Origin of the sequence: Ideonella sp. (genome assembly GCF_041287625.1) — a bacterium.
GTDB lineage: Bacteria > Pseudomonadota > Gammaproteobacteria > Burkholderiales > Burkholderiaceae_C > Ideonella.
In genome coordinates, this window is record NZ_JBGGNH010000067.1 from 55500 (window position 1) to 98512 (window position 43013).

Below are 43013 nucleotides of genomic sequence, written 5' to 3' on the forward strand. Positions count from 1 at the left end.
TCGTCGACGACTCGATGCTTGCATCGCGTGTCGCAGCGCTGCCGCGTCCGCTTGTGTTCACCAATGGCGTTTTCGACATTTTGCACCGTGGTCACGTCAGCTATCTGCACCAAGCGCGAGCATTAGGCGCCGCGCTTGTCGTAGGCCTCAATAGTGATGTTTCCGCGCGCATGCTTGGCAAAGGCCCGGATCGCCCACTGAACGCGGAGATGGATCGTGCTTTCGTGCTCTCGGCGCTTTCGTCGGTCGACCTTGTCGCGTTCTTCGACTCGCGCACGCCTGTGCAGCTGCTCGCGCAGTTACGTCCCGACATCTACGTCAAAGGAGGCGACTACGACATGGAGGCACTTGATGAGACGGCATTGACCCGCTCGTGGGGTGGTCGATCTCTTGCGATTCCGTTTGTTGATGGCTATTCCACGAGCTCACTGGTGCGACGTATTCGCGCAGATGCCGTCCCTGGCCCAGTTACAGAGCTGCGCGAATGAGGGCGGCATTCCTCGACCGCGACGGTGTGGTGAACATCGACCGTGGCTACGTGCATCGCTGGGAGGAGTTCGAGTTCGTCCCCGGCGCGGCGCAGGCCATGGCGCGGTTGCAGCGAGCAGGATGGAGGCTTGTCATCGTGACGAACCAGTCAGGCATTGCGCGCGGCTACTTTAACGAGGCCCAGTTCCAAGCGCTCACCGGGCGCATGCTCCAGGCTTTGGCTGAAGCGGGCGTCGATGCTGCGGCGGTTGCCGTCTACCACTGCCCGCACCACCCACATGGGCGTGTGCCGACGCTGGCCGTCGATTGCGATTGTCGCAAGCCTGCACCCGGCATGATCTTACGCGCAGCGGCTGAGCATGGCCTATCGCTGGCGGACTCTATCCTCGTCGGCGACAAACCTTCCGACATTGCCGCGGCCCGTTTAGCTGGCGTCGGGCGAGCGTTCTTGGTTCACTCCGATAATCCGGAGTCTGTTGTCGCCCTTGCAAAAGCAGATGTCGACGCGGTTTTTGACAAATTGACCGATTGCGTGGACATGCTGCTCTCGGCGGCCGATTGGGCGCAATGACGTGTGATCTTCCAGTGGCCTGCGCGCGGAGTACTCGGCGGAGTCCGTTTGTCAGAGCTGATCCATTCCAAGTGCACTGAATAACAATTAGATCCATGCCCAAGTTCGACCCCCATGTCCTTTTTACTTTGCTGCAGCGGGGATGGACAATCTTGGCTGGCGGTATCACCCTGGTCCTGATTCCGTATCAGTTCAGCCCGGTTGAGCAAGGCTATTACTACACGTTCGCCAGCTTGATTGGAATGCAGGTATTTTTCGACCTCGGTTTCAACTCGGTCATTGTCCAATTCGTTAGCCACGAGTACTCGCATCTTAGGCGAAATCAGGATGGTCGGTTGATTGGGGAAGCCTCGCATATCTCTCGTCTTGCATCGCTGTCCCATCTCTTGCGACGTTGGTATCGGATCGCGGCGGCCTTGTTCTTTGTCTGTATTTGCCCATTCGGCTATCTATTTTTCCAGTCCAAGGGTGAGTTGGATCCGCAGGTGTGGCTGGGGCCATGGGCACTTCAATTGCTTTTCACATCCTTCAATCTCTATTTCAGTCCATTCTTGGCAGTCGCAGAGGGGCAGGGCGAAGTTGGCGCCGTAGCGCAATTGCGGCTGAGGCAATCGATCATTGGCTACTTCATTTTCTGGGCGCTTATCGCGGTTGGCGCCGGTCTTTGGGTTGCTCCAGTTCTTCCAGCCGCCTCCGCCATCGGTACGGCGATCTGGTTGCGCTGCCGTCGTGAGAGCCTTAATTCCTTCGGTAACGATATTGGGGCTGACTCTCCGCGCATCAGCTGGTATCGAGAGATTTTTCCGTTTCAGTGGCGTATTGCACTGAGTTGGGTTAGTGGGTATTTCATCTTCTCATTCTTTACGCCAATGGTCTTCCGCCATCAAGGTCCGATCCAGGCGGGCCAAGTGGGGATGACCTTGACGATCTTCAGCTCTCTTGTTGTGCTGGGAATGAGTTGGGTTTCGGCGAAGGTTCCCAATTTCTCCATGCTCATCGCACGGGGGCAGCGTTCGGAATTGAATCGGCTGTTCAGGGCGGTGCTTTGGAAGTCATTTCTATTTACGGCCTTGAGTTGTGCGGCAGTGATCATGGGCATTTGCATTTTGCGGGCTTATGACTTTGCGCCCATGAAGCGCATCGCCAGCTTGCCGGTGTTGCTTTGTTTGATGGCAGTCACGATGACCAATATTTTAATATTCTCTGCCGCGGCATATATGCGTGCCCACAAAGAAGAGCCAATGCTGATGAACTCCGTGACCATGGGCATCGCGGTGCTGGTTGCGGTGTGGTTTTGCTCGCAGATTAGCGTCATTGCAACCATGGCGAGCTATGCGGCGCTGGTCATGCTGCTAGGCCTCCCCTGGACGCTCAGGATGTTTTTTCGCGATTATTACCGCAGGACTGCCTAGATGGCCAGATGTAGCGACTTGCGGTTTTATTGATCGACTTTGACTTCCTCATGACAACGACCTTGATTCCCTTGTTGACGATAGCAATTCCGACTTACAACCGGAGCCGATATCTGCGGCAGTGCCTTGCTGCGCTGATGCCTCAGGTCGCTGAAGCCAGCGGAGATGTGACTGTCTTGGTGATCGATAATGCGTCAACTGATGACACGCCCCATGTGCTCTCCGAATACCGGGCCATGTTTCCGGATAATTTCAGGGTGATGCGCAACACGGAAAATATAGGGGGTGATAATAACATTGCGAAATGCTATGGCGAGTGTGCAACGAAATATGCCTGGATATTTGGTGACGACGACGTGCTGATGCCCGGAGCGATTGGGGTCTTGCTTCCCCGGATGAAACGTCAGGACTTTGGTGTTATTCATATTCGTGCGTTTCCTTATAAGGGTGATCCCGTAGACTATTTACCCAAGAGGCCGGCGGGGCGGTATCAGACCTTTTCAAAGGATAGCCTTGAGGACATGCTCTACGAAGTGAGTGACATGTTCTCGTTCATCACTGGCAACATCGTTAATAAGTCGTTCGTCTCGCCAGGCATGGATATTTATCGGTACGTAGAAACTCGCTACAACCAGATTCAGTGGATTTTCGAAGCCCTGTTTTCTGCCGATGATAATCTGCTTGTTGATGACGGATTGCTGGCCGTAAACAATGAGGGTAATAGTGGTGGCTATCCGTTTTGCCGGGTCTTTGGTACCAACTATAATTTGTTATTCCGGGAGTTTGAGCGGCGTGGTGTGCCGGCGCCTTATTTTGATGTTATCAATAAGCGCATGGCGCGTGAACTCTTCGCTGGCCTGATTTATTTCGCTCGCAAGTCGAATGGCACGTTTCGCAACTATTCCCCGGAAGACTATTTTGGCGAGTTGAGACCCAGTTACGGCAAGTATTGGGAGTTTTGGCTATTCATTGCGCCCATGTGCAAACTGCCGAAGGCCTTGCTATATCCTCACTTCTTTGCCGTTCGCGTGATCAACAGGATTTACAGGGCGCTGAGATGAGATTTTCTCTCATTGTAGCCACCTTTGGCCGGAATGTTGAGGTTGCGACCCTCCTGGACAGCTTTGCTGCGCAGCAATATCGGGATTTTGAGGTCATTGTGGTCGACCAGAACGCGCCGGGATTTCTATCCGATATTCGTGCTCGCCATGCGGGTTCGTTCAAGCGACTGGTCTGGAGTCACGTCGATTTCAGGGCGGCCAATATGGCGCGCAATCATGGACTGGACAAGGCCAGCGGTGATGTGGTGACCTTCGCGGACGATGATTGCGAATACCACCCTGACACGCTGTCGACCGTGGCACGGCTTTTTCGCGAACATCCACACTGTTCGGTGCTGACGGGCAAGGCGGTTGACCGAGCGACCGGCGTCGACAGCATGTCGATTTGGCCGGCTCAGCCCCAGGTGCTCGGGCTGCGAAACATCCTGAACCTCTCGCTTGAATTCACGACTTTCTATCGCCGGACCGCGCTCGCCAACGAACGCCTGGACCCGCGCTTCGGCCCGGGGACTCGCTTTGGTTCGCGCGAAGGCCCCGACCTGATGCTGCGCCTGTTCTATCGTGAGCTGCGCATGCGGTACGAACCGTCCATTTCGATCTTTCACCCGGAGAAGTTCACGAGCATTGCAGATCCAGTCTTTCTCCGGCGCACACAGAGCTACGAAATCGGCTTCGGCGCTTTGCTGGCCAAGCACCTCGCGTTGCGGCGCTCTGTTGGGGTCATCGCGATGCTTGCTTGGCGTGCACTGGTCGAGGGGATTTTGGGTTGGCTGAAAAACATCGTGCTGCTGCGGTTTGCCAAGGCCCGTTTCTGGCGGTTGCTGCTGACGTCCCGGATTCGCGGGTTTCAGGACTATCGTGCGGGGCGCTGACGTGGGCTCGCCGTTGTTGTCGCATGCTGTGCGAGCTGACCAGGCCCCCCAGCAGCCCCAGCGTGGTCGGTATTTCGTTCGCAACCGGTGGGCAAATGCATTGTTTCGGGCAGTTGATGCCGTGCTTGTTCTGGCGACCTTGGGTCGGAGGGCGCCGCCGTCACAATCCGTGAAACGTGTGCTGATCACCAACGGAGCCCATCTTGGTGATGTAGTTTTGTCCACTGCGGTCCTTCCAGTGCTCAAGGCGGCATTCCCTGGCGTCCGGATCGGGATGCTGGTCGGGAACTGGTCTCGGCCTGTCGTGGATGAACATCCTCTACTGGACTGGATTCATCGTGTCGACCATTGGAAGATCAGCCGAGCAGATCTGTCCCGCTTTGAGAGGTTCAGGGTGTACTGGCGTACACGCCGGCAGGCGCTGCGCGAGATCCGTGAGGTCGGATACGACGTGGCGATAGACCTCTATTTCTATTTCCCCAACTCCGTCGGGTTGCTCTGGCAGGCGGGCATTCCGCGCCGCATCGGTTACACCAGCGCAGGATTGGGGCCGTTGCTGCATCACCGGCTCGATCTCGATCTCGGGCGAAGCGACCGATCCATCGTTGAGCTTCACCTTGACTTGGTGCGGCTGATTCCGGGGTGCCCGCCGCTGCAGACGGCGCTGGCCAAGCCGGTGCTTCCGCGTCGCGACCTGGACACCACGCATCTGACAGGCGGTGGCGATTACATCGTTTTGCACATGGGGTCCGGCTCCGCGCTCAAGGATTGGCCAGAGCCGTCGTGGCAGACGCTGGCGCGCCGCCTCGTGGACGAGGGTTGCCGCGTCGTGCTAACCGGCAGCGGCGCCGGCGAGAAGGCGCGAATCGTGCGCCTGAAGGACCAGGTGCCGGAGGCGATCGACCTCTGCGACAGGGCGAAGTGGGGCGAATTCATTGAAATCGTGGCGGGTGCGCGGTTGTTGGTTGGCGTCGACTCTGTCGCAGGGCATGCTGCAGCGGCCGTTGGTACGCCTGTGGTCATCGCAAGACACGGCATGAACAACCTGGCACTGTGGCGCCCTGTAGGTGCACGCAGTGTGCTGCTGATGCACGTCGTACCCTGTGCTCCGTGCTACCGCAAGCAAGGATGCTCGACAATGGACTGTCTGCGCCAATTGGCACCGGATACCGTTCTCGCGGGGGTCGCCGACCTCCAGACTCGCTGACTGAGCCATGTCGACCGTCCAGATCTTTATCAACCTGTTTGCCTACTTCTGCTTCAATTTGGGAGCACTGGTTGTCTGGCCAAGCCGGCGCAACGTGGTGGCCTGGTTGGGGCTGCCATTTTTCGTTGTCGCCTACCTGATTCCGCTGTTCGTTGTCGACTACACCGAGGTCGCTTCGCTGCAGACCATCGCCGAACTGACCATGATGAACGGCATTGGCGCCATTGCAATGCTGGCTGGTCTGGTTCTGGGTGGGCGCATGAAGATACCTTCGCTGAGACGGTTCAGGCCGCGACTCGGGAAGCTCGGTGGATCGTCCCAATCGGCATCGCCACAGGCCAGAACTTTCGGCGTGTTGATCGCAGGATGTGTTCTCATGAGCCTGTGCTTCGTCTGGATGGGTGTGGTGCCAATCCTGGCGCCCGATCCATTCCTCGCGAAGTTTTTCCGTGGGCAGTACAAGGAAAAGTACGATCAGGTCGCGGTCTTCTATCGCCTGTCCCAAACCCTGATGGCCACGGCGCTGCCGTTGGCCATGGCTTTCTTCGCGGACCGGCGCGAGGTCAAGCTGTTAATTTTCGTCCTGTGGTCGATTGGGTTGTTCGCGGCAGGTCTGAACCGGGGCACTGTCGTCGCCAGCATCGTTCTGCTAGGAGCGATATGGGCGAGCCGAAGGTCCTTGCGAATGACGGTTTTCCTGGCGCTCTCGACGGTTCTGTACTGTCTGGGCAGCAGCATCTACGTGGTGCTCGGCATCGTTGTTCCTGACGACTTCGACCTCTGGGCGGAAATCGCGCGCGGCGCGCCGGACATCAAGGATCACCTGAGCTTCCTCGGCGCGTTTGACCCCGACAGCCAGCTTACTTATGGCCTCAGCTTCATCGGCGGTCTGGTGCCGGGCAACTTTCGCTACAACCCCTCTGTTTACACGCTTGCGATCGTCAACGGCACCTTCGACGTAAGCGAAATCGCATCAGGCGGCTTCCGACTGCCGCCTTCGATGTCAGGGTACATGGCATTTTCCTGGGTCGGTGTCGCGGTTGTTTCCTGGCTGACAGGGGTGCTCACCGGCTGCTTTACGGCCTACCTGCGCCGGCTGCCGCGTGAAAATTTCGCCCAGCAGGTGGCTGGCCTGATCTGGTTCCAGACCGTCGCGGGGTTCTGGATAGGGTTTTATGCGCTTAGCTATCAGGGGCTCATCGCATTGGTTCTTTTCGCCTATCTCGTACCACGGGTGGAAGGTTTAACCACGAGTGAGCCGTCGCGCAGGCATTCCTGGCTGAATTCGCGACTACGCAGGCCGCGTGCCGTCCAGCGCATCGATGTGCCGACTCTCGGATGAGCCCACCCAAGACACTCTGCCTGATCGCCGCCCGTAATCTGGGCGATATCACGATCGTCAGCACGTATTTCCGCCAGCTCGTCGAGCAGGGGCTTGCAGATCGCTACGTCGTTTGGACGCGTCCCGCTACGGCCTTCCTGTTCGATGGCCTCCCGAACTGCAAGTTGGTCAGGTCCGATTTCCCAGTGGGGACGGGTCGTGGGCCAATGCACAAGGCATTCATCGACATGCTACGCGGAGCACGACTCGTGTGGCGTGAGCGGCCGGATTGTTCGCTTGACTACGTCGGGGATTTCCGCGAGCGACAGTTCGCGCGATTGGCGGGCGTGTGTCGCCAATTGCACATCGGCTGGGCGCCTGAGCACGCGCACAGCCGGATTATCCGCAACCCCCTGGGTCCCGGCGCTCCGCTCTATGTCGTGCCGTCGGACGTGCCAAACGTCTACGCTGCCTACCAAGCTTTCAACGACCGGCTGCTCGCCTTGCGCGGTCTGTCGTCACCCGGTAGTGCCGCAGTGCCGTCAGCCGTACGTGCGTCGGCGGAACCGCTTGCTGTTGGTCTGCACCCGTTCGCGTCGCAGGACTGCCGGAAATGGCCCTTCATTTCGTGGACCACGTTGGTAGAAGCACTGTTGCGCGCCGGCATCGCGCCGACGGCCTTCGGCGCACCGTCTGACCTGCCGGCGCTGCAGGCAATGTTCGGCCGGTTCGGCGATCAGGTCCGGCTGGTAACGGGCAGCATTCCGGAGTTCGCGCAGGAACTCGGGAGGCTGGATCTCATGGTGGGCCTCGATAGCTTTTCCGTGCACATGGCCGAGCGGCTGGGGGTCGATTCTATTTTCATCAACGGGGCCAACGATCCGACGCTGTTCTCGCCTCCCCGGGCAGCAGTGCTGCAAAGCAGCGGCGGTTGCGCTGCATGGCCTTGCTACAACAAGCCGACCTGCGTCGGCATGGTGAACGAGTACGCATGCATACGCTCAGTCAGCGTGAATGATGTTTACAGTGCGATCACGGAGCGTTTGCTATCACGGCGGGGCATTAAGCTGCCTCTTCTGCATCAGGAGGCGGCTTGAGCGTTTCAGGCGGCGCGTATGAGGTGCCTCAAGCTGGCGTACCGCGTGTGCTGGTGCTGCTGGCTGCACGTAACGGCGCGGCTGTGATTGAGCGGCAGATCGTGTCTGTGCTTGCGCAGCGGGACGTGTCGGTCGTGATCAATGTTCGCGACGACGGGTCTTCGGATGCCACCCGCGAGATCGTTGCCATGCTCGCGGCAGCAGATACACGCATCTGTCTGCTAGCGGACAACGAGCCCTCAGGGTCGGCGTCTGGCAACTTCTTCCGCTTGGTCGCCGCAGCCAATGCAGATACCTTCGACCTTGTCGCGTTCTCCGATCAGGACGACGAATGGTTCCCGAACAAGCTTGAGCGTGCCGTGCAGGGATTGGCCCGCTCGCAGGCGCAGGGCTATTCGGCTGCCACGCTCGCACGCTGGCCGAACGGCCGCGAACGCGTGCTGTCGCAGAAGACACGGCAGCGTGCTGCCGACTATCTCTTCGAAGGGGCGGGGCAAGGCTGTACCTTTGTCATGACGACTCGGCTGTTCCACCAGTTCCGGGACGCCATCCTGCGCCATCCCGGTGCGGCCGCAGCCCTGCACTACCACGATTGGGCCGTGTTCGCGCTCGCGCGTTCGCTTGGTATGGACTGGCACATCGACCACGAAGCGGTGATGATCTACCAACAACATGATGCCAACGACACAGGTGCGCGTTCGTCATTCTCGGGTGTGGTCCGTCGCCTGGTAGCCATCCGTGAAGGCTGGTATCGCGGGCAAATCCATGCGATCTGTCATTTCGTTCTGGCCTGTCACCCCTCCGATGTCTGGGCCGCGCGCTGGCTGGGGCTGTCTGAGCGTCGCGGCTTGGTCGCTGCCTGCGGGCGGCTCATGTTCATCGCTCGCCACGGCCGTCGCCGGCTGTCTGATCGGTTAGTCCAGGCAGCTGCAGTAATGGCGGATTGCCTCTAAAGCGCGGGATGCAGATCTGCCGCCCGCAGGCGAAGCCATACCGACTCATTGATGCGGCGATGAGTTCGAGGGCGGGCTGGGTACAGCCGAGGTGTCGCGTGTTGGCGGCTGCGTCGCCAGCATGCGACCCAGTCTCTGCAGCGGCAGTTCGACACGGCGATGAGTGAAGGCTGCGGCCGCCAGCGTGATCGGTAGTGAGATGGCCAGCAGCGCCACGCTGCAGACGAACCCGTGCGTATTCACGAAGGTGGCGCCCAACACGGTGGCGAGGCTGCTGGAGATGATCCAAAGGATGGGCATGTGCAGTACGTACAGCCCGTAGGACAGCTCGCCGAGCCAGAGCACTCCGGGTGCATCCAGCCAGAGGCAGTCAGGCCGTTTTACGTATGCTGAACGGATGACAATCAGCGCGCAGATCGTCTCCGGCAGAATGAACCAGGCCCTGTTCATGCCGGCGGGTTCTACGAGCCGGCGCGCCGCCATCAGAACGACCACCGCCACAAGTAGCAGGGGTGTTTCCCAGCGCTCTAGGTCGCGGCGCAGCACCTCGTGTCTCGGCAGCGCAGCGCCGAGCACGAATGCCAACACAGCTTGCCTTGTGGTGTCGTGACGCAGGAAGTCGGCGAAGATCAGCAGGATCCCGAGCAGGATCGCGATCATCAGCGGCAGCGGCCGTCGGGTGAGTGCGTAGATCAGCGGAAAGGCGATCGACAGGTATATCTCGACTTTCAACGACCAAAGTGGGGGATCCAGGTCGTTGGAGAGCATCACCAGGTTCTTCACGATCTCCAATGCGCTGACGGACTGAGTCATCGCATCGGCTGAACCGGGTGGGAGCTGCGCAAACCAACGTGGCAACGCTAGGACGACGGCCAAGCCCAGCAGCACGGCGACGATTGCCAACGGGTAGATTCGGAACACCCTGCGGATGTAGAAGCTCCACGTTCCTCCCCAGCTTTGCGGCATGCGTTCCATCTGCATGGCAAGCACGCATCCGCTGAGCGTGAAGAAAACCATGACGGCGGCGTCGCCGTTGAACAAGACTCCCAGGATCTGCTGAACAAACTCCAGGGTCGACTGCGGCCACAACAGGCTGCCACTGGCCGCAGCGCCGGGGATGATCGGGAAGATGCCCAGGCAATGGCCGATGATCACCACCATGCAAGCCACGCCACGCATGGACGTTAGACGGATTTGATGGGTGATCATGCTGCGATTCTGTGATGGTGGTGTCACTCGCAATGGCGAGTGGGATGCCGTCTGGCATGGGTGCGTCCGGCTCGTCTGGCCGAGGTCGCGTACCTCGAAGCCTGGCCGCGCCTTCAGGGTGCTACAAGCCCCAAGCCGATTCTTGCAATCACGTCGGCGGCATTCTCGTGCGCCGTGACATCAGGGGCGCGGGTGCTTGGTCCATGACTCATGAGCACGACATGGTCATGCTGAGCCTTGGGCAATAGCTGGCGCGCATTGTGGTCCGACATCACCACCAGACGCGTTGGTCGTGTGTGGTCGGCCAATGCCTGGGCGATGAACGCGTCGACTGCTGCGAATTGTGAAAGATAGCCCTGCTCTGTCATCTTGAAGGCAGTCGGTACCGCAAGCCAGCCGAGCCGCTCGTTGATCAGTGGCAGGTGTGGGACGTTGAGGTGGGCGTAGATGAAGTCGGCGCGCGGGTCCGCCATCTGCGCCGCCAGCCATTCACGTGCGCTGGTCAGGGTGGCCCGGTGGAAGGCGACAGCTGCTGGAGACTTCAGGTATTCGAACGGGACTTCCGCTGGCAGCAAGGCAATGTTTGTCCACCAGGGATCGATGATCGAGAAGCCGTTGTGCAGCGTGCGCGGGTTGTAGATGCTGGTGGCGTGACACTCGTCCGCGGCGCGTGCAAACGTCTGGCAGTAGTCGTGGTACCAGCCCCAGATCCGCACCGACTGGCCCTGTCGACGCAGCGCATTGACCAGACCATCGGGGGCGGCCGTGGTCGCACCGAAAAGTGCAGGAATGGCGAACTGGGTGCCGCCGCCGAGCAGATGTGCATCGCGATAAAGCGTCGCTTCAGTGCGCAGGCGTGCCAGCGCCGGCCAGGGCGAAAGGTCCTTTGCGCGCTGGCCGTAGAGATAATCGACCGACAGTTCATCGAACAGCAGGACGACTGTTCGTTGCTTGGCTCCGGCGGTAAATGTTGGCGCGGATGCAGGGAATGCAGGTGTCGAGATCGTGGGGGCCGGTGATGGCGACAGGCCGGCACGTTGATGCTCCGATAACGACGGTGCGCGTAGCAAGTGGAACGCGAACAGCAATGGCAGTGGCCAAAGGATGGTTAATACGCGCTGCACTCGGGAGATCGGGTGTGGGCCTGGTCGCAGCACCGCCCATGCGCCAACGGTGACCAGCAGTGGCGTCAGCGTGGCGAAAACCCAGCCTGCGCTGGTTCGATGCGCGCGCAGGGTCTCGTCGAGCGCGGACAGGCGGATGATCGAGACGATCGCGAACATGCTGCCCGTCAGAAGCCAAAGAGCCCCGATAGCGTCCGCGCCGCGTCTGCCCGCCAGGTGGCGGGCGAGGAGCAGAGTCAGTGCAATCAGGGTGGCTGTCACAGTCCATGAGGCGGCGGCCTCTAGACTGTCAAAGGCCGTCCAGTGCATCCAGGCGGGCGTGGTCGCAAGCGCGTCGAGCAACGGAAAGAAGCTGAGTGTCGCCAGCACCGCGCCGCCGAGCGACGCCCGCCGCCAGTCCGATGCTGTTGCGCTCATCCTCTGCGCTTGAAGTGATGCACGATGCGCCCACCGGCCAGCGGTGCACTGTGTGCGAGAGACTCGAAATGCGGCTCGAAGGCTGCTCGGAAGGCATCCGCCGACAAGGTTTCGAGATAGCTCGTGGTGATGCCAGTGCGGGCGGCCAGCAACTGCCGGGCCATGGGGTCCTCTGGCGGGACATATTCGACGATTGCGTGCGGCGCCAGCTCTACTAGGTACGCGGCGATGGCCTCGAATGGCACTTGGCGCGAGATCGACAAGTGATGGATAAGCGCCAGCGACAAGCTGAGGTCGCAGCGCAAGCGTTGAGCAAACGAGGCGCGCTCGCGGCCCGCCCAGCCATGGTTGGGCGTTGGATTGGCCAAATCTACCCGCATGGTGTTGAGCAGCAGGCCATGCGGCGCGGCAAGGCTGCTTTCGTAGATTGCGTCTGCGCACGCGGCGTCAAGCTCGACCGCCGTGCAGGCGACGCCTCGGGCTGTCAGTGCGCGCGCGTAGTGGCCGTCGTTAGCGCCGAGGTCGACGCTGCGCCGCGGCTCGGCGCGTTCGACTGCAGCGAGTATGAATGCCAGTTTTGACTGTTCATCGGCTTTCGAGTATGTGTTGTCGTGCCGATAGTTCGACCAGTTGGAGGTCGCAGAGGAGCGCGGCGCAAGCGCTTGTACGGCCGTCTCGAGAGACTCGGCGAGTCGCAATCCGAACTGCGCTTCGCGGTTCGGCGAAGTGGCGCGTGCCGGTTGGACCGACGACTCTAGCGTGGCATCGTTTGCCCGTTGCGCCGCACGCGCATGGAGATGGATGTGCAGCATCAATCCTGGCTTGAGCCAAGTGTATGTCGGCAGCGTGGCCGACGCCAGCGCGAGAGGAAGACCATCGAGGCTCGTGCTCGGCAGCCCCTGTGAGCTGGGGACGTGACGATGCACGGCGAGCGGCCCAAGGAAGTGCTCACAGAACTGGCGGTAGCCGAGCCAGCGACCGTCGTCAGACAGGCGCGTGAACGAAAGAAGGTCGATGAAGACGGGACGTGGACCGCAAAACTGCACATTGAACGCACTTGCATCTTTCAGCGTCATGCCGCGGCGCAGCGCGTGGCGCAGCACTTCGAGCGTGATCAGTGCCGCTGCGCGCAACTGGGCGTCGCTCCACTCCGAGGGATAGCTGATGATGGGCAGTTTCTCGGCTTCCCAGGCAGCCCAGCCAACTGGCAACTCTGGTGGCAGCTGTTCCACCTTACGGTGCGGCACGAGCATGCCGGCGGCGACAAGTTCGTCGTGAAGCCCGCACTCGAACAGCATTTGCATGTCGCTGATCGCATCGGGATGGACGGCGCGCAGCACCCTACCGTCCTGTTCCAGGACAAAACCTGCAGGATCGCGAAACGACGCGGGGTGACGATGGGCGGGGGTTGGAGCGCCGGTCATTCAGCGGCGTCGTCCTCGTCTGCGCGACCGCGCCGCGACAGTGAGTTCCACTTGCCGCGCAGCCATGTCTTCACCACCCGAAGTCCAACGCCAATGCCAAACACCACGGCAAGCAATGACTGGAATATCAGGCTGCCTGAGCCAGGGTCCAAATAGGCGTGGGCTGCGATCGGTGCAGCAGCAAGCGCACCCCCGCAAAGGACTGCGCGCAGCACATTTGTCAGTCCAAAGCGGAAGCGGGCGAAGTTATCAGACATGCATGCGTCCTCAAAGTTCAGCCAAGTCGAGCTTCGTTGCGCTACGGCGGCTGCGGACTCCTATCGCCGCGGCACTGAACACGAGCCCCAGCGCGAAACCGGCCATGCCCCAATTCAGCCGTGTTGGCGAAGACTTGCGCTCTGGTGGAGTTGCCGGATCCAGCACTTGGATCAGTGCACCTTCGCGGCTTTCGTCGACGCGAGCTGCCTCATAGTCGTGCGCGAAAAGGTTGAACAGCGCTTCCTGGTATTTGTATTCGCGATACCGGTTGACATAGTCGCCTGTCGACTTGGGTGCGCTTTCTTGCGACTCCATTCTGGCCAATTGCCCTGCCAATGCGTTGACGGTCTCGCGTTGATTGCGTACCTCGGCAGAGCCTTCGGCCATGCCATTCCTCAGCACTTGCAGTTTCACTTCTGCTGCTGTGAGCTCGGCGCGGATGCGCGCATAGCCCTCGGCTGCGTTGCGCGGCTCAGCGTTCAGTGCGCCGGCGGTGTAACCGCCTGTTTCCAGTGCGCTCTGGGCCGCCGCGAGCTTGTCGCGCGTCTGTTGCAGCAATTGTTCGAAAAAGGCGCGACGTTGCTGCGCCTCGGTGATCGCCATCGTGTTGGTGAGGGCGCGCAATTCCTCGACATACTGATTGGCGATTTCCGCTGCACGCGCCGGATCGGGATCTGTTGCTGCAATCCGAATCAGGCCGTCCTTCTTGCCGACAGCGATGGCTACGGTGGCCGCAAGGCGTCGCCGGGCATCGACCTGGAACTTCATTGCCCAATGATTGCGCAGGTCGAATTTCTTGATGATGCGATCACTGACGGTTGCGCTCTGCATCAGAGCGATGTACTGGTCTGGCGAACGTCGCGTGCCGCCACCGGCCGAGACCCCCGCGAAATCTGAGAGCGCACCAAGCGACGCGAGCGCACTTGCAGCCGCGCTCTGCGGTGGCTGTGGGCTCAAAATGACGACCGTGGCCGTGAAATTGGGTTTGGCGGAGTAGCTGGCTCCTACGCCTAGGCCGCCGGCGACCATTGCCGAGGCCAGTACGGTTTTCCAACGAGTCGTTATCGGGGCAAGCAGTGCCAACAGGTCCAGGCCGTCATCCTCTTGGAGCGTACGCGATTGTTGAGCCTGAGATGAAGCGGCTTCACTCATGTCACAGCCCCAACGACTTGATGCCGGCAACACCCAGGCCGAACTGATACAAGATCTGCGTCCAGTCCTTGGCGTCTTGTACGAACGTGGTCTTGTTCGTTTCCTCTGGCACAAACACCGTGTCGCCCGGAAGCACGGTTTGAGCCTCGAAAGTTCGCTCTCCGTTTTGGCGGGCGCTGACCACGGTGCCGTTGGCGCGGATCAGGAACATGCTTGCCGGATCGGCGCCGCGCGTGGGGCCGCCCGCTTGGTCCACGTAGTGCGAGATGGGCTTGTCATTCGCATAGATGAAACTGCCCGAATTGAATACGCTGCCGAACACGCCGACAGAAGTACTCTTCGCGGGAATGCTGAGGCGGTCTCCATCTTCGAGGCCCATTGCTGGCAGCGCGGTTGCTTGGGGTGGCAATTGAAGGACCACTCGTCCGGTGGGGCGGACTTGGCGAAGGCGATCCACGAGGCGGGCATTTGCTGTGTCAGCAGCCGCCAGCGTCGCGACTTCTTCGGTTGTTGCGACGCGTCGGCTTGATGCGCCTTTCGCCAGGTCGGTTTCGAGGTCGCGGAGCGCTCGGTCAAAGTTCTGCTGCTGGGCCTGCCGAACGCTTTCTCTTGTGAATTCTGTGCCGTACAGGTACGCGTCTGGGGTGAGGCCGCCAGCAGCCTGCACCGCATCCGCGAGGCTGCTGTTCGGAGGCAGCACATAGTCGCCCGGACGTGCAACTTCGCCTTCTACGCGCACACGTTTGTTCTGCTTTTCCTGCGGCAATGTGGCGCTGATCGCGCTGAAGACCCGCACGAGGTCGCCCGCACCCAGCGCACTGCGGGAGCCTTCCGCAGTCAGCATGGACACTTGCGCGACCCGGCCCGCTGCGCGATCTGCAAGGCGCTCAACAGCCACGCGGGAACGATCCGCCACCGCATTGAAGCCACCCACCATCGCAATTGCGTCCACCAGTGTCTCGCCGGACTTGAGTTCGACCACCGCCGGCAGGTTCACGCTGCCGATCACACCCACCTGGGGTCCGACCGGACCAATGTGGATCACGTCATCTGGTTGAACCCATTGATCGCCGCCGCGGTCGCCTCTGACGATGAGGTCATACAGATCCAGTTTGGCAACGACCTTGCCGCCTCGCCGCAGCGTGATGTCACGGAAGCTTCCGGCTGCCCCAGGGCCTCCTGCGCGCATCACCGCCTGCAGGATGGACGACAGGGCACTGACGCTGACGCTGCCGGGGCGCTGGGCGAAGCCGGTGACGAACACGCGCACCGAGCGCAGTTGGCTCACGTTCGCGGACAGTTGGAAATTGCGGAAGACCTGGGAGACTCGGCGGCTGATGACGTTTCCAAGTTCTGCCTGACGCGTGCCGGCCACGGCGACGGTGCCCACACGCGGCACAGCAATCTGTCCCGATCGGTCGACAGGCAGGCGCAGGTTGGCATCTGCCGAGCCCCACATTGTCAAGGCGATTTCGTCGCCCGGCTTGACGATGTAGTCGTCCGGTACCTGGGGCAGGGGATCCTGGTTGCCCAAGCCATCTGGCAAATCCGTCAGCAGGTCCGCGCCCAGGCGGCGAATCTGTTCGCCATTGCTGTTGCCCGATGCGTTGTTAGGTGACGCGTTGTTGGATGACGCATTGTTGGGTGACAACTGGCTCAGTCGGTTCGCCTGCGTCTGCACGTACCGTTCGAACTCGTTCGGAACATACGGCGCGCGCTGAATGACGATTTGACTGTCCCGCCGATTGCGGGCGGAATTCAGCGTGTTGGCTGTTTGGTCCGCTGTGGTGGACCTCAGCTGCGTCGAGCTTGTGTCCTGTTCGGCAGATGCGTTTGGGCTGCCTGGCGACTGTTCTCGGTCACTGTTCTGCTCTGCCAGCGCTGAGGAGAGCAGGCCATGAAAGGCCAGCAACATCAAACCGCAACGGGCCAGATGCTTCACCGGCGAGGTGCCGGAAGTGTGCGAGGAATGCATTGATGACAGCGAGGTCGTTTTGATTTCGCAGCGCGCTGATGGGTGGCTGCACAGCCTGCGATTCTAGCGGGCATCCGTCCGGTGAAACCTGAGGTTGCCAGAGGCGGAAATTCCCTGAAGCCCCTTCGCCACGATGCTGCATGCCGCCTTCCTCCGTGCGTGTCAAGCCTTTCCAGGCGATAATGGAAAGCAATGACCAATGAAACCGCCGCCCTTGTGCCGCCGGACGCCGTTGAGGCGCCGACCCCTCCCGCTCGTTTTGACACCCTGCCGCTGGATCCCAAGCTGCTGCGGGCCGTGGCCGATCAGGGCTATGCGTTCATGACGCCCATTCAGGCGAAGGCCATTCCCCTCGTGCTGGAAGGCAAGGATGTGATGGGGGCGGCGCAGACCGGCACTGGCAAGACGGCCGCCTTCTCGATTCCGCTGCTGCAGAAGATGATGCGGCATGAAACCAGCAGCGTGTCGCCTGCCCGGCATCCTGTGCGGGCATTGGTGCTGGCACCGACGCGGGAACTGGCCGACCAGGTCGCGAACAGTGTGAAGGCCTACGCCAAGCACAGCAACCTGCGGGCTGCGGTGGTGTTTGGCGGCGTGGACATGAAGCCGCAGACGCTGGAGCTCAAGGGCGGCGTTGAGGTGCTGATCGCCACGCCGGGCCGCTTGCTGGATCACATCGAGGCCAAGAACTGCGTGCTGAACCAGGTCGAGTACGTGGTGCTGGACGAGGCCGACCGCATGCTGGACATCGGTTTCCTGCCGGACCTGCAGCGCATCCTGAGCTACCTTCCGAAGCAGCGCCAGACCTTGCTGTTCTCGGCGACTTTCTCGCCCGAGATCAAGCGCCTGGCCAACAGCTACCTGCAGGACCCCATCCTGGTGGAAGTGGCGCGTGCGAATGCCACGGCGACCAATGTGGAGCAGCGCTTCATCAGCGTCACCGACGACGACAAGCGCGCCACCGTGCTGAAGGTGCTGCGTGATCGCGGCATCAAGCAGGCCATCATCTTTGTGAATTCCAAGCTGGGCGCGGCCCGGCTGGCGCGTTCGTTCGAGCGTGACGGCCTGCGCACGGCCGCCTTGCATGGTGACAAGTCGCAAGATGAGCGCTTGAAGTCCCTGGCGGCCTTCAAGGCGGGCGAGGTGGACATCCTGGTCGCGACCGATGTTGCGGCGCGCGGGCTGGACATTGCCGACCTGCCGGCGGTCTTCAATTTCGACGTGCCGTTCAACGCAGAAGACTATGTGCACCGCATCGGCCGCACCGGCCGCGCGGGTGCGTCAGGGGTGGCGATCACGCTGGTGACGCGTGATGACACGCGCCTGATCGGCGACATCGAAAAGCTGATCAAGAAAAAGATCGAACTGGATGCGGTGGAGTTGGACGAGGAGCGTCCGCGCCGCAGCAGCTGGCAGCGCGACGAAAGCCGTGCCAGCGAGCCGCGCGCCGAGTACCGCGCGGAGCCGCGGACTGAATCCCGCTCGGCTGCTTCGGGTGGAGAGGGGGCCGAGTCCCGTCGGCCTTTCCCGCCGCGCCGCAGCGAGTCGCGTTCCGCGCCTCGTGATCCGTTCTTCGATCGGCCCTACGAGCCCACCGCCAGCCTGGATGGCCCGGCGGCATGGGAAAAGTCTGCGCCGGCCGTGCCTTCGGCAGCCCGCCTTTCGCCCAACATCCGACCCAAGCGCAAGCTTGCTGCCTTGCTGGGTGGCGCAAAAAGCTGACGCTTGCTGCACCGTGAACGGCGCCCTGCGGGGCGCCGTTTTACTGGTAGCCTGCGGCTTGGTCTGAGGCCTTCAGCCCTGCCACATGAAGACGGCCGGGAGCTTGTCTGGCAGTTCCGGTTTGGCTGCGCGCCAATTCGCGACCGACTGGGTTTTGCACCAGCCCGCGGGCGACGTCAGGCCACATGCCACGCTGAGCATGGTCTCGGCTTGTAGCAGTTGCATCAGCGCCGTCATCAAAGCCTGGTTGCGGTAAGGCGTTTCGATGACCAGCTGCGTCTGGCCTTCGCGCCGTGAGCGCTGCTCCAGCTCACGCACCCTTTGCGCTCGGCTGCTGGCCTCCTGTGGCAGATAGCCTTCGAATGCAAAGCGCTGGCCGTTGAGTCCGCTGGCGGCCAGGGCCAGCGTCAGCGAACTGGCGCCGGGAAGGGGTTGCACTGTCACGCCTGCGGCATGCGCCGCTTGCACCAGTGCCGCACCGGGGTCGGCCACCGCAGGCAGGCCCGCTTCTGACAGCAGGCCCAGGTCATGGCCTGCCAGCGCGGGCGCAAGCAGTGCGCGCCAGGCCTGCGCGTCGATCTGCGCATTCGGGTCGCCCTTGCGCGGCCGCGGCAGCTCCACGATCTGCAGGCTTTGCAGCGGCGCGTGCAATGGCACGCAAACATCGACGCGTTTGAGGAATGCGCGTGCGCTCTTGGCGTTTTCCACCACCCAGTGATCCAGCCGGGCAGCAATGGCCAGGATGGCCGGGCTGAGCACCGTCTCGATGGCTTCCGGCTCGGTGCCAAGGTCCAGTGTGTTCGGAACCAGCAGCAGTCGGCCGGTTGGGTTATTTGTGGCGCTCATGGCTTTGCTTTCAAAGGGTCCAGCCCAGCGCTGCGCAGCAGCTCACAGGTGCGCATCAGCGGCAGGCCGATCAGCGCGGTCGGGTCGTCGGATTCGATGGCCGACAGCAGTGCAATGCCCAACGTTTCGCACTTGGCGCTGCCGGCGCAGTCATACGGCTGTTCGAGCCGGAGGTAGAACTCGATCTCTGCCTCGCTCAAGGTGCGGAACTGCACATTCACCGGTGCCAGCCGGACCTCTGCGAAACGGGCGCTGGCGCGCACCACGGCGACTGCGGTCTGGAACACGATGCGGCGCCCGCTCATCTGGCGCAGTTGCTGCACCGCTCGCTCGTGCGTGCCGGGTTTGCCGATCGGCTGGCCGCCCACATCCGCCACCTGGTCCGAGCCGATGACGATCGCATCCTGGTGCCGGGCGGCCACCGCGTGGGCCTTGGCCAGTGCCAGTCGCTGGGCCAGCGCGGCCGGCGCTTCGCCGGGTTGTGGCGTCTCGTCGACCTCTGGCGAAACCATCTCGAATGGCAGGCGCAGGCGTTCCAGCAACTCGCGCCGATAGCGGGAAGTGGATGCCAGGATCAGGCGAGGCGCTGCCTGTGAAGGGGGTGGGGCGGCGGACAACTCGGTCATCGCGGGATTGTCCCATCCGCCACCGCCGTACACTGGCGGCATGAGTGTTTCCGCGTCTTCTTCTACACCTGACCCGCTGCGTCTGGATGTGGCTGCCCTGGCTGAGCAGGGGCGTTCGATTTCTGGGCAATGGCCGGTTGGCGAGTTGTCTCGGCTGGACGAGGCTCAGCTGTTGACGGGCGATGTTGCGCCCGCCGTGGTGCGTTGGCAGGCCGAAGGCGAGCAGCGCCCGGTGACGGGTGGTACGCCCGAGGTCTGGTTGCACCTGCAGGCCGAGGTGAACTTGAGCCTTTGCTGCCAGCGCTGCCTGGGGCCGGTGGTCAGTGATGTGGCTGTGGATTGCTCGCTGCGTTTCGTGTCGGACGAGGCGTCCGCCGCCGAGATGGACGCCGACAGCGAGGACGACGTGCTGGCCTTGCAGCGCTGGATGGACCTGCGCGAGCTTGTCGAGGACGAGCTGTTGCTGGCCTTGCCGCTGGTGCCGCGCCATGAGGTGTGTCCCGAGCCGCTGCCTTTGCCGGAAGACGAGGTTGAGGCAGACGAGGCGCAGCCCAATCCTTTTGCCGTGCTGGCGCAGCTGAGGAAGAAGCAGGACTGAGCGGCGCGGCGGCCTCGCTGGCTGTTTGGAGCAGTCGATCCATGCTATGATCCGCGGCTTTTCCGCATTGCCTTTGGCTAACAGCCGATGGGCGGTCGAGTTGGCCGCATCGGCCGGATGTCTCGGTCAGATTCTTGGCTGAGCTTCTGGTCAAAGGCCTTGAGCGATTTGGCTTGCCCCCTGTGGGCTGGTCATGGACTCGGCGGATGCGGTGCGGTGACCTCAGGTCTCACCGATTTCATTGACTTTGGCGCTTTGCGCGGCCGCTCTGTAGGGCTGGCTCGCTGCAGCAGCGTCGTTATTCGCCGGGGCCCCGGCGTCCCAGGAGAATTCCATGGCCGTTCAGCAAAACAAGAAATCGCCCTCCAAGCGTGGCATGCACCGTTCGCACAATGCGCTGACCCAGCCGGGCACCGCTGTCGAATCGACCACCGGCGAAATCCATCTGCGCCACCACATCAGCCCGACCGGCTTTTACCGTGGTCGCAAGGTCCTGAAGACCAAGGCAGACGCCTGAGCTGTCCGCTCGGGCCATGGGTCGGCCCTGTGCCTGCCCTGAGTGTGTGCCGCCTGCGTCAAGGGCGGCAATTCACTCCCCAATTCAAATCCCGCGCCGCCTTGCTGTCCTGAAGCCAGTTCGCGCGGGTTTTGTCATGTCTGTTTCGTTGTGAGTCGGGCCGTTCGGCCTGAGATTACCGTGTCCGAATCTGTTTCCTTGACGCCGCTGAGCCGCGTCCGCCTGGCGGTGGACTGCATGGGTGGCGACCACGGACCCTCGGTCACGCTGCCTGCTTGCCGCGCCTTCCTGGATTCGCATCCCGAGGTCGAGTTGCTGCTGGTCGGTACCGCCGACGCGCTGGCGCCGGCCGCGCAATGGCCGCGTTGCACGCTGGTCACCGCCACCGAGGTGGTGGCGATGGACGATCCGGTCGAAGTGGCATTGCGCCGCAAGAAGGATTCGTCCATGCGCATTGCGATCTCGCAGCTGAAGTTGCGCGACGGGTTCGCCAAAGCCGATGCCTGCATTTCGGCTGGCAACACCGGTGCCTTGATGGCATTGGCGCGTTACCTGCTGAAGACGCTGGAAGGCATCGACCGTCCGGCGATCGCCTCGGTCATCCCGAACGTGCGCGGCGAGTTCACCACCATGCTCGATCTGGGTGCCAACGTGGATTGCTCGGCGGAGCACCTGCTGCAGTTCGCCATCATGGGCAGCGCGCTGGTCGCGGCGGTAGAGGGCAAGCCCAATCCGACCGTCGGCCTGCTGAACATCGGCTCCGAGGTCATCAAGGGCAGTGAAACCATCAAGCGTGCCGGCGACCTGCTGCGTGCTGCGGCGGCCAGCGGACACCTGAACTATCACGGCAACGTCGAAGGCAATGACATCTTCGAAGGCACGGCGGACATCGTGGTCTGCGATGGCTTCGTCGGCAATGTCGCGCTGAAGACCACCGAAGGCCTCGCACATGCGCTGAGCCAGTTCATCCGCGAAGAATTCACCCGCAACTGGTGGACCAAGCTGGCAGCGCTGGTTGCCATGCCTGTGCTCAAGCGCTTTCGGGCCCGGGTCGACCCGCGCAGCTACAACGGCGCGGCCTTGCTGGGTCTGCAGGGGCTGGTGTTCAAGAGCCATGGGTCAGCTGACGCTTACGCCTTTGGGCGGGCCTTGTCGCGGGCTTATGATGCGGCGCACAACCGTTTGCTCGACCAGGTCCATGACCGCATCGTCGAGACCCTGCAGGCCATGCCTGCGCTTCCCGGTGATCAGCCGGTTCGACCTGCTGCATGACGCTTTCTTCTGCTTCCTCGGGTGGCGCCGCCCCCGGCGCCTCGCTGCCCAGTCCTCAGTTCCCGGCTGTGACGGCGCCCGCTCTTCATGCCCGCATCACCGGCACGGGCAGCATGCTGCCGTCGCGCCGTGTGAGCAACGAGGAACTGGCGACCGAGTTGGCCGCGCGCGGCCTGGAGACTTCGGACACCTGGATCGTCGAGCGCACTGGCATTCGGGCGCGCCACTTTGCGGCCGCCGAACAATGCGCCAGTGACCTGGGCCTGGGCGCGGCGCTGAATGCGCTGGAGGCCGCCGGCCGGCGCGCCGACGAGGTCGACCTGATCATCGTCGCCACGTCCACGCCGGACATGGTCTTTCCGTCGACCGCCAGCATCATCCAGCGCAAGCTGGGCGTGCACGGTTGCCCGGTCTTCGACCTGCAGGCGGTGTGCTCCGGCTTTGTCTACGCGCTCTCGGTAGCGGATTCGATGATCCGCACGGGCGCTGCGCGTTGTGCGCTGGTGATCGGTGCCGAAGTGTTCTCGCGCATCCTGGACTTCAACGACCGCACGACATGCGTGCTGTTTGGTGACGGCGCTGGCGCAGTGGTGCTGGAAGCCTCGGACGAGCCTGGCATCCTGGCCAGCCGCATGCATGCGGATGGTCGCTACCGCGAGATCCTGTGCGTGCCGGGTACAGTCGCGGGCGGTCAGGTGCTGGGCGATCCCTTGCTGAAGATGGATGGTCAAGCCGTGTTCAAGCTGGCAGTGTCGGTGCTGGAAAGCGTGGCGCGGGAAACCCTGGCCGCTGCTGGACGCACCGAGGCCGACATCGACTGGCTGATTCCGCACCAGGCCAACATCCGCATCATGCAGGGCACGGCGCGCAAGCTGAAGCTCGGCGCCGACAAGCTGATCGTCACGGTGGACGAGCATGGCAACACTTCTGCTGCGTCCATTCCGCTGGCGCTGGACCATGCCGTGCGTTCCGGCCGCGTGCAACGTGGGCAGACCATCTTGCTCGAAGGGGTGGGCGGCGGCTTCACCTGGGGCGCTGTGCTGCTGGATTTCTGAAGATTCGACCCAAGCTGGTGTGATCCCATGAAACGATTTGCCGTTGTCTTTCCCGGGCAGGGTTCCCAAGCCGTCGGCATGCTCGACGCATGGGGCGATCACCCTGCCGTGCAGCAGACGCTGGATGAGTCCAGCAGCGTGCTCGACCGCGACCTGCGCACACTGATACGGCAAGGCCCGAAAGAGCAGCTGGACTTGACCATCAACACCCAACTGGTGATGCTGGTGGCCGGTTTGGCCTGCTACCGCGCCTGGTCTGCCGAAACCGGTTTCGCGCCGGTGGCCATGGCCGGCCATTCGTTGGGTGAGTACACCGCACTGGTCGCGTCTGGCAGCCTGACATTGGCAGATGCCTTGGTGCTGGTGCGGCTTCGCTCGCAGGCCATGCAGGACGCCGTGCCGGTCGGGCAGGGTGGCATGGCGGCCATCCTGGGACTGGACGCGCAGATTGTCCGGGCCGGTTGCGCTGAGGCCATGCAGGCTTGCGGCGAGATGGTCGAGGCGGTCAATTTCAACGATCCGAAGCAGACCGTGATCGCTGGCACCAAGCTGGGCGTGGACACGGCCTGCGCCACGCTGAAGGGCATGGGCGCCAAGCGTGCCTTGCTGCTGTCGGTCTCGGCACCTTTTCATTCGACCCTGATGAAGCCCGCTGCCGAAGCACTGAAGGTGAAGCTGGCGGAAATCGCTTTCGCTGCGCCGTCGGTGCCAGTGGTCAACAACATTGACGTGCGGGTCGAGACCAGCGCTGAAGCGATCCGCGACGCGCTGTACCGCCAGGCCTTTGGCCCGGTGCGCTGGGTCGAGGTCGTGCAGACCTTGCGTGCGCAAGGCCTGACCGATGTGATCGAGTCTGGCCCTGGTCGTGCGCTGACCGGCATGGTCAAGCGCATCGAACCTGAGCTGAACGCGGTTTGCGTATTCGATCCGGCCAGCCTGGCCCTGGCCAAGGAGGCATTGGCATGAGCATGGTTGCAAGTACTTCTGCAGCATCCGCGCAGGTTGCGTTGGTGACAGGCGCCACGCGCGGCATTGGCCGGGCGATCGCCTTGACCCTCGCTGCGCGCGGCTTTCGCGTGTTGGGCACCGCGACCACCGATGCCGGTGCTCAGGCCATCCGCGACGCACTGGCCGAATTCCCTGGCTGTGATGGCTTGAAGCTGGATGTGACCGACGCCGCCGCGGTGGACGCCTGCATGGACCAACTGGTCAAGGACCAGGGCGGCCTGCATGTGCTGGTCAACAACGCTGGCATCACGCGGGACCAGTTGGCCATGCGCATGAAGGATGACGACTGGGATGCCGTGATGGACACCAACCTGCGCGCCGTCTTCCGGCTCTCGCGGGCGGCGATCCGCCCGATGATGAAGCAGCGCTTCGGCCGCATCATCAGCATCACTTCGGTGGTGGGTGCTTCCGGCAACCCGGGCCAGGCCAACTACGCGGCCGCCAAGGCCGGTGTGGCCGGCATGACGCGGGCGCTGGCGCGTGAGCTCGGCAGCCGGAGCATCACAGTGAATTGTGTCGCCCCTGGCTTCATTGCCACTGACATGACCGACACTCTGCCCGAGGCGCAGAAGGCTGCGCTGTTGCAGCAAATCCCGCTGCAGCGCCTGGGCCAGCCTGAGGAGATCGCGCATGCGGTCGCCTTCCTTGCCGGCCCTGAAGCGGCTTACATCACCGGAACAGAGCTGCACGTCAATGGCGGCATGTTCATGAACTGATCCCCCCGCCGGGCTCCGCGCTTGCCAGCGTAGAATCCGGCCCGTTTTACGCAATCCCTCCTGGAGGAGTCATGAGCGACATCGAAGCACGCGTCAAGAAAATCATCGCAGAGCAACTGGGTGTTCCGGAAGCCGACGTCACCAACGAAAAGGCCTTCGTGGCCGACCTGGGTGCCGACTCGCTCGACACCGTCGAACTGGTGATGGCACTGGAAGATGAATTCGGCATTGAGATTCCTGATGAGGAAGCCGAGAAGATCACCACCGTCCAGCTGGCGATCGACTATGCCAAGGGCAATGCCAAGGCCTGACAAGGCCTTGTGCAGTTCCGCCCCATAACGATCTGATCTGAACGCATGACCCGTCGACGTGTCGTCATCACCGGCCTGGGGCTCATCAGCCCGGTCGGCAACACGGTTTCCGAGGGCTGGAGCAACCTGCTTGCAGGTCGTTCCGGCATCGCGCCCATCACCAAGTTCGATGCTTCAGGCATCGCCTGCCGTTTTGCAGGCGAGGTCAAGGGCTTCAATGTCGAGGAATACGTTCCCGGCAAGGAAGCCAAGCACATGGACAGCTTCATCCACTTTGGCGTGGCCGCTGCCATCCAGGCCGTGCAGGATGCCGGCCTGCCCACTGGCGACGCGCTGACCGAGGAAACGGCCGAACGCATCGGCTGCATGATCGGCTCGGGCATCGGCGGTCTGCCGGAGATCGAACAGACCGCTCGCATGGTCGTCGACCGCGGCCCGCGCCGCATCTCACCATTTTTCGTCCCGGCCTCGATCATCAACATGATCTCCGGCCATGTGTCGATCCGCTTCGGTTTCACCGGCCCGAACCTGGCCGTGGTTACGGCCTGCACCACCGGCCTGCATTGCATTGGCCAGTCGGCCCGCATGATCGGCTATGGCGACGCCGATGTCATGGTCGCCGGAGGCGCCGAGGCCACGGTGTCGATGCTGGGCGTTGGTGGCTTTGCGGCCGCACGCGCCCTGTCAACCCGCAACGACGACCCAGCCACCGCTTCGCGGCCCTGGGACCGCGACCGCGACGGCTTCGTGCTGGGCGAGGGCGGTGGCGTGGTGGTGCTGGAAGAATACGAATACGCCAAGAAGCGCGGCGCCAGGATCTACGCGGAAGTGATCGGCTTCGGCATGGGCGGCGACGCGTATCACATGACCGCGCCCAACGTGGACGGTCCGAAGCGCTCGATGAAGGCCGCGCTGCGCGACGCCGGCATCAACGCCGATGCGGTGCAGTACCTCAATGCCCATGGCACGTCGACGCCGTTGGGGGACCTGAACGAGACCAACGCGATCAAGCTGGCCTTTGGCGACCATGCCAAGCGCCTGGTCGTGAACTCGACCAAGTCGATGACCGGTCACCTGCTGGGTGGCGCGGGTGGCATCGAGTCGGTGTTCACCGTGCTGGCGCTGCATCACCAGATTTCGCCACCGACCATCAACATCTTCAACCAGGATCCCGAGTGCGACCTGGACTACTGCGCCAACACCGCGCGCGCGATGAAGATCGACATTGCGGTGAAGAACAACTTCGGCTTCGGCGGCACCAACGGCACGCTGGTGTTCAGGCGCATTTGAGCGCCGACACGCAAGCCAAGTTGTTGCATCGCCCCATGCTGTCGAGGCGGGCCTGATGCGCCGCGTACCGCCTCCTACCGATTGCCTGCTGGCCAGCCGCGGCCTCTGGTCCGCGCTGGCTGCTGTTGCCACTGGCCTTGCTGCCAGTGCCTTCATGGGTTGGTTGTGGATGCATTGGTGCCAGCAGGCGGGCCGGCCGGTGAGCGGTGCATTGCCGGGTGGCGGTGGCATGTCTGCACTGCTGGTGGCCAGTGCCTTGCTGGCCGTGGGGCTTTATCGATACTTGATGGCGCGACCCGTCTCGCGCCTGCGCTGGGACGGCGCGGGCTGGGGGTTGCTGGCTGCGGATGGCCGCCTGCTGGACGCGGCTGGCGTGCCGACCTTGATGCTGGATTGGGGTGACTGGATGCTGCTGCGCTGGCGCAGCGATGCCGCGCAGCCATCGCGCTGGTTGCCCATGTCTCGCGGTGCCGCTGGGGCGACAGCCTGGCATGCGCTGCGTGTCGCGGTGGGTGCACCGCCGGTGCAGGTGCGGTTGCCGAAGCCCGTTTTGGGTGCGGGAGCGCCCGCCGCATGAGCAGCCTTCAGCCCGATGTCGACGCCGCGCTGGTTGAGCGCGTCAAGCAAGGCGATGTCAAGGCTTTCGAAATGCTGGTGGTCAAGTACCAGCGCCGCATCGAGCGGCTGATCGGCCGCATGGTGCGTGACAGCGACCTGGTGTTTGACATTGCCCAGGAGACCTTCATCCGTGCCTACCGCGCACTGCCGCAGTTCCGTGGCGAGAGTGCGTTTTACACCTGGCTCTACCGGATCGCGGTCAACACTGCGAAGAAGGCGCTGGTCGATTTGAAGCGGGATCCCGTGATCACCGAAGCCGCAATGGCAACAGGGGATGACGATGACGAAACTTCCCGGCCGCAAATGGAACAAATCGACATGGCCACGCCTGAGGCGCTGTTGGCGAGCAAGGAAATTGCATCCACGGTGAACGCGGCGATCGAGGCCTTGTCCGAAGACTTGCGGCAGGCCATCACGCTGCGTGAGATCGAAGGACTGAGTTACGAAGAGATTGCTGACGTGATGAATTGCCCGATCGGTACCGTTCGATCGCGGATTTTTCGCGCCCGGGAAGCGATCGCACAGCGCTTGAAACCGCTGTTGGATACACAAAACGGTGAACGTTGGTGACCTGGATTTGGTCGAGCCTGACCGCTGTCTGGAGCTGAGATGATGTTGGAGCCGTCGAACGATCATGAGCGCATGCTGCAGGGCCTTTCGGCCTTGAGCGATGGCGAGGCCGATGGGCGCGAACTGCGCCTCTCGGTGGACGCCTGGCGCCAAGACCCCGAGTTGCGCGCGAGCTGGCACAGCTATGCGCTGATCGGGGATGTGCTGCGCTCGGACGACCTTGCGTCGGCGCCGCGGCGGGACGCTGCATTCCTGCTCGCCCTGCGTGGCAGGCTGGTCCAGGAACCCGTGGTGCTGGCGCCTGCGGTGCTGGTCGCGCCGCCGTCCAAGCCGGCAGTGGTGGCTGCGGGGGGCGGAGGCGCTCAAGTGGCCTCCATTGGCCGCGCGCGACGTGGCTGGACCACGACGGCGGCGGTTGCCGCCAGCTTCATGGTGGTGGCTGGTGTGTCGCTGGTCTGGCGTGCCGGGCCATCGTCCGAGGCGCCAGTTGCTGCCGAGCTGGCCCAGGCCGATGGAAGCGCTTCGATGCCCGCTGCGCTGATCGAATCGGGCAATGCGATGGAGCGCAGCCCGGACCTGGACCGTTATCTCGCGGCACATCGCCAGTTTGCGCAAGGGCCTTCGCTGGCGGCGCCCGGTGGTGTGCGCCAGGTTGCGCTCACGCCTGAAGGCCGCTGACCGCAAGATGACAGCGGAGAGCAGGCCTTGGGTCGCAAGGCGGATGGCGGGTGCGGCTTGGATCGGCGCCTCGCTGGCGCCATGGCGGGTTTGGCCAGGGGTGTTGGTGTCTTGCCTGCTGGCCAGCGGGTCGGCGGTGGCATTTGCGCAGGCGGCCAGTGATGCGGCCGGTACGCTGGATGCGCGTGCCTGGCTGATGCGAAGCAGCGAAGCTGCGGCTTCGCGAAACTACCAGGGCACGTTGGTGGTCAGCGGCGGCGGGTCAGTGAGCAGCTCGCGCGTTGCACACTATTTCGATGGCACCCAGCAATACGAGCGTGTTGAAGCGCTGGACGGTGAGCCGCGCAGCATCTGGCGCCACAACGACGAGGTGCAGACGCTGTGGCCCCGTGCCCGCGTGGCGTTGATTGAACGTCGCGATCCTCGCGCCACTTTCCCGTCGCTGCTGTCAGGCTCGGAGCGCCGCGTGCTGGAATGGTACGAATTGCGTTCGCTTGGCCGTGACCGCGTTGCCGGCCTGGACGCCGACGTGGTACTGCTGAAAGCCAAGGACAGCGCCCGCTTCAGTCAGCGGCTGTGGGCCGAGCATCAGACTGGCCTGCTGCTGCGCGCCGAGGTGCTTGGCAGCGGCGGGCAGACTTTGGAGTCGGCCGCATTCTCGGAGTTGGTCATTGGCGTCAAACCCCAGCCCGACCAGGTACTGGCCGGCATGAAAAAGCGCGACGGCTACCGCGTGCTGCGACCTGCCGTGCTGCCGACCTCGCTGGATGCCGAAGGCTGGACACTGGGCGCGCTGCCTGCCGGTTTTCGCGAAGTGCATTGCGCCAAGCGATCCCTGGATCCGACCGGCGCTCCTGATTCGCCCATCGTGCTGCAAGCCATCTATTCCGATGGGCTGACCCACGTGTCGGTGTTCATTGAACCTTTCCAGGCCGAGCGGCACCAACGCGAAGTCCATGCGGCCATTGGGGCAACCCATACCTTGATGGCCAGGCGCGATGATCAATGGGTGACCGTGATGGGCGACGTGCCCATGGACACCCTGAAAAGGATCGCGGCCGCGCTGGACCACAGGCGTTGAGACCTTGAGGTTTTTCAGTCCGCTCGCCAGAGGCGGTGGTTCCCAAGAAGGAGAAGGCATGTTTGGGGGTGTTGTTTCGTCGGTGCGCGAGCGTGCGCGCGTTGGTGTGGCCGCAGCGCTGCTGAGTGTTTCCGCGCTGGGTTTGCTTGCGCCGGCACAGGCTTGGTCACAAACCCGGGTGCTGCCCGATTTCACCGACCTTGTCGAGCAGGTCGGACCGGCAGTGGTGAACATCCGCACCACCGAGAAGGCGCATCTGGGCAGCGGTGGCGCTGGTGCCGGCCCGCAGATGGATCCTGGCCTGGAAGAGTTCTTCAAGCGCTTTGGCATTCCGATGCCGCGCAATGCGCCGCGTGGCGGCGGCAATGGTGACGATGACGACGAGCCGACGCGGCGCGGCATCGGCTCCGGTTTCATCCTGAGTGCCGACGGTCTGGTGATGACCAATGCGCACGTGGTCGACGGTGCCGACGAATTGCTGGTGAGGCTAGCCGACAAGCGCGAGTTCAAGGGCAAGGTCATTGGCGCCGACAAGCGCAGCGACGTGGCCGTCGTCAAGATCGAAGCGACCGGCCTGCCGTTCGTCAAGGTTGGCGATGTTGGCAAGCTGAAGGTCGGGGAATGGGTCATGGCGATCGGCTCGCCGTTTGACCTCGATAACACGGTGACTGCCGGCATCGTCAGCGCCAAGCAGCGCGACACCGGTGAGTTGCTGCCCTTCATCCAGACCGACGTGGCGATCAATCCCGGCAACTCCGGCGGCCCGCTGATCAACATGCGCGGCGAAGTAGTCGGCATCAATTCCCAGATCTACAGCCCGTCTGGCGGGTACGCCGGCATCTCGTTCTCGATCCCGATCGACGAAGCGATGCGCGTGGCCGATCAATTGCGCGCCACCGGCCGGGTGATCCGGGGCCGCATTGGCGTGGCAATTGCGCCGGTGACCAAGGAGGTCGCGGAATCGATCGGGCTCGGCAAGGCGAACGGCGCGATGGTGCAGTCGGTCGAAGCCGGCCAGCCGGCCGAGAAGGCCGGGCTGGAGGCTGGCGACATCATCGTCAAGGTCGATGGCAAGGCGGTGGAGCGGGCGACCGATCTGCCGCGCATGATCAGTGCCGTGAAGCCTGGCAGCAAGGTCACCTTGCAGTTGTTCCGGCGCGGTGCTTACAAGGACGTGGCCGTGACCGTGGGTGAGTTCGATGCAGAAAAACCGACCGTGCCTGCAACGCCGGTGAAGGCTTCGCTGGGCCTGAACGTGGTGGACCTGAGCGAGGCAGAGAAGCGCGACTTGCGGGTCAAGGGCGGTGTGAAGATCGAGGGTGTCGAGGGCGCGGCGGCCAAGGCCGGCCTGCGCGAGGGCGACGTGATCCTGTCGGTCGAGAATGTGCAGATCACTGATGCCAAGCAGTTTGGGGGTGTGGTCGCCAAGCTGGACAAGGCCAAGCGCGTCACGGTGCTGGTGCGCCGCGGCGAGTGGGTCAACTACGTGGTGATCCAGCCGGTGCGCTGAAGGTTGATGTCGAGCGGGTCGACCCGCCGCCTCCGCTCAAAGACCCGCCAACCTACTGGGATGGCGGGTCTTTTCATTGGATGAGAAGCTGTTGCCATGTTTGTAATCGCCAACCATGTTTCAATAGCTCGATGCTTGAGTCGTTCGATGTGCGAGTGAGTGCTGACCTGGCGTTGGGTCGCGGCGATTGTGATGACCGGGCGATACAATCCAGGCTTGTTACCGGTCATTCGGTACGTTGCCGCAATCTCTTCGTGGCGTTGGCGCCACGAGTCTGCGGGCTGCCAACGCCTGTGAATAAGGTGTGAACAATTATCGTCCGCGGCCCTTGTTGGTGGTCTGCAACGACCCCGGTTCCCTCCAAGACGGCCTTTGGACTCGGGCCCTTTTGGCTACAATGAAGGCCCAACAAGCAGTTGCCATACGTTTTGTTGGAAGGCGCGTCTTCTATTGGACGTGCCTTTTTTTTGACTCTTTGCCCGCTTTCCCCGCCTTGATGCGGCTTGCCTCTGCCATTGCGACCAAGCGTGTGGCCAGGGTGAGCTTTGGGCGCTTGTTCAGCAGCTTTCCAGCTGTTTCCGCTGCGCGCGCATCTGTGTGGCTGGCGTGTGCCGAACTCGGCACCTGCTGTTTTTCTCCGGCGCCACGCCGGGCCCTTGCCGCTCATGGACCACATCAGAAATTTCTCCATCATTGCCCACATTGACCACGGCAAGAGCACGCTGGCCGATCGCATCATCCAGCGCTGCGGCGGCCTGAGCGACCGAGAGATGGAAGCCCAGGTGCTGGACTCGATGGACATCGAGCGCGAGCGCGGCATCACGATCAAAGCGCAAACCGCGGCCTTGCAGTACAAGGCCCGTGATGGCCGCACTTACAACCTGAACCTGATCGACACGCCCGGGCATGTGGACTTCTCTTATGAAGTGAGCCGCTCGCTCTCGGCCTGCGAAGGTGCGCTGCTGGTGGTCGACGCCAGCCAGGGCGTTGAGGCGCAGACGGTGGCCAACTGCTACACCGCACTCGACCTCGGGGTGCTGGTCGTGCCGGTGCTCAACAAGATGGACCTGCCGCAGGCGGATCCGGACAACGCCAAGGCCGAGATCGAAGACGTGATCGGCATTGACGCCGATGACGCGATCCCGTGCTCAGCCAAGACCGGCATGGGCATCGACGAGATCATCGAGGCGGTGATCACTCGCATGCCGGCGCCACGCGGCCAGCCCGACGGCGCGCCTCGCGCGATGATCATCGACAGCTGGTTCGACAATTACGTCGGCGTCGTGATGCTGGTGCGGGTGGTGGATGGCGAGCTGAAGAAGGGCGAGCGCATCCGGATGATGGCGACCAACACCGTCTACCCGATTGAGCACCTGGGCGTGTTCACGCCCAAGAGCGAGAACCGCGAGTCGCTGAAGGCTGGCGAGGTCGGTTTCATCATCGCCGGCATCAAGGAGCTGCAGGCTGCCAAGGTGGGTGACACCATCACCCTGGAAAAGAAACTGCCGAACAATGCGGGCCCGGCCACCGAGGCGCTGCCCGGCTTCAAGGAAATCCAGCCGCAGGTGTTTGCAGGCTTGTATCCCACCGAGGCCAGCGAATACGACCAGCTGCGCGACGCGTTGGAGAAGCTCAAGCTCAACGATGCATCGCTGCGCTACGAGCCGGAAGTCTCGCAAGCCTTGGGCTTCGGCTTTCGCTGCGGCTTCCTTGGCCTGCTGCACATGGAGATCGTGCAGGAGCGGCTGGAGCGCGAGTTCGACCAGGACCTGATCACGACCGCGCCCAGCGTGGTGTATCAGGTCGAGCTGAACGACGGCGAAGTCATCCAGGTCGAGAACCCGTCGAAGATGCCGGACCTGGGTCGCATCCGCGAGATCCGCGAGCCCATCGTCACGATGCACCTCTACATGCCGCAGGACTACGTCGGCGTGGTGATGACGCTGGCCAACCAGAAGCGTGGCGTGCAGCTCAACATGGCCTACCACGGCCGCCAGGTCATGCTGACCTACGAGATGCCGCTGGCCGAGATCGTGCTGGACTTCTTCGACAAGTTGAAGAGCGTGTCGCGCGGCTATGCGTCGATGGACTACGAGTTCAAGGAATACCGCGCCTCCGATGTCGTGAAGGTCGACATCCTGATCAACGGCGACCGGGTCGATGCGCTGTCCATCATCGTGCACCGGGCGCAGAGCCAGTTCCGTGGCCGCGGCGTGGCTGCGAAGATGCGTGAACACATTCCGCGCCAGATGTACGACGTGGCCATCCAGGCGGCGATCGGGGCCAACATCATCTCGCGCGAGAACATCAAGGCGCTGCGCAAGAACGTGCTGGCAAAATGCTACGGTGGCGACATTTCCCGCAAGCGCAAGCTGCTCGAAAAGCAGAAAGCCGGCAAGAAGCGCATGAAGCAGATCGGCTCCGTCGAGGTGCCGCAGGAAGCCTTCTTGGCCATTCTTCAAGTGGATGACTGACAACAACAAACCGATGAGTGCTCTCACCGCCGCCTTGTATGGCGCCCTGATCGTCTACCTTGGCGGTTGGTACCTGGATTACTGGTACGGCAATTTCTCGCTGCTGCTGTTCATCCTTTCCGCAGTGACCTGCGCCTTCTGGCTGGCCGAGCGTTTCCGCTTCCGGCCGGCACGCGAGAGGGCGGCCGCTCAACTCGAGTCCAGTGACGCCGCCCGCCGCGCCGAACTGGCCCGGCTGGGCATCGAGAAGGTCGACGGCGATGTCGCCGAAGCCCGCGACCGGGCGCTGCAGCAGCCCTGGTGGCTGGACTGGACGGCAGGCCTGTTCCCGGTGATCATCGTCGTGTTCGTGATGCGCTCGTTCCTCTTCGAGCCCTTCAAGATCCCGTCCGGCTCGATGATTCCCACCTTGCAGATCGGTGACCTGATCCTGGTGAACAAATTCCACTACGGCATTCGCCTGCCGGTGATCAACAAGAAGATCATCAGCAACCATGAGTTGCAGCGCGGCGACGTGGTGGTGTTCCGTTATCCGGTGGACCCGCGCATGGACTACATCAAGCGTGTGGTCGGCCTGCCTGGCGACGAAGTCTCCTACCTGAACGCACAGCTGAAGATCAATGGCCAACCCGCTGCGTTGACCTCGCTGGGCGAAGCCTACGATGACGAGAGCATCCACTACATGGCCCAGTTCAGCGAGCAGCTCGGGCCGGTGGAACACCGCATCCAGCGCCAGAAGCAGATCGCGCCGTTCAACGAGATGCAGGTCAGCCGCTTTCCTCAGCGCGAACTGTGCCGCTACAGCATCGAAGGTTTCGTCTGCAAGGTGCCGGCCGGGCATTACTTCATGATGGGCGACAACCGCGACAACTCGCTGGACTCGCGCTACTGGGGTTTCGTGCCGGACGAAAACGTGGTCGGCAAGGCGTTTTTCATCTGGATGAACTTCGGCAACCTCGGTCGCATCGGCGGCTTCCATTGATCCAACTTCCACTGACCTCAGGCGTTTGACGACAAGGGTGACATGGCCACAGCTAGCTTGATCCGAGCCCCCCGTGCCGCTGGCGCTGCCCGTCAGCGCGGCATCTCCTTCATGGGCATGGTGTTCCTGGCGATCCTCATTGCCTTTGTCGGCGTGGTGGCCATCAAGGTCCTGCCCACGCTGAACGAGTACTTCACAATCCGCCGCGCGGTGCAGAAGATCGCCGACAGCGGTGCATCCAGCGTGCCGGAGATCCGCCGGGCCTTCGAGACGCAAAAGCAGATCGAATATTCGATCAGCGACATTGGCGGCAGCGACCTGGAGATCGACACCACGGGTGACAAGGTGAAGATCCGTTTCGCCTATGACAAGGAAGTGGAGATCATGGATCCTGTCTTCCTGCTGATCAAATACCGGGGCGGCAACCGCTGAGCCAGCGCAAGCACCCAGACACGATGGATTCCCGCCACGACGCCCTGCAGAAACGACTCGGTCACCGGTTCAGCCGGCCCGAGCTGCTGCATCGCGCGCTGACCCATCGCAGCTTCGGTGCGGAGCACAATGAGCGGTTGGAGTTCCTGGGCGACGCGATGCTGAACCTGGCGGTGTCTCGCCTGCTGTTTGACCGCTTTGGCGAGTCCGACGAAGGTGATCTGACCCGCGTGCGAGCCCACCTGGTGCGCGAGGAAAGCCTGCACAAGGTGGCGCTCCAGCTGCGGCTGCCTGAAGAGCTGCGCATGTCCGAAGGTGAGGCCAGAGGCGGTGGCGCGCAGCGCGCATCCATCCTGGCCGATGCCGCTGAGGCCGTGATCGGTGCGGTCTACCTGGACGGTGGCTACGAGGCTGCGCACGGCCTGGTCGAGCAGTTGTTCGGTGAGATCATCGTCTCGACCACGGCTGACAGCTGGCGCAAGGACGCCAAGACCGAATTGCAGGAATGGCTGCAGGGCCGGCGGGTGCCGGTGCCCACCTACCGCATTTCAGCCACCCGCGGCCAGGCCCATGCGCAGACCTTCGAGGTCGAGTGTGCGGTGCCCAGCCTGCAAGTGCTGGAAACCGGCGAAGGGCGCTCGCGCCGTGCCGCCGAGCAAGATGCCGCGCACAAGGTGCTGGCCCGTTTGCAGGCCGACGAGGCCGCTCAGCACCGGCCGCCACGCGGCTGAGAGTCCAATGGCGTCCTGACAGCGGCGCTTTTCCTTTTTTCCTGCCCGCGCGCGGCTTTTGCGTCGCCGGCCCTTTGCCCTCAGAATCCCGCCGTGGACCCAGACATGCCCCCCATTCCTCCGTTGCCATCGCTGGACGACGCCGTTGACGACAGCGCAACCCCGGCTACCGCAATGAGCGCCGCCGATGCCGATACCGCGAATCCAAATGGCCAGCGCTGCGGCCTGATCGCGATCGTCGGCAGGCCCAATGTTGGCAAGTCCACGCTGATGAATGCGCTGGTGGGCCAGAAGATCAGCATCACCTCGAAGAAGGCGCAGACCACGCGGCACCGCATCACTGGCGTGCGCACGGTCGAGGAGGCACAGTTTGTCTTCGTCGACACGCCCGGCTTCCAGATGCAGCATGCCAACGCGCTGAACCGCACGTTGAACCGCACCGTGCAGTCGACGCTGGGCGACGTGGACCTGGTGCTGTTCCTGGTCGAGGCCGGCCGCTTCGGCATGGCAGACGCCAAGGTGCTGGCGCTGGTGCCCGAAGGCAAGCCGACGGTGCTGATCGCCAACAAGCTCGATGCAGTCCAGCGCCGCAACGACATGCTGCCCTGGCTCAAGAGCATGCAGGACCGGCATGCCTTCGCCGAGTTCGTGCCGATGTCGGCCCAGAAGCAGAGCGACGTGGACCGCCTGTTTGCCATCCTGAAGCCCTACCTGCCCGAGCAGGGCTGGTTCTACGAAGAAGACGCGCTGACCGACCGCAGCGAGAAATTCCTCGCCAGCGAGATCATCCGCGAGAAGCTGTTCCGCCTGACCGGCGACGAGTTGCCCTACACCTCTACCGTCGTGATCGACCAGTGGAAGGAAGAGGGCAACCTGCGCCGCATCGCCGCGACCATCGTCGTTGAGCGCGACGCGCACAAGGGCATGATCATTGGCGAAGGCGGCGAGCGCCTGAAGCGCATCGGCAGCGAGGCGCGCCAGGAACTGGAGCGCCTGATGGAGGCCAAGGTCTTCCTGGAACTGTTCGTCAAGGTGCGCTCCGGCTGGGCTGCAACCGAAGAACACCTGCGCAGCTACGGCTACGAATGACCGTGCCGGCGGACGCTGGCGGCCCGGTCAAGGCCAAGCCGCGGGCTGCAGCCAGTGCGCGCAGCCGTGCCAAGACCGCCGCGCTGCCACGCAGCCGCAACGCACCCGCGCCTGCCTACGTGCTGCACCGCTACGACTGGAGCGAGACCAGCCTGATCCTGGACATCTTCAGCCGCGAGCAGGGGCGCATCACCGTGGCCGCCAAAGGGGCCAAGCGGCCTTATTCGCAGCTGCGGCCAGTGCTGCTGCCGTTCCAGCGCCTGCTGGTCGCCGCCAGTCGGCCATCGCGTGACGAGACTGCCGACGTGCTGACGCTGCGCAGCGCCGAATGGGCAGGCGGCGGGCCCATGCTCTCTGGCGCCGCACTGTTCTCCGGCTTCTACCTGAACGAGCTGCTGATGAAGCTGCTGGCCCGGCACGACCCGCACCCGGTGCTGTTCGACGCCTATGCCGCCTCGATGCCGGCGCTGGCTGCGGCCGACGACACGCTGACCCAGGCGGCCTTGCGCGCCTTCGAGATCGTGCTGCTGCGCGAGATCGGCCTGCTGCCGCAACTGGACCGGCTGACGGGCAACGGCGCCGCGTTGGCCGCCGATGCAGCCTACCAGCTGCGGCCCGAGCTGGGCCTGATCGCCCAAGCGCAAGGCGAAGCGCCATTGGCCGGCCGCCAGCTGCTGGCCCTCCAGCAGGCATTGGATGCTGGCGAGATGGGGCGGCTGCAACGCCTGTGTGCCGACAACCTGCCGGCCCTCAAGACGACCTTGCGCGGCCTGCTTCACTATCATCTGGGCTCGCCCCGGCTGCGCACACGCGACGTGATGATCGACGCGCAGCAGCTGATGGACCGGCCCTCGCCGCGCGGCTGACCGACCGCTGCGTTCCCCGACCGCCTTCCCGCCGTTCGCGCCCACCCCGATGAATCCACTCGTTGCCCCCGAAGCCGCCGCCCATCCACTGGCTGGCCTGACCGCGCTGTCGGTCAACCTGAACAAGGTCGCGCTGCTGCGAAACACCCGCCACCTGGGCATTCCCAGCGTGCTGCGGGCCGCCGAGCTGGTGCTGCAGGCCGGCGCGCAAGGCATCACCGTGCATCCGCGGCCGGACGAGCGCCACGTCCGCGGCAGCGACGTGCATGAGCTGGCCGCGATGCTGCGTGAGCAGTGGCCGCAGGTCGAATACAACATCGAAGGCAATCCGCTGCAGAACCTGATGGACTTCGTGCGCGCCGTGCGCCCGCACCAGGCCACTTTTGTGCCCGACAGCGAAGGGCAGTTCACCTCCGATCACGGTTGGAACCTGCCGGCCGATGCCGACACGCTGCGTCCGCTGATCGCCGAATGCCACGCTTTGGGTGTGCGCGTCAGCTTGTTCATGGACCCGCTGCCCGACGCGATGGCGCATGCCCGCGCGGCTGGTGCAGACCGGGTCGAGCTCTATACCGAGACCTGGGCGAGTTCGTTTGGCACGCCGCGGCAGGCCGAGGTAGGTGCGGCCTTCGAGGCGACTGCCAAGGCCGCGTTGGCTGCCGGCCTGGGCGTCAACGCCGGCCACGACCTGAACCGCGACAACCTCGCGGAGTTCCTGCGCCTGGCTGCCGGCACCGCGGAGGTGTCGATCGGCCACGCGTTGATCGCCGATGCGCTGGAACTGGGCTATGCCGAGACGGTTCGCGCCTACCTGGCTTGCATTCACCAAGCCTCGCAATCGAAATGATCGTCGGCATCGGCACCGATGTCTGCGACATCCGCCGCATCGTCGCCACGCTGCAGCGCCGCGGTGATCGCTTTGCCGAGAAGGTGCTGGGGCCGGCCGAATGGCAGGTCTTCCAGCACCGTCGCGGTCGTGTCGAATCGCGGGGCCTCGCTTACCTGGCCACGCGCTTTTCGGCCAAGGAATCCTTCTCCAAGGCCATCGGGTTGGGCCTGCACATGCCCATGACGTGGCGCGCCTGCGAGATCCTGAACCACCCCAGCGGCCAGCCCTTCATCCGGCTGAATGGCGGCCTCGCCGACTGGTTTGCCGCTCGCGGCTGGCGCGCCCACGTCACACTCAGCGACGAGACCGACTACGTTTCCAGCTTCGTGGTCGTCGAGACCGATCCTGGTCGCGACGACGCCGCCCCGCCGCCTTGCATGCCTTCCTCTTCTTTCACCAAGCCATCTTGATGAGCGACCATCGCCCCGTCATCCTCGACATCGCCGGCATCACGCTGGACGCCAACGACCGCCGCCGCCTGGCGCATCCGCTGACCGGTGGGCTGATCCTGTTCACCCGCAACTGGCAGGACCGGCGCCAGCTCACCGAGCTGGTGGCCGAGGTCAAGGCCATCCGCGAGGACCTGCTGGTCACCATCGACCACGAAGGCGGCCGTGTGCAGCGCATCCGCAGCGATGGTTTCACCCACCTGCCGGCCATGCGCCACTACGGCGAGCTGTGGATGAAAGATGCCATGCGCGCCACCGCGGCGGCCAGTGCCGCCGGCCACGTGCTGGCCAGCGAGCTGCGTGCCTGCGGCGTGGACTTCAGCTTCACGCCGGTGCTGGACCTGGACCACGGCCGCAGCGAAGTCGTCGGCGACCGGGCCTTCCACCGCGATGCGCGTGTCGCCACGCTGCTGGCGCAAAGCCTGATGCTGGGCCTGCTGCAGGCCGGCATGCAAAGCTGCGGCAAGCACTTCCCCGGCCACGGCTACGCCACCGCCGACAGCCATGTGGCGCAGCCGGTCGACAAGCGCTCGAGGAAAGCCATCCTGGCCGAAGACGCCAAGCCTTATGGCTGGCTCTCGGGCTCGCTGACCGCCGTGATGCCGGCCCACATCATTTATCCCAAGGTGGATGAGCTGCCGGCCGGTTACTCGGCCACCTGGCTGCAGGACATCCTGCGGGGCCAGCTCGGCTATGCCGGCGCCATCATCAGCGACGACCTCAGCATGGAAGGCGGTCGCTGGTTGCGCGGCCAGCTGGTCAGCCCGACGGAAGCGGCAATTGCCGCGCTGAACGCCGGCTGCGACCAGGTGCTGCTGTGCAACCAGTCGCGGGTGGATGGTGGTGCGCCGCTGGACGCGCTGCTGGACGGCGTGAGCGAAGCGCAGGCGAAGGGGCGCTGGCAGGCCGACCCGCTGGCCGAAAGCCGCCGCGCGGCCTTGTTTCCGGCCACCACGCCGCTGCCCTGGGATGAGCTGATGCACCACGCGCCTTACCAGCTGGCACTGGAGCGCCTGCAAGGCTGAACCCAACGTTTCGATCAAGCGAAAAAAAGCCGCCCGGCCTCACGACCCGGCGGCTTTTTCATGCCCGCGCAGCTTCAGGCGGCGCGGGGGGCCGGCTTCAGTTGGAAGCCGAAGCGTCGAACGGCAGGTGCACCTGGTTCAGGTCCTTGCGGGTCTCGACCAGCACCAGCGGGCCTTCGTCGGCAAGTACCACCGGCGGCCGTTCGCGCGGCACGTGCACCGGCTTCGGTTCGGCGGCGATGGCAGCTTGCGCCGCCTGGATCTTGTCCACGTCCGAGTTGACCCAGGTCAGGCCTGCACCTTCGGCGATGCGCTGCAGGTCGTCCATCGGCAGCTCGAAGTGCACCGGGGCCGGCGCGGCCACCGGGGCGGCGACTGGCGCTGCGACCTTGGCCAGCACCACAGGCGCGGCCATTTCGGGCACTTCGACCACAGCTTCCGGCGCAGCAGTCAGCGCGGTTTCCACCGGGGCTGCAGACGGTTCGAAGCGGGCTTGCGGTGCGTCGCCATCGGTCTCGCCCTGGGCCACGGTTTCGCCGGCCTCGTTGCGCTCGCGGCGTGGCCGGTTGCGGCCACCGCGGCGGCGGGTGCCGTCTTCGGTGCCGGCGGGTTCGTCCGTTTCGACATTCGCTTCGACCGCTTCGTCGGCATTGCCGCCGGCTTCGCCTTCGTCGTTCACACCGTCTTCAGACGCTGCGCCAGCTTCGCCGCGTTCGCCGTCACGGCCACGGCCACCACGGCGGCGGCGGCGGCGGCGGCCTTCGCGGTCTGCATCGCTGCCCGCTTCGCCGGCTGGCAATTCGGCATCGGCACCGCCTGCGGCCAGTGCGGCCTCGGCGGTCTGGGCTTGCAACAAGGTCTCGTCGCTCACCGGCGCTTGCGGTTCACGTGCCGGGCGCTCGGTGCGCTCGCCGCGTTCGGCACCGCGCTCTGCGCGGTCGCCCCGTTCACCCCGTTCCGGACGCTCGCCGCGCGGCTTGCGGTCACCGCGCTCGGCCACTGGCGGCGTGCCGCCAGCGTCCAACGCCATCACGTCGGTGCGTTCGCCGCGGCGATTGCCGTCTCGGCCTTCGCGGTTTTCGCGCCCTTCGCGTGCCTCGCGGCCACCTTCGCGGCGCTTGTTGCTGCCGTCCGGGCGCGCTGCGCCTTCACCGCGGCCACCCTGGCGGGCACCTTGGCCTTCGCGGGCTTGCTCCGGCTTGCCGGCGCCATCACGCGGGCCGCGTTCATTGCGCTCGCCACGTTCACCGCGTTCGTTGCGGCGGCCGTTGCCATTGCCACCGCCTTGGCCGGCGCCGCGCGGCTTGTTGCCGTCGCGCTGGCCGTCACGGCCGCTGGGGCCAGGCTTGTTGGCGGTGTCGCTGTCTGCCCGCTTGACCGGTGCAGGCGCCGGGGCGCCGCCAAACAGGTTCTTCAGCCAGCCGAAGAAGCCGCCACCTGCAGCGGGTGTGGGTGCCGGCGCCGGGGCTGGTGCACGAGCGGGAGCAGCCACCGGTGCGGCGGCAGCCGGCACGGGGGGCGCAACCGGCGCGGCGATCGGGGCAGGCTGGTCGGGCAGCACACCCTTGATCACCGGTTCCTGCTTGGGCTTGGCCTTTTCGCGGCGCGAGATCGAGACCTCGTCGTCCGGCTCCTCGATCATCGTGTAGCTCGCCTGCAGGTTTTCCAGGCGCGGATCGTCGTGGCGCAGGCGCTCCAGCTTGTAGTTCGGCGTCTCCAGGTGCTTGTTGGGCACCAGCAGCACGGTCGTGCGCTGCTTCAGCTCGATCTTGGTGATCTCGGTGCGCTTCTCGTTCAGCAGGAAGGAGGTCACTTCCACCGGCACCTGCACGTGCACGGCGGCGGTGTTTTCCTTCATCGACTCTTCCTGGATGATGCGCAGGATCTGCAGCGCGGAAGATTCGGTGTCGCGGATGTGGCCGGTGCCGTTGCAGCGCGGGCAGGTGATGTGGCTGCCTTCGGACAGCGCCGGGCGCAGGCGCTGGCGGCTCAGTTCCAGCAGGCCGAACTTGCTGATCGACGAGAACTGCACGCGGGCGCGGTCGAAGCGCAGTGCGTCCTTGAGGCGCTGTTCCACCTCGCGGCGGTTCTTGCTGTCCTCCATGTCGATGAAGTCGACCACGATCAGGCCGCCCAGGTCGCGCAGCCGGCACTGGCGGGCGATTTCGTCGGCAGCTTCCAGGTTGGTGCGGGTGGCGGTTTCCTCGATGTCGCTGCCACGGGTGGCGCGGGCCGAGTTGACGTCCACGGCGACCAGCGCCTCGGTGTGGTCGATCACGATGGCGCCGCCGGACGGCAGGTTCACCGTGCGGCTGAACGCCGTTTCGATCTGGTGCTCGATCTGGAAGCGTGAGAACAGCGGCGCGTCGTCGCGGTAGCGCTTCACCCGTGAGGCCGATTCCGGCATCACGTGGTTCATGAACTGCTGGGCCTGATCGTAGATGTCGTCGGTGTCGATCAGGATTTCGCCGATGTCCGACGTGAAGTAGTCGCGGATCGCGCGGATCACCAGCGACGATTCCTGGTAGATCAGGAACGCACCCTTGCCGGCCTTGGAAGCGCCGTCGATGGCCTCCCAGAGCTTGAGCATGTAGTTCAGGTCCCACTGCAGTTCGGGCGCCGAGCGGCCGATGCCGGCGGTGCGGGCGATCAGGCTCATGCCCTTGGGATATTCGAGCTGGTCGAGGTTTTCCTTCAGCTCTTCGCGCTGCTCACCCTCGATGCGGCGCGAAACGCCACCACCACGCGGGTTGTTGGGCATCAGCACCAGGTAGCGGCCGGCCAGCGAGACGAAAGTCGTCAGCGCCGCGCCCTTGTTGCCGCGTTCTTCCTTCTCGACCTGGACCAGCAGTTCCTGGCCGTTCGAGATGCAGTCCTGGATCTTCGCGTCGCGAACGCTGACGCCTTCGCGGAAGTAGGTCTTGGCGATTTCCTTGAACGGCAGGAAGCCGTGGCGGTCTTCGCCGTAGTCGACAAAACAGGCTTCGAGCGAAGGCTCGACGCGCGTCACGACGGCCTTGTAGATGTTGCCCTTGCGCTGTTCGCGCCCTTCGATCTCGGTCTCGAAGTCGAGCAGTTTCTGCCCGTCGACGATGGCCAGACGCCGCTCTTCCGGC

The 43013-nt window shown here is 63.7% G+C and carries 41 protein-coding genes (1 of these 41 only partly in view); 32 read left to right on the forward strand and 9 right to left on the reverse strand.

Features of this window, described 5'->3' with window-relative positions; translation table 11 throughout:
- From rfaE2 to ACAH41_RS24775, 9 genes are all read left to right on the forward strand, one after another.
- Positions 1 to 488 carry the 3' portion of a D-glycero-beta-D-manno-heptose 1-phosphate adenylyltransferase gene (rfaE2, locus tag ACAH41_RS24735; protein WP_325650554.1) on the forward strand. It extends 28 nt beyond the left edge of the window, so only the last 488 of its 516 coding nucleotides appear in the window; its start codon lies off the left edge, out of view; the stop codon is at positions 486 to 488.
- Entirely contained in the window at positions 485 to 1060 is a 576-nt protein-coding gene (gene gmhB / locus ACAH41_RS24740) for a D-glycero-beta-D-manno-heptose 1,7-bisphosphate 7-phosphatase (protein ID WP_325650555.1), read from the forward strand. Before rfaE2 ends, gmhB begins: the two co-directional genes overlap by 4 nt.
- Before the next feature lie 95 nt (positions 1061 to 1155).
- Complete coding sequence (locus ACAH41_RS24745) at positions 1156 to 2472, forward strand: hypothetical protein (protein ID WP_325650557.1); 1317 nt, start codon at positions 1156 to 1158, stop codon at positions 2470 to 2472.
- A 50-nt stretch (positions 2473 to 2522) separates the two neighbouring features.
- Positions 2523 to 3533: a glycosyltransferase family 2 protein gene (locus tag ACAH41_RS24750; protein ID WP_325650559.1), complete on the forward strand. Its 1011-nt coding sequence runs from the start codon at positions 2523 to 2525 to the stop codon at positions 3531 to 3533.
- Positions 3530 to 4405: a glycosyltransferase family 2 protein gene (locus ACAH41_RS24755; protein WP_325650560.1), complete on the forward strand. Its 876-nt coding sequence runs from the start codon at positions 3530 to 3532 to the stop codon at positions 4403 to 4405. The genes ACAH41_RS24750 and ACAH41_RS24755 overlap by 4 nt, the downstream gene beginning before the upstream one ends.
- Before the next feature lie 169 nt (positions 4406 to 4574).
- Complete coding sequence (locus ACAH41_RS24760) at positions 4575 to 5612, forward strand: glycosyltransferase family 9 protein (protein ID WP_370538578.1); 1038 nt, start codon at positions 4575 to 4577, stop codon at positions 5610 to 5612.
- Positions 5613 to 5619: 7 nt separating this feature from the next.
- Positions 5620 to 6954 carry a hypothetical protein gene (locus tag ACAH41_RS24765; RefSeq protein ID WP_325650562.1) on the forward strand — a complete coding sequence of 445 codons (1335 nt, stop codon included), beginning with the start codon at positions 5620 to 5622 and terminating at the stop codon, positions 6952 to 6954.
- Complete coding sequence (locus ACAH41_RS24770; RefSeq protein WP_325650563.1) at positions 6951 to 8030, forward strand: glycosyltransferase family 9 protein; 1080 nt, start codon at positions 6951 to 6953, stop codon at positions 8028 to 8030. The genes ACAH41_RS24765 and ACAH41_RS24770 overlap by 4 nt, the downstream gene beginning before the upstream one ends.
- On the forward strand, positions 8027 to 8983 hold the full coding sequence (locus ACAH41_RS24775) for a glycosyltransferase (RefSeq protein ID WP_325650564.1): 957 nt from the start codon (positions 8027 to 8029) through the stop codon (positions 8981 to 8983). Before ACAH41_RS24770 ends, ACAH41_RS24775 begins: the two co-directional genes overlap by 4 nt.
- 45 nt (positions 8984 to 9028) lie before the next feature.
- On the opposite strand, the gene ACAH41_RS24780 is transcribed toward ACAH41_RS24775, so the two are convergent.
- From ACAH41_RS24780 to ACAH41_RS24805, 6 genes are all read right to left on the reverse strand, one after another.
- Positions 9029 to 10192, reverse strand: coding sequence for an acyltransferase (locus ACAH41_RS24780; protein WP_325650565.1), 1164 nt, complete (start codon positions 10190 to 10192; stop codon positions 9029 to 9031).
- Positions 10193 to 10305: 113 nt separating this feature from the next.
- On the reverse strand, positions 10306 to 11733 hold the full coding sequence (locus ACAH41_RS24785; protein ID WP_325650566.1) for a hypothetical protein: 1428 nt from the start codon (positions 11731 to 11733) through the stop codon (positions 10306 to 10308).
- Positions 11730 to 13157, reverse strand: a complete 1428-nt coding sequence (locus ACAH41_RS24790) for a hypothetical protein (protein ID WP_370538579.1) — start codon at positions 13155 to 13157, stop codon at positions 11730 to 11732. The genes ACAH41_RS24785 and ACAH41_RS24790 overlap by 4 nt, the downstream gene beginning before the upstream one ends.
- Positions 13154 to 13414, reverse strand: coding sequence for a hypothetical protein (locus ACAH41_RS24795; RefSeq protein ID WP_325650568.1), 261 nt, complete (start codon positions 13412 to 13414; stop codon positions 13154 to 13156). Before ACAH41_RS24795 ends, ACAH41_RS24790 begins: the two co-directional genes overlap by 4 nt.
- 10 nt (positions 13415 to 13424) lie before the next feature.
- Complete coding sequence (locus ACAH41_RS24800) at positions 13425 to 14567, reverse strand: Wzz/FepE/Etk N-terminal domain-containing protein (protein WP_325650570.1); 1143 nt, start codon at positions 14565 to 14567, stop codon at positions 13425 to 13427.
- A gap of 1 nt (position 14568) precedes the next feature.
- A complete protein-coding gene (locus ACAH41_RS24805; RefSeq protein WP_370538580.1) occupies positions 14569 to 16509 on the reverse strand; it encodes an SLBB domain-containing protein in 1941 nt (646 codons plus the stop codon).
- A gap of 225 nt (positions 16510 to 16734) precedes the next feature.
- Here ACAH41_RS24805 and ACAH41_RS24810 point away from each other — a divergent pair, with 225 nt between their 5' ends.
- A complete protein-coding gene (locus ACAH41_RS24810; protein WP_325650573.1) occupies positions 16735 to 18264 on the forward strand; it encodes a DEAD/DEAH box helicase in 1530 nt (509 codons plus the stop codon).
- Positions 18265 to 18336: 72 nt separating this feature from the next.
- On the opposite strand, the gene ACAH41_RS24815 is transcribed toward ACAH41_RS24810, so the two are convergent.
- Complete coding sequence (locus ACAH41_RS24815) at positions 18337 to 19110, reverse strand: SAM-dependent methyltransferase (protein ID WP_325650574.1); 774 nt, start codon at positions 19108 to 19110, stop codon at positions 18337 to 18339.
- Positions 19107 to 19736 carry a Maf family nucleotide pyrophosphatase gene (locus ACAH41_RS24820; protein WP_325650576.1) on the reverse strand — a complete coding sequence of 210 codons (630 nt, stop codon included), beginning with the start codon at positions 19734 to 19736 and terminating at the stop codon, positions 19107 to 19109. The genes ACAH41_RS24815 and ACAH41_RS24820 overlap by 4 nt, the downstream gene beginning before the upstream one ends.
- 40 nt (positions 19737 to 19776) lie before the next feature.
- On the opposite strand from ACAH41_RS24820, the gene ACAH41_RS24825 reads away from it, so the two are divergent.
- From ACAH41_RS24825 to nagZ, 22 genes are all read left to right on the forward strand, one after another.
- Entirely contained in the window at positions 19777 to 20334 is a 558-nt protein-coding gene (locus ACAH41_RS24825) for a YceD family protein (RefSeq protein WP_325650578.1), read from the forward strand.
- A gap of 334 nt (positions 20335 to 20668) precedes the next feature.
- Positions 20669 to 20851, forward strand: a complete 183-nt coding sequence (gene rpmF, locus ACAH41_RS24830) for a 50S ribosomal protein L32 (RefSeq protein ID WP_141284187.1) — start codon at positions 20669 to 20671, stop codon at positions 20849 to 20851.
- Between the two features lie 237 nt (positions 20852 to 21088).
- Positions 21089 to 22123, forward strand: coding sequence for a phosphate acyltransferase PlsX (plsX, locus tag ACAH41_RS24835; protein WP_370538585.1), 1035 nt, complete (start codon positions 21089 to 21091; stop codon positions 22121 to 22123).
- A complete protein-coding gene (locus ACAH41_RS24840; protein WP_370538581.1) occupies positions 22120 to 23178 on the forward strand; it encodes a beta-ketoacyl-ACP synthase III in 1059 nt (352 codons plus the stop codon). The genes plsX and ACAH41_RS24840 overlap by 4 nt, the downstream gene beginning before the upstream one ends.
- A 27-nt stretch (positions 23179 to 23205) precedes the next feature.
- Positions 23206 to 24144, forward strand: a complete 939-nt coding sequence (gene fabD / locus ACAH41_RS24845) for an ACP S-malonyltransferase (RefSeq protein ID WP_325650583.1) — start codon at positions 23206 to 23208, stop codon at positions 24142 to 24144.
- A gap of 2 nt (positions 24145 to 24146) precedes the next feature.
- Positions 24147 to 24902, forward strand: a complete 756-nt coding sequence (gene fabG / locus ACAH41_RS24850; RefSeq protein ID WP_325650662.1) for a 3-oxoacyl-ACP reductase FabG — start codon at positions 24147 to 24149, stop codon at positions 24900 to 24902.
- A gap of 71 nt (positions 24903 to 24973) precedes the next feature.
- Positions 24974 to 25213, forward strand: a complete 240-nt coding sequence (acpP, locus tag ACAH41_RS24855; RefSeq protein ID WP_141284195.1) for an acyl carrier protein — start codon at positions 24974 to 24976, stop codon at positions 25211 to 25213.
- A 45-nt stretch (positions 25214 to 25258) separates the two neighbouring features.
- The gene (gene fabF / locus ACAH41_RS24860) at positions 25259 to 26503 is read left to right on the forward strand and encodes a beta-ketoacyl-ACP synthase II (protein ID WP_325650586.1); all 1245 of its coding nucleotides are present in this window, start codon (positions 25259 to 25261) and stop codon (positions 26501 to 26503) included.
- A 229-nt stretch (positions 26504 to 26732) separates the two neighbouring features.
- Positions 26733 to 27080, forward strand: coding sequence for a hypothetical protein (locus ACAH41_RS24865; protein WP_325650588.1), 348 nt, complete (start codon positions 26733 to 26735; stop codon positions 27078 to 27080).
- Positions 27077 to 27691, forward strand: coding sequence for an RNA polymerase sigma factor RpoE (rpoE, locus tag ACAH41_RS24870; RefSeq protein ID WP_325650589.1), 615 nt, complete (start codon positions 27077 to 27079; stop codon positions 27689 to 27691). Before ACAH41_RS24865 ends, rpoE begins: the two co-directional genes overlap by 4 nt.
- A gap of 42 nt (positions 27692 to 27733) precedes the next feature.
- Complete coding sequence (locus ACAH41_RS24875) at positions 27734 to 28369, forward strand: sigma-E factor negative regulatory protein (RefSeq protein WP_325650590.1); 636 nt, start codon at positions 27734 to 27736, stop codon at positions 28367 to 28369.
- Entirely contained in the window at positions 28344 to 29450 is a 1107-nt protein-coding gene (locus ACAH41_RS24880) for a MucB/RseB C-terminal domain-containing protein (protein ID WP_370538582.1), read from the forward strand. The genes ACAH41_RS24875 and ACAH41_RS24880 overlap by 26 nt, the downstream gene beginning before the upstream one ends.
- Before the next feature lie 58 nt (positions 29451 to 29508).
- Complete coding sequence (locus tag ACAH41_RS24885) at positions 29509 to 30960, forward strand: Do family serine endopeptidase (RefSeq protein ID WP_325650591.1); 1452 nt, start codon at positions 29509 to 29511, stop codon at positions 30958 to 30960.
- A gap of 665 nt (positions 30961 to 31625) precedes the next feature.
- On the forward strand, positions 31626 to 33434 hold the full coding sequence (gene lepA, locus ACAH41_RS24890; RefSeq protein WP_325650592.1) for a translation elongation factor 4: 1809 nt from the start codon (positions 31626 to 31628) through the stop codon (positions 33432 to 33434).
- A 13-nt stretch (positions 33435 to 33447) separates the two neighbouring features.
- The gene (gene lepB, locus ACAH41_RS24895) at positions 33448 to 34416 is read left to right on the forward strand and encodes a signal peptidase I (RefSeq protein ID WP_325650593.1); all 969 of its coding nucleotides are present in this window, start codon (positions 33448 to 33450) and stop codon (positions 34414 to 34416) included.
- Between the two features lie 42 nt (positions 34417 to 34458).
- Positions 34459 to 34848 carry a DUF4845 domain-containing protein gene (locus ACAH41_RS24900; RefSeq protein WP_325650595.1) on the forward strand — a complete coding sequence of 130 codons (390 nt, stop codon included), beginning with the start codon at positions 34459 to 34461 and terminating at the stop codon, positions 34846 to 34848.
- A gap of 23 nt (positions 34849 to 34871) precedes the next feature.
- Entirely contained in the window at positions 34872 to 35579 is a 708-nt protein-coding gene (gene rnc, locus ACAH41_RS24905) for a ribonuclease III (protein WP_325650597.1), read from the forward strand.
- 105 nt (positions 35580 to 35684) lie between these two features.
- Positions 35685 to 36668: a GTPase Era gene (gene era, locus ACAH41_RS24910; RefSeq protein WP_370538583.1), complete on the forward strand. Its 984-nt coding sequence runs from the start codon at positions 35685 to 35687 to the stop codon at positions 36666 to 36668.
- An 83-nt stretch (positions 36669 to 36751) separates the two neighbouring features.
- Positions 36752 to 37534: a DNA repair protein RecO gene (gene recO / locus ACAH41_RS24915; RefSeq protein ID WP_370538586.1), complete on the forward strand. Its 783-nt coding sequence runs from the start codon at positions 36752 to 36754 to the stop codon at positions 37532 to 37534.
- Between the two features lie 49 nt (positions 37535 to 37583).
- Positions 37584 to 38381 (forward strand): pyridoxine 5'-phosphate synthase, encoded by a 798-nt coding sequence (locus ACAH41_RS24920; RefSeq protein WP_325650601.1) that lies wholly within the window; start codon positions 37584 to 37586, stop codon positions 38379 to 38381.
- Complete coding sequence (gene acpS, locus ACAH41_RS24925) at positions 38378 to 38833, forward strand: holo-ACP synthase (RefSeq protein WP_325650602.1); 456 nt, start codon at positions 38378 to 38380, stop codon at positions 38831 to 38833. Before ACAH41_RS24920 ends, acpS begins: the two co-directional genes overlap by 4 nt.
- Positions 38833 to 39897 carry a beta-N-acetylhexosaminidase gene (gene nagZ, locus ACAH41_RS24930; RefSeq protein ID WP_325650603.1) on the forward strand — a complete coding sequence of 355 codons (1065 nt, stop codon included), beginning with the start codon at positions 38833 to 38835 and terminating at the stop codon, positions 39895 to 39897. The genes acpS and nagZ overlap by 1 nt, the downstream gene beginning before the upstream one ends.
- Positions 39898 to 39994: 97 nt before the next feature.
- Here nagZ and ACAH41_RS24935 read toward each other — a convergent pair.
- Positions 39995 to 43013, reverse strand: a 3019-nt coding sequence (locus ACAH41_RS24935) for an Rne/Rng family ribonuclease (protein WP_370538584.1), incomplete at its 5' end; no start/stop codon positions are given.

Excerpts from the sequence above, each read along its gene's own strand:
- fabG (WP_325650662.1), top strand. The coding sequence starts at position 24,147 with ATGGTTGCAAGTACTTCTGCAGCATCCGCGCAGGTTGCGTTGGTGACA.
- ACAH41_RS24790 (WP_370538579.1), bottom strand. The coding sequence starts at position 13,157 with ATGACCGGCGCTCCAACCCCCGCCCATCGTCACCCCGCGTCGTTTCGC.
- nagZ (WP_325650603.1), top strand. The coding sequence starts at position 38,833 with ATGAGCGACCATCGCCCCGTCATCCTCGACATCGCCGGCATCACGCTG.
- ACAH41_RS24795 (WP_325650568.1), bottom strand. The coding sequence starts at position 13,414 with ATGTCTGATAACTTCGCCCGCTTCCGCTTTGGACTGACAAATGTGCTG.
- era (WP_370538583.1), top strand. The coding sequence starts at position 35,685 with ATGCCCCCCATTCCTCCGTTGCCATCGCTGGACGACGCCGTTGACGAC.
- lepA (WP_325650592.1), top strand. The coding sequence starts at position 31,626 with ATGGACCACATCAGAAATTTCTCCATCATTGCCCACATTGACCACGGC.
- ACAH41_RS24865 (WP_325650588.1), top strand. The coding sequence starts at position 26,733 with ATGTCTGCACTGCTGGTGGCCAGTGCCTTGCTGGCCGTGGGGCTTTAT.
- acpS (WP_325650602.1), top strand. The coding sequence starts at position 38,378 with ATGATCGTCGGCATCGGCACCGATGTCTGCGACATCCGCCGCATCGTC.
- plsX (WP_370538585.1), top strand. The coding sequence starts at position 21,089 with ATGGGTGGCGACCACGGACCCTCGGTCACGCTGCCTGCTTGCCGCGCC.
- ACAH41_RS24840 (WP_370538581.1), top strand. The coding sequence starts at position 22,120 with ATGACGCTTTCTTCTGCTTCCTCGGGTGGCGCCGCCCCCGGCGCCTCG.
- acpP (WP_141284195.1), top strand. The coding sequence starts at position 24,974 with ATGAGCGACATCGAAGCACGCGTCAAGAAAATCATCGCAGAGCAACTG.
- rnc (WP_325650597.1), top strand. The coding sequence starts at position 34,872 with ATGGATTCCCGCCACGACGCCCTGCAGAAACGACTCGGTCACCGGTTC.
- ACAH41_RS24800 (WP_325650570.1), bottom strand. The coding sequence starts at position 14,567 with ATGAGTGAAGCCGCTTCATCTCAGGCTCAACAATCGCGTACGCTCCAA.
- ACAH41_RS24755 (WP_325650560.1), top strand. The coding sequence starts at position 3,530 with ATGAGATTTTCTCTCATTGTAGCCACCTTTGGCCGGAATGTTGAGGTT.
- ACAH41_RS24885 (WP_325650591.1), top strand. The coding sequence starts at position 29,509 with ATGTTTGGGGGTGTTGTTTCGTCGGTGCGCGAGCGTGCGCGCGTTGGT.
- ACAH41_RS24770 (WP_325650563.1), top strand. The coding sequence starts at position 6,951 with ATGAGCCCACCCAAGACACTCTGCCTGATCGCCGCCCGTAATCTGGGC.
- ACAH41_RS24875 (WP_325650590.1), top strand. The coding sequence starts at position 27,734 with ATGTTGGAGCCGTCGAACGATCATGAGCGCATGCTGCAGGGCCTTTCG.
- rpmF (WP_141284187.1), top strand. The coding sequence starts at position 20,669 with ATGGCCGTTCAGCAAAACAAGAAATCGCCCTCCAAGCGTGGCATGCAC.
- fabD (WP_325650583.1), top strand. The coding sequence starts at position 23,206 with ATGAAACGATTTGCCGTTGTCTTTCCCGGGCAGGGTTCCCAAGCCGTC.
- ACAH41_RS24825 (WP_325650578.1), top strand. The coding sequence starts at position 19,777 with ATGAGTGTTTCCGCGTCTTCTTCTACACCTGACCCGCTGCGTCTGGAT.
- ACAH41_RS24815 (WP_325650574.1), bottom strand. The coding sequence starts at position 19,110 with ATGAGCGCCACAAATAACCCAACCGGCCGACTGCTGCTGGTTCCGAAC.
- ACAH41_RS24810 (WP_325650573.1), top strand. The coding sequence starts at position 16,735 with ATGACCAATGAAACCGCCGCCCTTGTGCCGCCGGACGCCGTTGAGGCG.
- ACAH41_RS24765 (WP_325650562.1), top strand. The coding sequence starts at position 5,620 with ATGTCGACCGTCCAGATCTTTATCAACCTGTTTGCCTACTTCTGCTTC.
- rpoE (WP_325650589.1), top strand. The coding sequence starts at position 27,077 with ATGAGCAGCCTTCAGCCCGATGTCGACGCCGCGCTGGTTGAGCGCGTC.
- ACAH41_RS24785 (WP_325650566.1), bottom strand. The coding sequence starts at position 11,733 with ATGAGCGCAACAGCATCGGACTGGCGGCGGGCGTCGCTCGGCGGCGCG.
- lepB (WP_325650593.1), top strand. The coding sequence starts at position 33,448 with ATGAGTGCTCTCACCGCCGCCTTGTATGGCGCCCTGATCGTCTACCTT.
- gmhB (WP_325650555.1), top strand. The coding sequence starts at position 485 with ATGAGGGCGGCATTCCTCGACCGCGACGGTGTGGTGAACATCGACCGT.
- ACAH41_RS24745 (WP_325650557.1), top strand. The coding sequence starts at position 1,156 with ATGCCCAAGTTCGACCCCCATGTCCTTTTTACTTTGCTGCAGCGGGGA.
- ACAH41_RS24780 (WP_325650565.1), bottom strand. The coding sequence starts at position 10,192 with ATGATCACCCATCAAATCCGTCTAACGTCCATGCGTGGCGTGGCTTGC.
- ACAH41_RS24920 (WP_325650601.1), top strand. The coding sequence starts at position 37,584 with ATGAATCCACTCGTTGCCCCCGAAGCCGCCGCCCATCCACTGGCTGGC.
- ACAH41_RS24900 (WP_325650595.1), top strand. The coding sequence starts at position 34,459 with ATGGCCACAGCTAGCTTGATCCGAGCCCCCCGTGCCGCTGGCGCTGCC.
- ACAH41_RS24820 (WP_325650576.1), bottom strand. The coding sequence starts at position 19,736 with ATGACCGAGTTGTCCGCCGCCCCACCCCCTTCACAGGCAGCGCCTCGC.
- ACAH41_RS24750 (WP_325650559.1), top strand. The coding sequence starts at position 2,523 with ATGACAACGACCTTGATTCCCTTGTTGACGATAGCAATTCCGACTTAC.
- fabF (WP_325650586.1), top strand. The coding sequence starts at position 25,259 with ATGACCCGTCGACGTGTCGTCATCACCGGCCTGGGGCTCATCAGCCCG.